Origin of the sequence: Pseudomonas sp. NPDC089547 (genome assembly GCF_050280665.1) — a bacterium.
Lineage (GTDB): Bacteria > Pseudomonadota > Gammaproteobacteria > Pseudomonadales > Pseudomonadaceae > Aquipseudomonas.
This window is the reverse complement of the sequence record NZ_JBNNVS010000008.1, coordinates 1-57,142: the sequence shown is the minus strand read 5'-3', so window position 1 is coordinate 57,142 and position 57,142 is coordinate 1. Positions and strand designations below refer to the sequence as shown.

At 63.0% G+C, this 57,142-nt stretch carries 49 protein-coding genes (1 of these 49 cut by a window edge); 23 read left to right on the top strand and 26 right to left on the bottom strand.

Translation table 11 applies throughout. The annotated features are described in order from the left end of the window. The 6 genes from ACQKPZ_RS07980 to ACQKPZ_RS07955 all read left to right on the top strand — a co-directional run. On the top strand, positions 1-1,193 hold the 3' portion of the coding sequence (locus ACQKPZ_RS07980; protein ID WP_427536738.1) for an ABC transporter ATP-binding protein. It extends 565 nt beyond the left edge of the window; the window shows 1,193 of its 1,758 coding nt (coding positions 566-1,758); its start codon lies off the left edge, out of view; its stop codon occupies positions 1,191-1,193. After that, positions 1,193-2,134 (top strand): ABC transporter permease, encoded by a 942-nt coding sequence (locus tag ACQKPZ_RS07975; RefSeq protein WP_427536913.1) that lies wholly within the window; start codon positions 1,193-1,195, stop codon positions 2,132-2,134. Before ACQKPZ_RS07980 ends, ACQKPZ_RS07975 begins: the two co-directional genes overlap by 1 nt. Next, positions 2,131-3,072, top strand: coding sequence for an iron chelate uptake ABC transporter family permease subunit (locus ACQKPZ_RS07970; protein ID WP_427536736.1), 942 nt, complete (start codon positions 2,131-2,133; stop codon positions 3,070-3,072). Before ACQKPZ_RS07975 ends, ACQKPZ_RS07970 begins: the two co-directional genes overlap by 4 nt. Further along, positions 3,069-3,842, top strand: coding sequence for an ABC transporter ATP-binding protein (locus ACQKPZ_RS07965; protein WP_427536734.1), 774 nt, complete (start codon positions 3,069-3,071; stop codon positions 3,840-3,842). Before ACQKPZ_RS07970 ends, ACQKPZ_RS07965 begins: the two co-directional genes overlap by 4 nt. Further along, positions 3,842-4,831 carry a siderophore ABC transporter substrate-binding protein gene (locus ACQKPZ_RS07960; protein WP_427536732.1) on the top strand — a complete coding sequence of 330 codons (990 nt, stop codon included), beginning with the start codon at positions 3,842-3,844 and terminating at the stop codon, positions 4,829-4,831. The genes ACQKPZ_RS07965 and ACQKPZ_RS07960 overlap by 1 nt, the downstream gene beginning before the upstream one ends. Before the next feature lie 194 nt (positions 4,832-5,025). Continuing rightward, positions 5,026-7,170, top strand: coding sequence for a TonB-dependent receptor (locus tag ACQKPZ_RS07955; protein ID WP_427536911.1), 2,145 nt, complete (start codon positions 5,026-5,028; stop codon positions 7,168-7,170). A gap of 164 nt (positions 7,171-7,334) precedes the next feature. Here the strand turns inward: ACQKPZ_RS07955 and ACQKPZ_RS07950 are convergent, their stop codons facing one another. The 3 genes from ACQKPZ_RS07950 to ACQKPZ_RS07940 all read right to left on the bottom strand — a co-directional run bounded on the left by ACQKPZ_RS07950 (position 7,335) and on the right by ACQKPZ_RS07940 (position 11,284). Then, positions 7,335-8,828, bottom strand: coding sequence for an aldehyde dehydrogenase (locus ACQKPZ_RS07950; protein WP_427536730.1), 1,494 nt, complete (start codon positions 8,826-8,828; stop codon positions 7,335-7,337). Positions 8,829-9,015: 187 nt separating this feature from the next. Beyond that, positions 9,016-10,398 carry an aspartate aminotransferase family protein gene (locus tag ACQKPZ_RS07945; protein WP_427536728.1) on the bottom strand — a complete coding sequence of 461 codons (1,383 nt, stop codon included), beginning with the start codon at positions 10,396-10,398 and terminating at the stop codon, positions 9,016-9,018. Between the two features lie 43 nt (positions 10,399-10,441). Further along, complete coding sequence (locus ACQKPZ_RS07940) at positions 10,442-11,284, bottom strand: helix-turn-helix domain-containing protein (RefSeq protein ID WP_391135762.1); 843 nt, start codon at positions 11,282-11,284, stop codon at positions 10,442-10,444. 294 nt (positions 11,285-11,578) lie between these two features. On the opposite strand from ACQKPZ_RS07940, the gene ACQKPZ_RS07935 reads away from it, so the two are divergent. Next, positions 11,579-12,961 (top strand): APC family permease, encoded by a 1,383-nt coding sequence (locus tag ACQKPZ_RS07935; protein ID WP_427536726.1) that lies wholly within the window; start codon positions 11,579-11,581, stop codon positions 12,959-12,961. Between the two features lie 164 nt (positions 12,962-13,125). Then, positions 13,126-14,499: an 8-oxoguanine deaminase gene (locus ACQKPZ_RS07930; RefSeq protein ID WP_427536723.1), complete on the top strand. Its 1,374-nt coding sequence runs from the start codon at positions 13,126-13,128 to the stop codon at positions 14,497-14,499. A gap of 30 nt (positions 14,500-14,529) precedes the next feature. Here ACQKPZ_RS07930 and ACQKPZ_RS07925 read toward each other — a convergent pair whose 3' ends face one another. Then, positions 14,530-15,261: an SDR family oxidoreductase gene (locus tag ACQKPZ_RS07925; protein WP_427536721.1), complete on the bottom strand. Its 732-nt coding sequence runs from the start codon at positions 15,259-15,261 to the stop codon at positions 14,530-14,532. A 122-nt stretch (positions 15,262-15,383) separates the two neighbouring features. Here ACQKPZ_RS07925 and ACQKPZ_RS07920 point away from each other — a divergent pair, with 122 nt between their 5' ends. Then, positions 15,384-16,151, top strand: coding sequence for a LysR family transcriptional regulator (locus ACQKPZ_RS07920; protein ID WP_427536719.1), 768 nt, complete (start codon positions 15,384-15,386; stop codon positions 16,149-16,151). A gap of 16 nt (positions 16,152-16,167) precedes the next feature. Here the strand turns inward: ACQKPZ_RS07920 and ACQKPZ_RS07915 are convergent, their stop codons facing one another. The 4 genes from ACQKPZ_RS07915 to ACQKPZ_RS07900 form a co-directional block, all read right to left on the bottom strand. Further along, positions 16,168-17,580, bottom strand: coding sequence for an MFS transporter (locus tag ACQKPZ_RS07915; RefSeq protein ID WP_427536717.1), 1,413 nt, complete (start codon positions 17,578-17,580; stop codon positions 16,168-16,170). Between the two features lie 103 nt (positions 17,581-17,683). Further along, positions 17,684-18,175: a GNAT family N-acetyltransferase gene (locus tag ACQKPZ_RS07910; protein ID WP_427536715.1), complete on the bottom strand. Its 492-nt coding sequence runs from the start codon at positions 18,173-18,175 to the stop codon at positions 17,684-17,686. 340 nt (positions 18,176-18,515) lie between these two features. Continuing rightward, the gene (locus ACQKPZ_RS07905; protein ID WP_427536713.1) at positions 18,516-19,751 is read right to left on the bottom strand and encodes an aromatic ring-hydroxylating oxygenase subunit alpha; all 1,236 of its coding nucleotides are present in this window, start codon (positions 19,749-19,751) and stop codon (positions 18,516-18,518) included. A 183-nt stretch (positions 19,752-19,934) separates the two neighbouring features. Beyond that, complete coding sequence (locus ACQKPZ_RS07900) at positions 19,935-20,849, bottom strand: LysR family transcriptional regulator (RefSeq protein ID WP_427536711.1); 915 nt, start codon at positions 20,847-20,849, stop codon at positions 19,935-19,937. Between the two features lie 269 nt (positions 20,850-21,118). Here ACQKPZ_RS07900 and ACQKPZ_RS07895 point away from each other — a divergent pair, with 269 nt between their 5' ends. From ACQKPZ_RS07895 to ACQKPZ_RS07885, 3 genes are all read left to right on the top strand, one after another. Continuing rightward, positions 21,119-22,132: a GlxA family transcriptional regulator gene (locus ACQKPZ_RS07895; protein ID WP_427536709.1), complete on the top strand. Its 1,014-nt coding sequence runs from the start codon at positions 21,119-21,121 to the stop codon at positions 22,130-22,132. A gap of 167 nt (positions 22,133-22,299) precedes the next feature. Then, positions 22,300-23,628, top strand: a complete 1,329-nt coding sequence (locus ACQKPZ_RS07890) for an MFS transporter (RefSeq protein WP_427536707.1) — start codon at positions 22,300-22,302, stop codon at positions 23,626-23,628. Positions 23,629-23,706: 78 nt separating this feature from the next. Then, positions 23,707-24,297 carry a biliverdin-producing heme oxygenase gene (locus ACQKPZ_RS07885; RefSeq protein WP_427536705.1) on the top strand — a complete coding sequence of 197 codons (591 nt, stop codon included), beginning with the start codon at positions 23,707-23,709 and terminating at the stop codon, positions 24,295-24,297. Between the two features lie 10 nt (positions 24,298-24,307). Here the strand turns inward: ACQKPZ_RS07885 and ACQKPZ_RS07880 are convergent, their stop codons facing one another. The 5 genes from ACQKPZ_RS07880 to ACQKPZ_RS07860 all read right to left on the bottom strand — a co-directional run bounded on the left by ACQKPZ_RS07880 (position 24,308) and on the right by ACQKPZ_RS07860 (position 30,516). After that, entirely contained in the window at positions 24,308-25,720 is a 1,413-nt protein-coding gene (locus tag ACQKPZ_RS07880; protein ID WP_427536704.1) for a DOPA decarboxylase, read from the bottom strand. Positions 25,721-25,903: 183 nt separating this feature from the next. Then, on the bottom strand, positions 25,904-26,848 hold the full coding sequence (locus ACQKPZ_RS07875) for a LysR family transcriptional regulator (protein WP_391135724.1): 945 nt from the start codon (positions 26,846-26,848) through the stop codon (positions 25,904-25,906). Positions 26,849-26,986: 138 nt separating this feature from the next. Next, a complete protein-coding gene (locus ACQKPZ_RS07870; RefSeq protein WP_427536702.1) occupies positions 26,987-27,697 on the bottom strand; it encodes a YebC/PmpR family DNA-binding transcriptional regulator in 711 nt (236 codons plus the stop codon). A 97-nt stretch (positions 27,698-27,794) separates the two neighbouring features. Beyond that, the gene (locus ACQKPZ_RS07865; protein WP_427536700.1) at positions 27,795-29,186 is read right to left on the bottom strand and encodes an FAD-dependent oxidoreductase; all 1,392 of its coding nucleotides are present in this window, start codon (positions 29,184-29,186) and stop codon (positions 27,795-27,797) included. A gap of 13 nt (positions 29,187-29,199) precedes the next feature. Next, positions 29,200-30,516 carry an MFS transporter gene (locus ACQKPZ_RS07860; RefSeq protein ID WP_427536698.1) on the bottom strand — a complete coding sequence of 439 codons (1,317 nt, stop codon included), beginning with the start codon at positions 30,514-30,516 and terminating at the stop codon, positions 29,200-29,202. Between the two features lie 243 nt (positions 30,517-30,759). Here ACQKPZ_RS07860 and ACQKPZ_RS07855 point away from each other — a divergent pair, with 243 nt between their 5' ends. Both ACQKPZ_RS07855 and ACQKPZ_RS07850 read left to right on the top strand, forming a co-directional pair. Next, positions 30,760-31,629: a LysR substrate-binding domain-containing protein gene (locus tag ACQKPZ_RS07855; protein WP_403199201.1), complete on the top strand. Its 870-nt coding sequence runs from the start codon at positions 30,760-30,762 to the stop codon at positions 31,627-31,629. A 155-nt stretch (positions 31,630-31,784) separates the two neighbouring features. Continuing rightward, positions 31,785-32,156 carry a DUF2784 domain-containing protein gene (locus tag ACQKPZ_RS07850; RefSeq protein ID WP_391135709.1) on the top strand — a complete coding sequence of 124 codons (372 nt, stop codon included), beginning with the start codon at positions 31,785-31,787 and terminating at the stop codon, positions 32,154-32,156. Here the strand turns inward: ACQKPZ_RS07850 and tam are convergent. From tam to ACQKPZ_RS07830, 4 genes are all read right to left on the bottom strand, one after another. Next, positions 32,146-32,928 carry a trans-aconitate 2-methyltransferase gene (tam, locus tag ACQKPZ_RS07845; protein ID WP_427536696.1) on the bottom strand — a complete coding sequence of 261 codons (783 nt, stop codon included), beginning with the start codon at positions 32,926-32,928 and terminating at the stop codon, positions 32,146-32,148. The genes ACQKPZ_RS07850 and tam overlap by 11 nt on opposite strands. A 194-nt stretch (positions 32,929-33,122) precedes the next feature. Next, entirely contained in the window at positions 33,123-35,543 is a 2,421-nt protein-coding gene (locus tag ACQKPZ_RS07840) for a TonB-dependent siderophore receptor (protein WP_427536694.1), read from the bottom strand. Positions 35,544-35,744: 201 nt separating this feature from the next. After that, complete coding sequence (locus ACQKPZ_RS07835) at positions 35,745-36,587, bottom strand: FecR family protein (protein ID WP_427536692.1); 843 nt, start codon at positions 36,585-36,587, stop codon at positions 35,745-35,747. Next, the gene (locus ACQKPZ_RS07830; protein WP_427536690.1) at positions 36,584-37,120 is read right to left on the bottom strand and encodes an RNA polymerase sigma factor; all 537 of its coding nucleotides are present in this window, start codon (positions 37,118-37,120) and stop codon (positions 36,584-36,586) included. Before ACQKPZ_RS07830 ends, ACQKPZ_RS07835 begins: the two co-directional genes overlap by 4 nt. A gap of 117 nt (positions 37,121-37,237) precedes the next feature. On the opposite strand from ACQKPZ_RS07830, the gene ACQKPZ_RS07825 reads away from it, so the two are divergent. Beyond that, positions 37,238-37,417, top strand: a complete 180-nt coding sequence (locus ACQKPZ_RS07825; protein WP_427536909.1) for a hypothetical protein — start codon at positions 37,238-37,240, stop codon at positions 37,415-37,417. A 3-nt stretch (positions 37,418-37,420) separates the two neighbouring features. Here ACQKPZ_RS07825 and ACQKPZ_RS07820 read toward each other — a convergent pair whose 3' ends face one another. Beyond that, on the bottom strand, positions 37,421-38,833 hold the full coding sequence (locus ACQKPZ_RS07820; protein ID WP_391135694.1) for an amino acid permease: 1,413 nt from the start codon (positions 38,831-38,833) through the stop codon (positions 37,421-37,423). A 325-nt stretch (positions 38,834-39,158) separates the two neighbouring features. On the opposite strand from ACQKPZ_RS07820, the gene ACQKPZ_RS07815 reads away from it, so the two are divergent. Continuing rightward, a complete protein-coding gene (locus ACQKPZ_RS07815) occupies positions 39,159-40,583 on the top strand; it encodes a PLP-dependent aminotransferase family protein (protein ID WP_427536688.1) in 1,425 nt (474 codons plus the stop codon). A 155-nt stretch (positions 40,584-40,738) separates the two neighbouring features. Here ACQKPZ_RS07815 and ACQKPZ_RS07810 read toward each other — a convergent pair whose 3' ends face one another. Further along, a complete protein-coding gene (locus ACQKPZ_RS07810; protein WP_427536686.1) occupies positions 40,739-41,980 on the bottom strand; it encodes a Zn-dependent hydrolase in 1,242 nt (413 codons plus the stop codon). Positions 41,981-42,010: 30 nt separating this feature from the next. Next, a complete protein-coding gene (locus ACQKPZ_RS07805) occupies positions 42,011-43,315 on the bottom strand; it encodes an MFS transporter (protein WP_427536684.1) in 1,305 nt (434 codons plus the stop codon). A 289-nt stretch (positions 43,316-43,604) separates the two neighbouring features. Here ACQKPZ_RS07805 and ACQKPZ_RS07800 point away from each other — a divergent pair, with 289 nt between their 5' ends. Then, entirely contained in the window at positions 43,605-44,513 is a 909-nt protein-coding gene (locus ACQKPZ_RS07800; protein ID WP_427536682.1) for a LysR family transcriptional regulator, read from the top strand. Between the two features lie 128 nt (positions 44,514-44,641). Next, positions 44,642-45,184: a WYL domain-containing protein gene (locus ACQKPZ_RS07795; protein ID WP_427536680.1), complete on the top strand. Its 543-nt coding sequence runs from the start codon at positions 44,642-44,644 to the stop codon at positions 45,182-45,184. Between the two features lie 247 nt (positions 45,185-45,431). On the opposite strand, the gene ACQKPZ_RS07790 is transcribed toward ACQKPZ_RS07795, so the two are convergent. Beyond that, a complete protein-coding gene (locus ACQKPZ_RS07790; protein WP_391135676.1) occupies positions 45,432-46,154 on the bottom strand; it encodes a hypothetical protein in 723 nt (240 codons plus the stop codon). Positions 46,155-46,417: 263 nt separating this feature from the next. Between ACQKPZ_RS07790 and ACQKPZ_RS07785 the strand changes: the two genes are divergently transcribed. Further along, positions 46,418-47,041 (top strand): glutathione S-transferase family protein, encoded by a 624-nt coding sequence (locus ACQKPZ_RS07785; protein ID WP_391135673.1) that lies wholly within the window; start codon positions 46,418-46,420, stop codon positions 47,039-47,041. Between the two features lie 46 nt (positions 47,042-47,087). Here the strand turns inward: ACQKPZ_RS07785 and ACQKPZ_RS07780 are convergent, their stop codons facing one another. Next, positions 47,088-48,263: an MFS transporter gene (locus tag ACQKPZ_RS07780; RefSeq protein WP_391135670.1), complete on the bottom strand. Its 1,176-nt coding sequence runs from the start codon at positions 48,261-48,263 to the stop codon at positions 47,088-47,090. A gap of 94 nt (positions 48,264-48,357) precedes the next feature. On the opposite strand from ACQKPZ_RS07780, the gene ACQKPZ_RS07775 reads away from it, so the two are divergent. Continuing rightward, entirely contained in the window at positions 48,358-49,254 is an 897-nt protein-coding gene (locus ACQKPZ_RS07775; RefSeq protein WP_427536678.1) for a LysR family transcriptional regulator, read from the top strand. A gap of 142 nt (positions 49,255-49,396) precedes the next feature. Beyond that, positions 49,397-50,374 (top strand): D-2-hydroxyacid dehydrogenase family protein, encoded by a 978-nt coding sequence (locus tag ACQKPZ_RS07770; RefSeq protein ID WP_427536676.1) that lies wholly within the window; start codon positions 49,397-49,399, stop codon positions 50,372-50,374. A 30-nt stretch (positions 50,375-50,404) separates the two neighbouring features. On the opposite strand, the gene ACQKPZ_RS07765 is transcribed toward ACQKPZ_RS07770, so the two are convergent. From ACQKPZ_RS07765 to ACQKPZ_RS07755, 3 genes are all read right to left on the bottom strand, one after another. Next, positions 50,405-50,833, bottom strand: coding sequence for a hypothetical protein (locus ACQKPZ_RS07765; RefSeq protein WP_427536907.1), 429 nt, complete (start codon positions 50,831-50,833; stop codon positions 50,405-50,407). Positions 50,834-51,397: 564 nt separating this feature from the next. Continuing rightward, on the bottom strand, positions 51,398-52,852 hold the full coding sequence (locus tag ACQKPZ_RS07760; RefSeq protein ID WP_427536674.1) for a GIY-YIG nuclease family protein: 1,455 nt from the start codon (positions 52,850-52,852) through the stop codon (positions 51,398-51,400). A gap of 234 nt (positions 52,853-53,086) precedes the next feature. Further along, positions 53,087-53,965: a helix-turn-helix transcriptional regulator gene (locus tag ACQKPZ_RS07755; RefSeq protein WP_427536672.1), complete on the bottom strand. Its 879-nt coding sequence runs from the start codon at positions 53,963-53,965 to the stop codon at positions 53,087-53,089. Positions 53,966-54,323: 358 nt separating this feature from the next. Between ACQKPZ_RS07755 and ACQKPZ_RS07750 the strand changes: the two genes are divergently transcribed. Continuing rightward, complete coding sequence (locus ACQKPZ_RS07750; protein WP_403199156.1) at positions 54,324-54,569, top strand: hypothetical protein; 246 nt, start codon at positions 54,324-54,326, stop codon at positions 54,567-54,569. A gap of 59 nt (positions 54,570-54,628) precedes the next feature. Continuing rightward, a complete protein-coding gene (locus tag ACQKPZ_RS07745) occupies positions 54,629-55,567 on the top strand; it encodes a 5'-nucleotidase (RefSeq protein WP_427536671.1) in 939 nt (312 codons plus the stop codon). Positions 55,568-55,645: 78 nt separating this feature from the next. On the opposite strand, the gene ACQKPZ_RS07740 is transcribed toward ACQKPZ_RS07745, so the two are convergent. Next, complete coding sequence (locus tag ACQKPZ_RS07740) at positions 55,646-56,947, bottom strand: ammonium transporter (RefSeq protein ID WP_427536669.1); 1,302 nt, start codon at positions 56,945-56,947, stop codon at positions 55,646-55,648. Between the last annotated feature and the right edge of the window lie 195 nt (positions 56,948-57,142).

The following is a 57,142-nucleotide window of genomic DNA, read 5'->3' as shown; positions in this document are numbered from 1 at the left end:
CCGAAGCCAGCATGCGAATGGTCGAATTTGCCCAGGCGCAGTCCGTGCTGCGCGCCTTCAATGGTGCCGGGGGTGGAAAGCGCTTGCTGGAACAAAGCCTTCAGTGCCAACGCAGCAGCAGCGCGGGCCTGATCGTCCGGGCTTCGTTGTCGGCATTGCTGAACAGCTGGGCCGTGCAGATGACATTCGCCACGCTGCTGGTAGCCGCTGGCCTGTGGTTCGGCAGCCACGCCGGTGCCCAGCCGCAGGACGCTGTGGCGGTGATCTTGGCGTTGGCGCTGGTGTGCCGTTTCATCGACCCGTTGCAGGAGGTCGCCAGCCATGTCGAGATCCTGCGCGGGGCGCATGGCCAGCTCAAGGAGATCGAACGCATCCTGGCAGCCAAGCCATTGCCGGAGCCCGCCGCGGTCCTGCAGCCAGTGGATGGCGCGATCGACCTGCAAGGGGTGAGCCTGCGCTACAGCGCTGAAGGCCCGGACGTCTTGCATGACGTGAGCCTGCATATCCCGGCCGGCAGCATGACTGCGATCATCGGCGCGTCGGGCTCGGGCAAGACATCGCTGCTGCGCCTGATAACGCGGTTCTTCGACACCACCCAAGGCAGCGTGCAGATTGGCGGCGTGGACGTGCGCAACATACCCCGCGCCAGCCTCACCGACACCGTCAGCCAGGTGCTGCAGGATACCTGGCTGTTCCAGGGCAGCATTGCCGACAACATCCGCATCGGCAAACCCGACGCCAGCGACGCCGAGGTGTTGCAGGCGGCGCACATGGCCGGGCTGGCGGGCATCATCGAGCGCCTGCCTGGAGGCCTTGATACGCCCGTAGGTGAAGGGGGTGCACGGTTGTCTGGCGGCGAGCGCCAGCGTGTGACCATTGCCCGCGCATTTATCAGGCAAACGCCCGTGCTGCTGGTAGACGAAGCCACCGCAGCCCTCGATGCCGAGAACCAGGCCCTGATTGCCCAGGCCCTGCACAGCTTGCGTGGGCGCTGCACACTGGTGGTCATCGCACACCAGCTCGGCACCGTCGCCATGGCCGACCATATCGTGGTGCTGGAAGCGGGCCAGGTTGTCGAGCAAGGCTCGCCGGCAGCATTACGCGCCCTTGGCGGCCGCTATGCGCGCTTTCTCGAGCAGCGCCACGCCGCCAGTGGCTGGCGCATCGCTGTACCGCAAGCGAGCCATGAATGATGCGCGTGACCTGGCTGGCATTGTTCCTGCTGTTGTGCGTCGCCTCACTGGCGGTGGGTGCCCGTGAGCTGGCCTGGGCCCAGCTGTTTACCCTGCACGGTGATGCCTGGCTGACGCTGACCGCGAGCCGCCTGCCACGGCTGGCGGCGTTGATGCTGGTGGGTGTGGGCCTGGCGGTGTGCGGGGTGATCCTGCAGCAGATCGTGCGCAACCGTTTCGTCGAGCCGGGCACCACCGGTGGGCTGGACGCCGCACGCCTGGGCATCCTGCTGTCACTGGGCCTGGCGCCAGCAGCCGGGGCGTTGCTGCGCATGCTGTTCGCCTTCGCCGTGTGCTTTGCGGCCAGCCTGTTGTTCGTCGCCATCATCCGCCGCATCCGCGCCCGCAACGCCGTGCTGGTTCCGGTAATCGGCCTGATGTATGGCGGTGTGCTGAGTGCGCTGGCCGAGTTCTACGCCTACCGCTTCAACCTTTTGCAAAGCATGCAGGGCTGGTTGCTGGGTGATTTCTCCAAGGTGGTGCAGGGCCGCTACGAAATCCTCTACCTGATTGTGCCGATCGTGCTGGTCACCTACCTGTATGCACAACGCTTCACCGTGCTGGGGATGGGCGAAGGCATGGCCACCAGCCTCGGCCTGAACTACACCGCCAACATCACCCTGGGCCTGCTGCTGGTGGCGGTGACGGTGTCGGCCAGCGTGATCGCCGTCGGCGCCATCCCCTTCGTCGGCCTGGTGGTGCCCAACCTGGTAGCCATGCGTTTTGGCGACAACCTGCGCCGCACGCTGCCGCTGGTGGCACTGGGCGGCGCTACCTTGCTGCTGGTCTGCGACCTGCTCGGGCGGCTGCTGATCTACCCGTTCGAAGTGCCCATCGGCCTGACGGCGGGCGGCCTGGGTGGGCTGATCTTCCTTGGGCTGATTACCTGGAGGCAGCGATGAGGGGCCGTCACTGCGTGTGGTTGGCAGTGATCGTGCTGGCCCTGGTATTCGTATTCGCCAACGCCGGGCTCGATTTTGCCTACGTCATCCCCAAGCGCCTCGCACGCCTGGCCGCCATGGTCATCGGCGGCGTGTGCGTGGCCTGTTCTGCCATCGCCTTTCAGACCCTTTCCGGCAACCGCATCCTTACCCCGTCGATCATGGGCTACGAGGCGGTGTACCTGCTGCTGCAGGCGTTGCTGGTGCTGGCAATGGGGGGGCAGGGCCTGTTGGTGCTCGGCAGTAGCGGCAACTTCCTGCTCTCGGTGCTGCTGATGCTCGGCTACTCGTGGGCCCTGCACCGCTGGCTGTTTCGCGACAGCAAAAGCAACGTCCATTTCCTGCTGCTGGTCGGGTTGGTGCTGACCATGGTCATGGCCACCTTCACCCAGTTCGTCCAGCTGAAAGTCAGCCCTGGCGAATTCTCGATGCTGCTGGGCTACGCCCAGGCTTCGTTCAACCGGGCACCGCCACAATTGCTGCTGTATTCGGCTGTGCTGGTGGCGGGCTTGTGTCTACTGCTGGCGCGAGCGGTGCCGGTGCTGGATGTGCTGGCGCTAGGGCGCGACCAGGCGATATCCCTGGGCGTGGACTACGGGCGCAAGGTGCGCCTGCTGCTGGCAGTGATCGCGGCGCTGGTGGCTGTGTCGACCAGCCTGCTGGGGCCCACGGCGTTCATGGGCGTATTCGTCGCCAACATCACCTACGCCGTGGCCGGCACCTTCCGCCACCAGGTCACGCTGGCCCTTGGCAGCGCGGTGGCCATTGCCGTGTTCATTGCCGCCCAGCTGCTGGTCGAGCATGTCTTCAACTACAGGACCACCGTCGGCATCCTCGTGAACCTGGTGTGTGGCACCTACTTCCTCGCCCTGATGGTGCGAAACCGGGGAGCCGCATGATAGCTGTCCATGACCTGCACAAACGCTACGGCAGCAAGGCCGTATTGAGCGGAGTGAGCACCCGCTTCCCGCGCCAGCAGCTGACCTCGCTGATCGGCCCCAACGGCGCGGGTAAAACCACCTTGCTGATGATGCTTGCGCGCTTGCTGGAACCGAGCAGCGGCGACATCCAGCTGGACGGCAGAAGCATCAGCAGCATCGCCATCGGCGACTACGCCCGGCGCGTCGCCACCCTGCGCCAGTCGGTCGACTTCAACCTGCGCCTGACCGTCGACGAACTGGTCGCGTTCGGCCGCTTCCCGTACAGCCGCGGCGCACTTACGGGTGAAGACCGCCAGGCCATCGACCAGGCCATCGCCTTTCTGTCCCTTGAGCCACTGCGCAAGGCGTACCTCGATGAGCTCAGCGGCGGCCAACGGCAAATGGCATTCCTGGCCATGACCATTGCCCAGCAGACCGACTACCTGCTGCTCGATGAGCCACTGAACAACCTGGACATGGGCCATGCCGTGCAGATCATGCGCGCCTTGCGCCGCCTGTGTGACGAGTTCGGCCGCACGGTGATCCTGGTGGTGCACGACATCAACTTCGCCGCCGCCTACTCCGACCATATCGTCGCCATGCACAACGGCCGGGTGCATTGCAGCGGCAGCGTCGAGCAGGTGGTGACTGAACAACAGCTGCACGCGCTATACGGGCTGGAGTTCGAAATCACCCACGGCGCGCGCGGCCGCCTGTGCAACTACTTCAACCCACCCGGAGCACAATGATGAACCGCAACTACCCCGCCAGTAGCTGGCCGCTGGCGCTATTGCTTGGCGCCACCCTGGCCCTGCACGGCTGCAACGAACCCACGACGGCCACAACGGCAACCGTGAACGCCAAGCACCAGGGCGACTACCTGCCGGTTACCGTGCAGCACAAGCTGGGTACCACCGTGATCAGCCAGCTGCCACAGCGCACAGTGGCCCTGGACATGAACGAAGTGGACTTCCTCGACCAGCTGGGCGTGGCCGTGGCCGGTATGCCCAAGGACTTCGTGCCGCACTTCCTGGCGCGTTACAAGGACGCCGCGCAAACCGCAGATGTCGGCTCGATCGTGCAGCCGAACCTTGAGCGGGTACACGCTGCCCGGCCCGACCTGATCCTGATCACCTCGCTGCAGGCCAGCCACTATGGCGAACTGAGCGAAATGGCGCCGACCCTGCACTTTGATGTGGATTACCGCGACAGCGAGGCCGGGCATGTCGCTTTAGTCCAACAGCACCTGACCAGCCTTGGCGACATATTCGGCAAGCAGGACCTGGCCCGGCGCAAGGTTGACGAACTGGAAGCCAAGCTGGCCCAGGCGCGCAATGTCATCCGCGACCGCCCGGAACGGGCGCTGGTGGTGCTGCACAACAACGGCGCCTTCAGTGCCTTCGGTGTGCAGTCGCGCTACGGCTTCATCTTCAATGACCTGGGCGTGAAACCGGCCACCACCACGCTGGACACCGGCCTGCATGGCCAGCCGATCTCCAGCGAGTTCATCCAGCAGGCCAACCCCGACATCCTCTACGTGGTGGACCGCACTGCCGTGATGGAGCACCGCCCGCTGATGACCGTAGCCAAACTCGACAACCCGCTGCTACGCCAGACCAACGCCTGGAAGCATGGCCGCGTGGTGTTCGTCGACCCGCAGGCCTGGTACGTCACGGCCGCCAGCCCGACATCACTGGCCCTGATCGCAGATGACGTGATCAGGGGCTATCAGGACTGAGCCATACCTCATGCTGTCGCCTGGCAATGCGATAGCGCGTGATTCTCGTTTGCCTTACGTCTTCGCTTTTTAAAACCAAAAACACAACTGCCATCCACACTTCCTGGAGCCATCGCGTGTCCAATCGCCCCCTGTTTGCTCACCCGTCGCCCGCGCTACAGCGCACCCCTTTGTCCCAAGCAGTCCTCATCGGTATGGCCATTGGCGGCTGTGCGCTAGCGCCCATCACCGCGCGCGCCGAAACACCTGCCATTCACGAGGCGACTGAAGAAAAGCCAGCCGTGTCGGAGTTGCAAGCCACGGTGATCGATGCCCAGGCCAACGCCGCCGACCCTCTGCCCCCGGTGTACGCCGGCGGCCAGGTGGCGACGGGCGGCCGCGTGGGCCTGCTGGGCAACAAGGACTTCATGGAGACCCCGTTCAGCACCATCAGCTACACCGACACCTACATCCAGGACCTGCAAGCCCGCGACATCACTGACGTCATCGCTGCGACAGACCCGTCGGTTTTCAGCAACGGCCTGACCGGCACCTACAGTGAGAACTACTCGATCCGGGGTTTTCAGACCAGCGTCAGCGACATGACCGTCGACGGCCTGTTCGGCATGGCGCCTTTCTACCGTGCCTCGCCCGAAATGTACGAGCGTATCGAAGTACTCAAAGGCCCGTCGGCGCTGCTGAACGGTATGCCACCGGGCGGTTCGGTAGGCGGTATCGTCAACCTCATTCCCAAGCGCGCTGGTGACACTCCACTGACCCGGCTTACCGCCACCTATGCCTCCGACGCCCAGCTTGGCGGCCATATCGATGTAGGCCGGCGCTTCGGCGAGGGCAACCAGTTCGGTGTGCGCTTCAACGGCATGTACCGCGACGGTGATACCGCCATCGACGACCAAAGCCAGCGTAACGTGCTGTCTTCACTGGCCCTGGACTGGCGTGGTGAACGCGCCAGGCTGTCGCTTGACCTGTTCGATACCGATGACCATATCAACGGCCAGAACCGTGGCATGGGCCTGGCCGCTGGCGTGCCGGTCCCCAGGCCGCCCAGCAACGACACGCTGCTCAACCCCGACTGGGCCTATGTGGAAACCAAGGACAAAGGCGTCATCCTGCGTGGCGAATATGAGCTGAACGACCAGCTACTGGCCTATGGTGCGGTCGGTACCAGCAAGACCGACTATCGCTACAGTGGCGCCCTGACCGCCACCGTGAACAACAGCGCCGGCGACTTCACCACGGCGATGGGCCAGTTGCAGATGGAGATCCACAAGACCTCTGCCGAAGTCGGGCTGCGCGGGCATTTCGACACCTTCGGCATCAGCCACCAATGGTCGCTCAACGCTACCCAGTACAGCGATGAACAAAAGGACTTTGGCCGCCGCGCCGCCGGTTCGAACTGGACGACCAACATCTACAACCCGGTCTGGGGCCCGAAAGTGTCAGAGGCCTGGCCACTGATTGCCCACACCGAGAACGACCTGAAAAGCTACGGCATCGCCGACACGTTGTCGGTGCTGGATGACCGCATACAACTCACCCTCGGCGTGCGCCGCCAGGAGGTGGTCACCGACACGTACAACACCAACACCGGCGCACGCAACAAGCCAGGTTATGACACCCACGCCACCACACCCGCCGGGGCGGTCCTGTTCAAGCTGACCGATGAGCTGTCGCTCTACGCCAACTACATCGAAGGCCTGAGCAAAGGCGCTGCCGCACCGATCACTGCTGCCAACTATGGCGACGTGTTCGCGCCGTACAAATCCAAGCAGAAGGAAATCGGCCTGAAGCTCGACCTGGGCACATTCAGCCACACCTTGGCGCTGTACGAAATCAAGCGCCCGGGCAGCTACACCGACCCGGTCACCAACATCTTTTCGTTCGATGGTGAACAGCGTAACCGTGGGGTGGAATGGAGCTTCTTCGGTGCCCCTCTGCCCGACGTGCGCCTGATGGGCGGCGTGGCCTATGTCGACCCCAAGCTGACCAAGACCGAAGGCGGCGCCAACGACGGCAAGACCGCCACTGCTTACCCCAAGCTGCAAGGCAAGCTGGGGATGGAATGGGACATCCCGGGCCTGGACGGGCTGACCCTGACCGGCAACGTGACCTCACAGTCCAAGCAGTACATCAATGCCGACAACAGCCTGTCGATTCCGGGTTACACGATCTTCGACGTTGGCGCCCGCTACGTTACCCAGGTCGCCAGCAAGCCGGTGACCTTGCGCGCGAATATTGCCAACCTGGGGGACAAGGATTACTGGGGTGTGCCGTTGACCCAGACCCTGGGGCTGGGGGCGCCGCGAACCTATCAGTTGTCGGCTAGCGTGGACTTCTAAGGCAATAGCCGCCAGGGCACGGGCCCTGTAGGAGCGGCCTTGTGTCGCGATCGGGCCGCAAAGCGGCCCCAGAAATCTCTGCACCACGGTTGAATCCTGGGGCCGCCTTGCGGCCCGATCGCGACACAAGGCCGCTCCTACACTAGCTCCATTCTGGGCGAGTACTACCCGCGCAGCTGGTACCAAGTGGTCTTGAGCTGCGAATACTTGTCGAACGAGTGCAGCGACAGGTCGCGGCCAAACCCCGACTGCTTGCCCCCACCAAACGGTACCGTCACATCCAGCGCGTCAACCGTATTCACCGACACCGTACCGGCCTTCAATGCCCGCGCCACGCGGTGCACCTGGTTGAAGTCATCGCTCCACACCGAGGCCGCCAGGCCATAGATGCTGTCGTTGGCCAGGCGCACGGCTTGCTCTTCCGTGTCGAAGGCACTGACCGCCAACACCGGCCCGAACACTTCCTCCCGCGCCAGGGTCATGCGGCTATCGACATCGGCAAAAATGGTCGGCTCGATATAGTTGTCCGAACCGTCGATGGTCAGGCGCTGGCCGCCATTCACCAGCCGTGCACCCTCTTGCCCGGCGCGGGCAATGGCGGCCTCGATGCGGCCGGCTTGCTCGGCATCGACAATGGCACCGGCCCGGCTTGCCGGGTCCAGCGGGTTGCCCGGCACCCATTGGCGGGCCTTCGCTTGCAGGCGCTCGACAAATTCGTCATGGATGGAGCGCTGCACATACAACCGCGAGTTGGCCGAACACACCTCGCCCTGGTTGAAGAAAATACCGAATGCGGCCTTTTCCGCTGCCAGGTCCAGGTCCTGGCAGTTCTCGAACACCAGGTTGGGGCTTTTGCCGCCACACTCAAGCCATACCTGCTTGAGGTTGGACTGCGCCGAGTACTGCATGAAGTACTTGCCTACCTGGGTGGAGCCGGTGAACACCAGGCAGTCCACATCCGGGTGCAGGCCCAGCGCCTGCCCGGCTTGCTCGCCCAGGCCCGGCACTACGTTCAGCACGCCTTCCGGCAGGCCGGCCTCCAGCGCCAGCCGGGCCAGGCGCAGGGCCGAGAACGGTGATTGCTCGGCGGGTTTGAGTACCACGCTGTTGCCGGCGGCCAATGCGGGTGCGAGCTTCCAGGCGGCCATGTCGAGCGGGAAGTTCCAGGGCACCACAGCAGCAACCACACCGAGCGCTTCGCGGGTGATGGTGGCGAGTGCGTTGGGCGCAGTGGGCGCCACCTGATCGTAGAGCTTGTCCAGCGCCTCACCGTACCAGGCGAACACATGGGCCGAACCCGGCACATCGATGTTGTAGGCGTCCATGACCGGCTTGCCCATGTTCAGCGAGTCCAGCAGGGCCAGTTCTTCACGATGGGTCATGATCAGTTCGGCGAGGCGCAGCAGCACTTTCTTGCGCTCGCCAGGGGCCATGCGCGCCCAGGGGCCTTGTTCGAAGGCCCGGCGTGCGCTGGCCACCGCAAGGTCAACCTCGGCCTGGCCGCAGGCGGCAACCTGGGCCAGCACGGTGTTGGTGGCGGGGTTGATGGCAGCGAACGTGGCACCGCCCTGTGCGTTGACGGGTTTGCCGTCGATCAGCGCCTGGGACGGGAGGTACAGGTCCGAGGCGCGTTGTTGCCAGAATTCGAGGGTGTACATTTGTACTCCTTATGACTTTGCAGCAGTCTTTTCTGTAGAAAACCACTCGATTCCCTGTGGGAGCGGGCATGCCCGCGAACACCGGCGAAGCCGGTGCCATACACCGTGTTGGATTCTTCGCGGGCACGCCCGCTCCCACAGGGACTCTGCTAAATCAGTAAGTGATGCGCAGTTCTATAAGAGCGGTTTAGAGCTTGCCGACCAGGCGGGCCGTGCGGTCTACGGCAATGCGGGTCTTCTCCACCAACTCATCCAGCTCGCTGTGGTTGGCAATCAGGGCCGGCGCCATGATCATCCGGCCCAGGGTCGAGCGAATGATCACCCCTTCTTCAAAGCCGAAAGTGCGGCACTGCCAGGCCAGGTCGTTCTCGTTGGCATAACGCTTGCGCGTTGGCTTGTGCTCGGCAAACTGCAACGCTGCCACCAGCCCGGCGCCCTGCACCTGGCCGATCAACGGGTGGTCGGCAAACACCTCGCGCAGGATGCACTGCAGGTACGGCCCGGTGTCGTCCTTTACCTGAGCCACGATGCCCTCGTCGCGCAGCGCCTTCAGGTTGGCGATGGCCACCGCCGCCGCCACCGGGTGGCCGGAATAGGTCAGGCCGTGGGCAAATACCCCGCCCCGCTCCACCAAGGCTTCGGCAATGCGCTTGCTCAGCACCAGCCCGCCCATAGGCACGTAGCCGCTGGTCAGGCCCTTGGCGATCGACAGGGTGTCGGGCTCGAAACCAAAGTACTCATGGGCAAACCACTCACCGGTGCGGCCAAAGCCACCAATCACCTCATCAGCGCACAGCAGCACATCGTACTGGCGGCAGATGCGCTGGATTTCCGGCCAGTAGCTTTCCGGTGGGAAGATCATGCCACCGGCGCCCTGGAACGGTTCGGCGATGAAGCCGGCAACGTTCTCGGCACCCAGTTCCAGGATCTTTTCCTCCAGCTGCAAGGCGCAACGGCGGCCGAACTCGGCCGGGGTCAGCTCGCCACCCTCGGCATACCAGTAGGGTTCATCGATGTGCGCGACATCCGGGATCAACCCGCCCATTTCGTGCATGAACTTCATGCCGCCCAGCGCCGTGGCTGCCAAGGTCGAGCCGTGGTAACCGTTCCAGCGACCAATCATCACCTTCTTGTTCGGCTGGCCCATCACCTGCCAGTAGCGGCGCACGGTGCGGATCAGCACTTCGTTGGCCTCAGAGCCGGAGTTGGTGTAGATCGCGTGGCTGTAGTGCCCGGGCAGCAGGCTGAACAGCAGCTCGGACAACTCGATCACCGCCGGGTGGGTGGTGTGGAAGAACATGTTGTAGTAGGCAAGCTGGTCCATCTGCGTGGCAGCGGCAGCAGTCAGGTCGCGGCGCCCGTAGCCAAGCTGGGTGCACCACAGGCCAGACATGCCATCCAGGTAGCGCTTGCCCTCGCTGTCCCACAGGTGCAGGCGCTCACCCCCAACGATCACCCGCGGCCCTTCGGCGTTCAGGGCCTTCTGGTCGAGGAAAGCGTGGATGTGGTGCGCGGCATCGGCTGCCTGGTAGTCACGGGTCTGGCGTTGCGGGGCGAAAGGCGCGTTCATTGTTGGTTTTCCTTTGCGGTGGGGGTTGCAGGGCGGCCGGCGCTCAGCGCAGCTTGCCCATATAGCTTTCCAGCGGGTCCTTGCCCAGCACGCCCTGGGCATTGGCCAGCGCGTCGATGAACAGGGAAAACAGCTCGGACTGGGTGCCAATGTCGAGCTTGGCGTAGACGTTCTTGCGGTGCGACTTGATGGTGTCTTCCGACACCCCCAGGCGTTCGGCCAGGGACTTGGTCGAGTGGCCGCGCAGGATCAACTGGGCGATACGGCATTCACGCTCGGTCAGCAGCGAGCTGCCGAAGTTGTTCAGCGCGGCATGGATACGTTGTTCGAGGACGTTCTCGAAGCGCCCGGTGCGGCTGTCCAGCCCGGCGAAGTGCTTGCTAAGCACTGCCAGTACCCAAGGCGTGATGCGCCCGAACAGCTCGCGGGTTTGCGCATCCAGTTTGTCGGTGAACGCCAGCGACACCGCCAGGCTCTGCCCCGGCGCCACCTGGAGGATGTAGTTGAGTTCATCCTCCAGGTGCGAGTGCCGGTAGAACGACTGGTAGTACTCGCTGACCTCGAAGTGGTCGGGTGCCACTTCGAACAGGCCATAGCACCCGGACTCGACCTGCTCCACACAGGCCCCGTAGAACGGGTCGAGCAGGTAGAAGCCTGACAGGTAGCGGCTGACATTGCCCTCGGGCTGCCAGGGCGCCTTGTCGTCCTGCTCGAACAGCGCACAAGGCATGCCGTCATGCGGGTACAGGTACACCGTGGTCGCCTGGATCGGGCGGATCACGCCAAGTGCGGCAAACAGGTTGGCGGCAAAGCCCGGCCGGCCGATCGCCTCGGTGACCTTGGCCAGGTGCTCGAACCACTGTTCTGAAAGCAATTGATTAGTCACTGTGGGCCTGCCGTTTCAAGTAGTGGCACCGCCGCCTGTGCGGTGCGTGGTTGACCAGATACTCCCATGGCGTTGCCTGCACCGAAATCACCCTTTGGGGTGAGCGGCCAAGGCCCCATTGCGGCAACCCACGGCGGCTCACCCCAAAGGGTGATTCCGGGCACCTACAGGGTGTGGGAGCATCAAACCGCCCCAGCGCTGCGAGCCCTGCGCTCGACCTCCTTGCACACCCACCATCGGTAGCGAGCCTGCTCGCGTACTGCGGTGCCCTGCATCCTTTTCCAGGAGTTAGCAATGCATACAACAACAAGTACAGCCCATAACCCCGCCCTGCATGGCCCCTCGCAACCCGGCCCCGGCACCGGCCGCTTCCGCAAGTCCATGGGGATGACCGCCCTGGTGCTGTTCGGCCTGGCCTACATGGTCCCCCTGGCGGTATTCACCACCTACGGGCTGGTCACCCAGATGACCAAAGGGCACCTGCCCACCGCTTACCTGCTTACCCTCGCCGCCATGCTGCTGACCGCCTACAGCTACGGCCGCATGGTCCAGGCCCACCCTTATTCCGGCTCGGTCTACACCTACACCCGCAAGGCGTTCGGCAGCCACATCGGCTTCATTGCCGGCTGGACGCTACTGCTCGACTACATCTTCCTGCCGCTACTGAGCTACCTGCTGATCGGCATCTACATGTCGGAATACTTCCCGGCCATCCACGCCTGGGTATGGGTGGCGGGCTCCATCGCCCTGGTTACCTTCCTCAACCTGATTGGCATCGAGTCGATCACCCGGGTCAACTGGATCCTGGTTGTGATGCAACTGGTGTTCATCGTGGTGTTTGTTGCCCTGTCCGTTCTCCAGCTCACTGGCCAGGCGGAGCCGGTGTCGCTGCTGTCCCCCTTCCACCACGAGGGCTTCAGCGTGCCGCTGATCATGACCGGTGCGGCCGTGCTGTGCCTGTCGTTCCTGGGTTTTGATGCGGTTTCGACCATGGCCGAAGAAACCAGCAACCCGACCTATCGCATTCCGATGGCGATCCTGGCCGTGTCGCTGATTGGCGGCTTGCTGTTCCTGGTGGTGTCGTATTGCGCGCAGATGGTGTTCCCTGACTGGGGCAGCTTTGCCGACCCGGACTCGGCCTCTGTGGATGTGATGCGCCGGGTAGGCGGCGAGCTGCTGGTGACCGGCTTCACCGCCACCTACGTGGCGGGCTGTTTCGCCTCGGCCATGGTCTCCCAGGCCAGCGTTTCGCGCGTGCTGTTCGCCATGGGCCGTGATGGTGCGCTGCCGCGGGTGTTCGGCCAGCTGGTGACGAAAAAGCGCGTGCCGGCCACAGCCATCCTGCTGGTCAGCCTGCTGTCGCTGATCGCCCTGGTAATCACCCTGGACACCGTCGCCAACATGATCAGCTTTGGCGCCTTGTTCGCCTTCTCGGCGGTGAACCTGGCGGTGGTCAAGCACTACCTGGTCGACCAGAAGCTGAGCGGCGGCCGCAACGTCCTGATGTATGGCGCCATTCCAGGCCTGGGCTTTCTCAGCACGCTGTGGCTGTGGAGCAGCCTGACCAGCCTGTCGTTCACCATCGGCCTGTGCTGGATGGGCATGGGACTGGTGGTGCTGATGGGGCTTACCCGGGCGTTCCGGGTAAAGTTGCCGGAGTTGCAGATGGCTGAGTGACGCACCGCTTGTAAAGCCTGTGCCGGCCTCTTCGCGGGTAAACCCGCTCCCACAGGGCCGGCACAGGCTGACAGAGGCTGTATACAATCCACAAAAACCTTGCTTACAATGCCCTGCGCCTATGACATCGGTAATCGCCGGTGCGTATTGCGCAGGCTTTAGCCATGTCATCTACAAATGCTGCAAAAACGTTACTGGTCAAGAACGCCGCACTGTTGGTCACCATGGACGGCGAGCGCCGCGAGATCAAGAATGGTGGCCTGTTCATCGAAGGCAACCTGATCAAGCAGGTCGGCCCCAGCGATACCCTGCCACAGCATGCCGACGTCATCCTCGACATGGCCGGCAAAGTGGTCATCCCGGGCCTTGTCAACACCCACCACCACATGTACCAGAGCCTCACCCGCGTGGTGCCGGCCGCCCAGGACGGCGAGCTGTTCAACTGGCTGACCAACCTGTACCCGATCTGGGCACGCCTGACCCCCGAGATGATCGCGGTGTCGACCCAGACCGCCATGGCCGAACTGATCCTGTCCGGCTGCACCACCTCCAGCGACCACCTGTACATCTACCCCAACGGCTGCAAGCTCGACGACAGCATCCACGCTGCCGCCGAGATCGGCATGCGCTTCCATGCCGCGCGCGGCAGCATGAGCGTGGGCCAGAGCCAGGGCGGCCTGCCGCCTGATTCGGTGGTGGAAAAGGAGGCTGACATCCTCAAGGAATCCCAGCGCCTGATCGAGGACTACCACGATGCCAGCCACGGCTCGATGCGCCGTATCGTGGTGGCGCCGTGCTCACCGTTTTCGGTCAGCCGTGACCTGATGCGCGAAGCGGCGGTGCTGGCGCGCCAGTACGGGGTGTCGTTGCACACCCACCTGGCCGAGAACGTCAACGACATCGCCTACAGCCGCGAAAAGTTCGGCATGACCCCCGCCGAATACGCCGAAGACCTCGGCTGGGTCGGCCACGATGTGTGGCACGCACATTGTGTGCAGCTGGACCAGCACGGCATCGAGCTGTTCGCCCGTACCGGCACCGGTGTCGCCCACTGCCCGTGTTCGAACATGCGCCTGGCCTCGGGCATCGCCCCGGTGCGCAAGATGCGCGACCACGGTGTGCCCGTGGGCCTGGGGGTCGATGGCTCGGCGTCCAACGATGGCGCCAGCATGATCGGTGAAGTGCGCCAGGCCCTGCTGCTGCAGCGGGTTGGCTTCGGCCCCGACGCGATGACCGCACGCGAAGCACTGGAAATCGCCACCCTGGGCGGCGCCAAGGTGCTAAACCGCAATGACATCGGCGCCCTTGCCCCCGGCATGGTTGCCGACTTCGTCGCCTTCGACCTGGGCCACGTGGCCTATGCCGGCGGCCATCACGACCCGCTGGCGGCACTGGTGTTCTGCACCCCTACCCAAGTGCATACCAGCGTGATCAACGGCCGCGTGGTGGTGAAGGACGGCCAGCTGGCCACCGTCGACCTGCCACGCGTGCTGGAACGCCACAACCAACTGGCGCTTCAGCTAGTCAGCGGCAAATAGACTGCCACTGGGGCCGCTTTGCGGCCCCAGTCACGCCTGCTGGCGGGTAGCACACACCACGATTTCCCGAATGCACACCGATTGCGGCTGGCCATAGGCAAAGGCGATGGTCTCGGCAATGGTCTCGGCCGTGAGTACCCCGCCCATTTCCTGCTTCCAGTCGTTGTAGCCGTCCTTGATGGCGTCATCGGTGGTATGGCTGAGCAGTTCGGTGTCCACCGCGCCCGGCTCGATGGTAATCACCCGTACGTTGCTGGGTGCCAACTCTTCGCGCAGGTTTTCCGACAGGCCAGTGACTGCGAACTTGGTGCCGACGTAGGCGACATGGTTGGGAAAAGCCTTGCGCCCGGCCACGGAGCTGACGTTGATGATGGTGCCTTGCTTGCGCTGGACCATGCCGCTGGCCACCGCATGGATACCGTTGAGCAGCCCGCGTACGTTGACGTCGAGCATGCGGTCCCACTGTTGCGGATCCTGGGTGGTGATGTTGCCCAGCAGCATCACGCCCGCATTGTTGATGATCGCATCTACCGGGCCAAAACGCGCTTCGGCCTCGGCCACGGCGCCCAGCACGGCAGCGCGGTCGGTTACATCGACCGCCAGCGCCAGCGTGTCTGGCAATTGCAGTTGCTGCATCGGCGCCAAACGACGGGACAACAGCAACAGCGCGTGGCCGCGGCTGGACAGCAGTTTGGCGGTGGCCAGGCCAATGCCAGAGCTGGCACCGGTAATGACTACCAAGGGTTTATGAGAGTGGGTCATGGTCACCGTCCTGTTATCCAATTTGCCTATGGGTTAGAAATAGAGCGAGTATAGAAGCCAGAATTTCTTGCGAAAAACGGGAAATTCCTTTCGCAGCCATCAGCATCACTTATGGGTACCCCATGGATTACCGCCAGCTTCGCGCCTTCATCGCCGTGTTCGAAGCGCGCAACATCACCGCCGCCGCACGCTCGATACACCTTAGCCAACCGGCGCTTTCCGGCAGCATCAGGGCGTTGGAACAAACCCTGGGCACCACGCTGTTCGTGCGCCAGACCCGCGGCGTGGAGGTGACCGAGGACGCACGTGCGTTGTACCCCGAAGCACAGCGCATGGTCGCCGATGCCAACCGCTTGCTTGGCCGCTTCAAGGGCGACCGTGAACGCACGCCGTTGCAGATGGGTGTCGAGCAGGATGTGAGTGCGGCAGTGCTGGGCAAGGTGGTGCTGGCCGCGGCGGCCATCCAGCCTGCGGTGCGTCTGCAACTGGTAACCGGTTGCATGGGTGCGGTGCGGCTAGCCAGCGAGGAGTTGCGTTGTGAAGATGAGCTGTTCCTGCCGCTGCACAACGACCGGTTCGTGCTGGCGACTGCGCCGCAGGTAAACACCGAGGCCCAGTGGATCACCTGCCCGGCGCAGCCCAGCCATCAGCGCTTGCAACCTTTCTACAGCGGCACGCTGGTAGCAGAAGCACAGACCTTCGCCCTGGCCCTGGAGCTGGTTGCCGCAGGCCTGGGCGCCGCGATCGTGCCAGAGTCGCTGGCTGCCGAGCACCGTGGCGTGCACATGGAACCCATGCCACAACTGGACCTGCGCCGACGCATCGGCCTGTGCTACTCGGCACAGGCGCTGGCGCTTGATGGCGTGATCCAGCTACGTGATGCGTTGTAGGCGCGCGCCTCTGCCGTCAGGTGCGCAAGACTTGCTCACCGGCGTTGCTCGGCAAACGCATGGCATCCGCCAATGCCACACAGGCAATCAACGCAACGCCAATCAACGCCCAGTGGAAGTCGCTGACTGTCAGTTCGCTTTCAGCACCGCGCACCATCATCGCCACGCGTAGCAACAGCGCCACCACCGCCACCCCCAATGCCATCGCCAACTGGAAGCACATGCTGAACAGCGTCGAAGCCTCGCCCATCTGCGCCTTGGGCACATCAGCGAAGCCGACAGCGTTGTAGGTGGTGAACTGCATCGAACGCGAAAGCCCGCCCACGAACAACACCAACGCCATCCAGTACCACGGCATGCCCTGCTGCAAGCCCAGGCAAGCCAGGATGCAGCCAACGCCAATCAGGCCATTGACCAGCAACACGCGGCGAAAGCCATAGCGCCGCAGCAAGCCGGTGGTGAACGGCTTCATTGCCAGGTTGCCAGCAAAGATCGCCAGTACCAGCAGCCCCGCATCCACTGGCGACAGGCCAAAGCCGATCTGCAGCAGCAACGGGATCAGGAACGGCAAGGCACTGATCGACAAACGAAACAAGGTACCGCCCACGATGCTGACCCTGAACGTAGGGATAGCCAGGGTATCCAGTGGCAACAGCGCGGCAGGATGGCGCTGACAGTGACGCATCGCCAGCCAGGTCAGCAACCCGCCCAGCGACACCAGCGCAAGCCCGGCACCCAGGCTGCCACCGGCCAGCGAACCGAGCATTTCCAGGCCAACCAGCCACGCTGCGCAAGCCGATGCCAGGAACACGAAACCCAGCGTGTCGAAGCGCCGCGTCTCAGCTGAGCGCGCATTGGGAATCAACCACCAGGCCGCCGCAATGGCCAGCAACCCAAGTGGGATGTTCAGGTAGAAAATCCACGGCCACGACCAGTGGGTGACAATCAGGCCACCCAGCGGCGGGCCCAGTACCGGCGCCACCAGGCCGGGCCAGGTGATCACCGCGAGCATTTTCACCAGGTCTTTCTTCTCGGTTGTTCGCAGCACCACCAGCCGGCCCACCGGAACCATCAGGGCACCGCCAATGCCTTGCAGTACCCGGGCGGCAACGAAGGATTCCAGATTCGGCGCCATGCCGCACAGCAACGAAGCGACAGTAAACAGGCCGATGGCCCCGGCAAACACCTGCCGCGGGCCGAAACGGTCGGCCAGCCAGCCGCTCAACGGGATGAACACGGCTACCGCCAGCAAGTAGGCACTGATACCAATGTTCAGGCTTACAGCGTTTTCGCCGAAGTCGCTGGCCATTTGCGGCAGTGCCGTGGCGATGACGGTAGCGTCGAGGTTTTCCATGAAAAAGGTGATGGCGACCAGCAAGGCGATGCAAGTGGCTTGGCGAGAGGTATGGGCGGCTGCCGGGTTGGCCAAGGTTCAGGTCCTTTTGTCGGTAATGAATCAAGATCACTCAGCAGGCCCCTGTGGGAAGTGATCCACGGCCTGTTTGGCCGCTACACCTGAAGCGTAGATGCGGTTACAAAACCATGAGCATCTCATGCCACGCCATGCCGCCGTGGTCCGACGGCGACGGCTTCACATACTGGTACCCCAGCTTCTCGTACAGCGCTACATGCTGGTCCTTGCACATCAGGTGAATGGTCTGCTTGCCCGACGCCTTCATGCGGTTGATGAATTCATCCATCAACAGCTTGGCGTACCCTTTCCCCTGGTGTACCGGGTCTACCACTACCGACATGATCACCACGTTCAAGGCTGCCGGGTCATGGCCGACCAGTTCCTTGAAGTCTTCATCCGACATGACAACTTCGTGGGCGCAGCCGCTGTTGATGAAACCGACAATCTCGCCTGCGCTTTCCAGGATCAGGAAGCCCTGCGGATACTGTGCGATACGGGTGCGGATCTTCTCCAGGGTGGCCGCCTCGTCGCCTTCATAGGCGCCGATTTCAATGGCGTAGCAGCGCTCGGCGTCTGCGGCGGTGGGGGTGCGGAACTGGGGGGTACTCATGGCTGATTCCTTGGTAACGTGAAAGCGCCTGCCATGGTAAATCAGTCCGTGGTTACTGTATTGCCTGTACCGGCCCTTTCGCGGCTAAAGCCGCTCCCACAGGACTGCATAAGCCTGAGCCCTGCGCAATCTCTGTGGGAGCGGGCGCGTCGAGGCGTCGAACCGCCGCGAACACCGGCAAAGCCGGTGCCATCCACCGCGTCGCCTGTTTCGCGGGCATGCCCGCTCCCACAGGGATTGCGCAAGCTTTGAGTTAACGCGGTACCTGTGGGAGCGGCTTTAGCCGCGAACACCGGCAAAGCCGGTGCCATCCGCAGCGATATCCATGTTGCCCAGTGGGTCAAACCACCGATTTCAACAGCACGCGCCCACTCAAGCGCTCCAGCATGGTCGCGCAGTACCAGTCATCGAACTGGCACACGCCGTTTTCAGCATTTTCCGAGAACGGCCCGGGTTCATAGGCCGGCGACGACACACCCGCATGCGTACCTTCCACCAGGCGGCGGTCCTGGTCGTTGGTCGCCAGCCATACCTTGGTCAGCCGATCCAGATCGTAGTCAACCCCTTCCACCGCCGACTCCGGCACCAGCCACTTGGTCGTTACCAGCGTTTCTCCCGGCCCGATCGGCAGCACGCGGAAGCTGAGCGCATGGTCGCCCAGGAAGTGGTTCCAGGTAGACGGATAGTTGAAATACAACAGCGCGCCGATATCTGCCTCGCCACTCTTGTCCAGCCGCCCGTTCACGGCGGGCTTGCCATCCATGGTGTAGCTGACGGCACCCGCGGAAAGCGGAATGCGGGTCATGCGGAAGCGCCCCAGCGGGTCCATGACCAGGCGGCTGGGCATGCCGGCCGCCTCGCAACGGGTCCAGTGGGCAACCAGTTCAGGGTCGTCATCACCGCCCACGCCGGCCACCGACAGGTTCTCGACGAACGAGTTGAGCAGCTCCGGATGGGTACCGTCGCAGTGGTAGCATTCGCGGTTGTTTTCGAACACCAGCTTCCAGTTGCCCTTCTCGATCAGGTTGGACTCGAAGGCGACCTTGCAGTTTTCCAGCCCATGGGGGGCAATGAAGGGGCTTACCGAGGCACGGAAGCTGTTGAAGTCCGGTGCCTGTTGCGCCACACACACGTAGATGTAGCTGTGGACGATTTCCACATGCACCGGCTTGAGGTTGTATTGGGTCTTGTCGAAGTCCGCGCCCATGTTGCCGGCATAGATCAGGTTGCCGTCCAGCTCGAATGTCCACTTGTGGTACGGGCACACCAGCTTGGCCACTTTACCGTTGGCGTGCTCGCACACTTTGGCACCGCGGTGGCGGCAGGCATTGTGGAAGGCGCGCACTTCGCCATCCTTGCCACGCACCACCGCTACCGGGTAGTCGCCAATCTGCAGGGTGAAATACTGGCCTGCCTTGGGGATCTCGAATGTATGGCCGGCAAACACCCAGTCCTTGTGCCAGATCTGTTCAAGGTCGTGGCGATATACGTCAGCGTCCAGATACAGTTCACGGGGCAATACATGGCGCGGCTTGCGTTGATTGATCAGACCGATGACGGTTTCATTGCTATTCATTATTATCCTCCAGCCACTCGCAGTTCATGACAATGGGCGGCAATGACCAAACCCTTGTTGTTTTAACTAAAATCCTGCAACTTCACAGCACACTAAGCCACGCCTGGCGACCACTACAAACGACATTTTCAACGCCAAACCCATTACTCAACGTCATGCATCAGTCTGGCTATTTCAACGTACCTACCGGGCAAACTCTGAAAGTATCCAGTCCCTCACCCGCACGCAGGTGTCGTGATTGTCTTTTTCCCGACAGGCCAGGTAATGCAGGCTGTTGCGCAACGTCATTTGCTCACCCACCGGCCTGATCAGCCGGCCCTGCTCGACCAGGCCGGCTACCAACTGGTTCCAGCCCAGTGCAATGCCCTGGTTGGCCAGTACCATGTTGATGATCAGGCTGTAGTCGTTGGCGTGGAACAGCGGCGGGCTTTCGGCCCCACGCCCATCGATATCCACGTTGTGGAATGCCAGCCATACGCGCCAGTCCACATGCTCGGCCACGCCCGCCCGGCCATAGGGGCTCAACTCCAGCAATGCGCTGTTGCGCAGGCCCTCCAGGGTGTCGATCCCAGGGTGCTGGCGCAGGTATTCAGGCGTGCACACCGGGTAAATCACGTCATGGCACAATGGGTACAGCGTGTAGCCTTCGCCCATATTGGCGAACTTGGAGATGATCACATCCGGCTCAACACCCGGCTCGCGCGTCTGGAAGTTCTGCGTAGTGATCAGGCTAAGTTCGATATCCGGGTTGTCGGCACGAAACGCATTGATGTGCTGCGACAACCAGAAGGCGGAAAACGCCGGGGAGCAACAAATGGTCAGCACCTGTTTTTCCTGGGGGGTACGCCGAATGCGCTCCGCCGCCTGGGCAATGTTCACGAACGACAACTGCGACGCCTCGAAAAACACCGAACCGGCAGGCGTGAGCTCAACCGTACGGCCCACGCGTTCGAACAACCGCGCACTCAGGTAGGTTTCCAGTTCGCGCACCTGGCGGCTGATGGCTGCCTGCGACACGCACAGCGCTTCTGCAGCCCGGGTAAAACTCTGGTACTTGGCAGCGGCAACAAATGCTTTAACAGCACGCAACGAAGGCATGCGAAGTAACACGGTATCGGGGTCAACTTGCCGCTGCGACATCCTGATGTGCGCTCCTCATTCCGCGTACTGGACAATTCAATCGTACACAGCAGCCGAAAAAACACATCCGCACTTAAATTACTTTACGCATTACCTTGGGTTATGCGAAACATCGCCCCCCTGCAATAACATGAGGTTATTGTTCTAACTGTGTAAATGTCGTTGGACTTTATATCCGGCACGCTCTTACATTAGCCCCGACCTGTACGCCAGCGCCTGGGTGACCCATGACAATAACGACAAGAGCATTCAGCCACACATTCAAAGAGCGCAACCTGGGCTTCATGGCACACTCGGTAGCGCGGCCCGCGCCCTCGCGGGTTGGTTTTCTGCTACTGGAAAACTTTTCCCTGCCCAGTTTCACCCAGGCCCTAGATGTGTTGGTTACTGCCAACCTGATCGCCCCCGGCTCGATCCGCGTGCACACCTTCAGCCACAACCACAACGAAGTCATGAGCGACCTGGCCATACCCATACGGCCAGACACGCCGCTGACCGATGTGCGCTTGTGCGACCTCGACATCATGGTGGTCTGCGGCGGCCTGCGTGCCGCCCGTACGGTACCCGGCTGGCTGACCGCGCTACTGAAACGGCTGGCCAGGTTCCCCGTGGTGCTTGGCGGTTTGTGGAACGGCGCCTGGTACCTGGGCAGTGCTGGCCTGCTCGATGGCTACCGCTGCGCGATCCACCCGGAACAGCGGATTGCCCTGGCCGAACGCGTGCCACACGCCATGGTCACCCACGATGCGCTGGTGCTCGACCGCGACCGGCTGACCGCCGCGTCGCCGGCCGGCGCCTTCGAAATGATGCTGCAGTGGCTGAACATCGGTTGCAACCAGGCGCTGGCCGATGCGGTGCTCGACACGCTGGACCATGATCAAAGCAGGTTTCGCAGCATTCAGAAGCCGCTGCAACCGAAGGTCAGCCGGCCCCTGCGCGAAATCATCACGCTGATGGAGGCCAACCTGGAGGAGCCGCTGTCACCCGCGCAACTGTGCCAGGCCGTCGGCCTGTCGGTGCGCCAGGTGCAGCGGCTGTTCAAGGACCAACTGGAGACCACCCCGCAGAAGTACTACTTCCAGCTGCGCATTACCGAAGCGCGGCGCCTGATCCAGAACTCCAACGCATCGATCTTCGATGTGTCCATTGCCTGCGGCTTTGTGTCGTGTACTCATTTCAGCAGGTCCTACAGTGCGTTCTTCGGCCACCCACCTTCCAAAGAAGTGCGTTATGAAATCTGAGAAACAAGGAGCGCAAGCGGAAGGTTGCTGAACACACCGTTACCGGTACCCACAATAAAAACAATCATATAGCCATCGATCACTGAATTTTCGAGATGGCTTCACGGCTCCGCTTTGGCTGCCGCGCTGCCCCCTTCCTACTCGAAAACCCATATCGGGAGACAAGAATGACAAATCCTGCAATTTCAGTTGAAGATGTACCGCTAAACAGGTTTCACAAACTGCTCACCTTGCGCTCTGGCGGCGGCTCGTTCGTCGATGGCTATGTGCTGAGCATCATCGGCGTCGCCCTGGCGCACATCAGCACGGCATTGTCGTTGAACAGTTACTGGGAAGGCCTGATCGCCGCCTCGGCGTTGATCGGCATTTTCTTCGGCGGCTTTCTCGGCGGCTGGCTGACCGACCGGCTTGGACGCAAGCGCCTGTTCTTTGTCGGGCCCACCCTGTTCATCGTTGCATCGCTTGGGCAGTTCTGGGTCGACTCGGCGCTGGCCATCTTCCTGCTGCGGCTGGTGATCGGCATTGCCGTCGGCATCGAGTACCCGGTAGCCACCTCGCTGCTGGTCGAGTTCATGCCCAAGAAGTACCGCGGCCCCCGCCTGGCCATGCTCACCATCCTGTGGTTTGCCGGTGCCGCAACGGCTTACATTGTCGGCGAACTGCTGCTGCGCAGTGGCGCCGAGGACGCCTGGCGCCTGGTACTGGCCAGCTCCGCCAGCATCGGCCTTGCCCTTTTCGTGGTACGTATCGGTACACCCGAATCACCACGCTGGCTGCTCAGCAAAGGCCGCAGTGCAGAGGCGGAGCAGGTGATCAAGGCGGTGTACGGCAACGATTTTTCCCTGCGCAACCTGCCCGAGCAAAGCACCCAGCACAAGGTGAACATCTGGAGCCTGCTGTATGCCGGTTATGGCAAGCGCATGCTGTTTGTCATCGTGTTCTGGACCTGCTGCATCATCCCGCTGTTCTCGGTGTACGCGTTTGCACCCAAGGTGCTGGCGGCGCTGAACGTGAAAGGCGACAGCGCCTCGATCGGCTCGGTACTGATCACGTTGTTCTTCGTGGTCGGTTGCATGCTCGCCACCCGGCTGATCAACGTCATCGGCCGGCGCAACCTGCTGCTCTACAGCTTCCTGGTGTCGGGCGTGGCCTTGTTGTGCCTGGGCGCGCTGCACAGCAGCGCGGGCATCTGGATTCTGCTGTTCTTTGCCTTGTATGCATTGTTCATTGGCGGTGCCCAGGTGCTTACGCTGGTGTACCCGAACGAAATCTTCCCCACCGAGATTCGCGCCTTCGCTGTGGGCATGGGCACCTCCATCTCGCGCATCGGGGCTGCGGTAGGGACTTACCTGGTGCCGATGTCACTGGATGTGCTGGGCATTGCACAGACCATGTACGTGGCGGCTGCCATCACCTTCTTCGGCCTGCTGCTGTCCTGGGCGCTGGCACCGGAAACCCGCTCGCTTAACCTGCAGCAGGCGGCGGCCCTGGGCTAACCTGCAAGTGCGGTGCTTGCCGCCCCCCAGCGATGGCAAGCATCATGCGCTTACTGACCACTTGCCAAGGATACGCCGATGACCGCTGCCCCCGTCACTTTCATGGAGCAAGGCCGCTGCAAACGTTTGAAGGCGGCCAGCAGCCGGGACCATGACAGCGTCGATCAACTGGTGATGGCCGCACGCCCGTTCCAGGACCGTGAGCGTTATGGCCGCTTCCTGCAGGTGCAATACCGGTTTCACGGCAGCCTGTTGGCGTTGTATCAGGACGAACAGCTCAACCGGCGCCTGCCCGGGCTGGTCGAGCTGTCGCGCTTTGCGGCGGTCGAGGCCGATTTGCGAGACTTGGGCCTGCCACTGCCACCGCGCCCTCACCCGGTGTGCGCCAGCCCGACCCAGGCGCTAGGCTGGTTGTATTGCAGTGAAGGGTCGAACCTGGGCGCAGCGTTTCTGTTCAAGCACACCCAGCGCCTGGGGCTGGATGGCGACCTGGGCGCCCGCCACCTGGCGCCGCCACCGAGTGGCCGGGCGCTGCAGTGGCGCGAGTTTGTTGCCACGCTCGATAGCGTGGTGCTGGATGAGCAGGAAGAGGCAGAGGTAGTGGCAGGGGCAATTGCCGCGTTCGACAGCTACAGGGCACACCTGCGGGCAGTGTTTGCAGAAGGCTGACTACCCGCTCTCAGCCTTTGACCACGTCTTGCAGCTTCTCCCAGAGTTTCTCGACATGCTCGCGCTCAGTAGGCAGCGCTCCGATCGAAACCCGCACCATCCACTGCCCATCCAGCGTCGCTGGCGTCACATACGCATCTCCAGACGCATTCAGCCGCTGCGCCCAGGCTTTGGTGTGCGCATCCAGCGCCTCGCCATCCAGCCCCGCCGGCCGATGGCGAATGCACAAGGTCTGCAACTGCACCGGCGCCAACACCTCCCACCCGGCAGCAGCCCCAACCTGCCCCGCCAGCCACTGGGCGTTGGCCAGGTCGCGCCGCAAGCGCTCCTGCAACGCCTCAACGCCCTCGCTGCGCAGCATGAACCACAGCTTCAGCGCACGGAACCGCCGGCCGAGTGGAATACCCCAGTCACGCAGGTTCTTCACCTCACCATCAACTGCCGATTGCAGGTAGCTGGGGTTGGTGCTCATTACCCGGATCAGATGCTGCGGGTCACGTACGTAGTAGATGGAGCAATCGAAGGCTACACCCAGCCACTTGTGCGCGTTGACTACTACCGAGTCGGCCAGCTCGATGCCGTCCCACATCCAGCGGCACTCGGGCAGGATCATCGCGGAACCGGCCATGGCCGAGTCCACATGTAGCCACAGCCCATGAGCCTGGGCGATTTCGCCAATCGGGCGCAGCGGGTCGAGGGCCGTGGTGGTGGTGGTACCCGTGGTGGCAACCACAGCGCAGGGCTGGTTGCCGGCAGCCAGGTCCTGTTCGATCGCCGCCTGCAATGCTTGCGGGCGCAGGCCGTAGTGTTCGTCAGTGGGGATCAGGCGGATGTTGTCGCGACCAAAACCCGCCAGCAACGCCGCCTTGTCCACCGAACTGTGGGCGTGGGCGCTGACATACACGATCAAAGGCTTGGCTTCGGCCTGCAGGCCGCCGCGTACCAATGCGTAGTCAGTGGCGCGTTCACGGGCGCTGATCAGCGCCACCAGGGTGCTGGTCGAAGCGGTGTCCTGGATGACCCCGCTCCATTGACCAGACAGGCCGAGCAACTGACGCAGCCAGTCGAGGGTGGTTTCTTCCAGCTCGCTCAGCGCCGGGCTGGATTGCCACGACAGGCCCAGCACGCCCAGGCCGGTGCTGAGGAAGTCACCGAGTACCGAGGACAGCGTGCCGTTGGAAGGGAAATAGCCGTAGAAGTCCGGGTGCTGCCAATGGGACAGCCCGGGCATGACCAGCTGGTTGACGTCGTCGAGGATGGCTTCGAAGGGTTCGCCTTGCTGGGGCGCCGTTGCGGGTAACGCGGCCTTGAGGTAGCCGGGCTCGACTTGGGCCATGACCGGGCGCTCGCCAACAGTTTGGCGGTAGTCGGCAATCAGGTCGATCAGTTGGTGGCCATACTGGCGGAATTGTTCGGGGGTCACTTGGCGGCTCCTGTGGTTCATTCACTGCCTGCGCCGGCCCTTTCGCGGGTGAACCCGCTCCCACAGGTACTCCACAGTTTGCAGACCCTGTGAGTTACCCGCGAAAGGGCCATTACAGACAACACAATGCCCCCAGTCTAGGCAGCTATGCCAAACCGAATAACCCCGCTTCGCGCATACCTGCTATGGCAAACCCGCATGCCCACCCTGCACGCCGAACTGTGACTGTCGCCAAAGCTCGAACACCCGGTTACGCAACCAGCGGTGCTCGGCAGAAGCCTGCAGGCGCTGGTGCCACACCACCCAGTAGCGCTGGCTGTGGTCGATGAAGGCCAGAGGTCGCCAGGCCAGGTCATGCAGGCGGCACAGTTGCCGGGCGATGTGCTCGGGCACAGTGGCCACGGCCTGGCTGTTGGCAATGACCTTTACGGTGGCGGAAAAAAACGGCACCTCCAGGCTCACACGGCGCTGCAGGCCCTGGGCGCGCAGGTGGCGGTCGATGAAGCTGTCCTTGTCTCCCCCGCCGGATATACGCACATGCTTGTGCGCCAGGTAATCGGCCTGGCTGAGCGCGGCATGGGCTGCAAGCGGGTGGTCGAGGCGCATCAGGCAAACGGCGCGGTCCTCGCCCAGCAGGCGCCCGTGCAGGTTGGGCGGCGACTCGTCGAACAGGGTGGTGGCCAGGTCGATTTCGCCGCTGGCCAGCAAGGCGTACTGGCCGGCCTGCCAGGTACGGTACTCAAGCGATACACCCGGTGCTTCACGTTCCAGTGCAGCCACCAGCAGCGGCAGCATGTGCTCAGCCACATAGTCCGAAGCGGCCAGGCAGAAGCGCCGCTCGCAGCGTGCCGGGTCGAAGACGGCGGGCTGGCGCAAGGCGTGCAGTTCTTCAAGGACCTGGCGCAGCGGTTCGACCAGGGCTTCGGCGTGTTCGCTCAGTACGTAGCCACGGCCCTGGCGCACCAGCAGCGGGTCATCGAAGGCATCGCGCAGGTGGGCCAGCTGACGGCTCAGGGCCGACTGGCTGACGCCCAGGCGCTCGGCGGCGTGGCTGAGGTTTTTCAGCTGGAGCAGGTGGTCGAGGGTGCGCAGGTGGGCGAGGCTGAGGGAGGCGAAGGTGGGGTTCATGCAGGCTCCCCTGAGCTGATGCAAATGGCCAATCGCCGGCAAGCCAGCTCCCACAGGGTTCCCACAGGTCTCAAGACTTGCACTGTACCTGTGGGAGCTGGCTTGCCGGCGAATGGGCCGCAACGCGGCCCCGGCTTTTTAGGCGGTCAGACCAACGTACACGTTCTGCACGTCATCGTTCTCGTCGATCGCTTCGAGGAACGCTTCAACCTCAGCCAGTGCTTCAGCGCTCAGGCTGGCCGCGCTCACCGGGTTTTTCGGGGTGTAGCCGATCTTTGCCGAGGTCACGGTAAAGCCATGGTCCGGCAGGGCCTTCTGCACGGCGTCCAGGTCGGTGGTGTCGGTAATGAACAGGGTCGAACCCTCTTCTTCACCTTCCTCGAAGTCCTGTGCGCCGGCTTCGATAGCCGCCATTTCCGGGTCGGCGTCGCCTTCCGGAGTGGCTTCGATCAGGCCGACATGGTTGAAGTCCCAGGCCACCGAACCGCTCGCACCCAGCTGGCCCTTGCGGAACAGTACGCGGATTTGCGCAACGGTGCGGTTGACGTTGTCGGTCAGGCACTCGACGATCAGCGGTACCTGGTGCGGGGCGAAGCCTTCGTAGCTGACCGCGTGGTACTGCACGGAGTCACCGTCCAGGCCGGCGCCCTTGCGAATCGCCCGTTCCAGCGTCTCGCGGGTCATCGAGGCCTTCTTGGCTTGCACGATGGCCAGGCGCAGACGCGGGTTCATGTCGGGATCGGCGCCCGACTTGGCAGCGATCTGGATTTCCTTGGACAGCTTGCCCATGACCTTGCCTTTGGCATTGGCTGCTGTTTCTCTATGCTTGGCTTTCCACTGTGCGCCCATGTCGACTCTCTTGTTTCAACGGCCGGTTCAGGAAGCGACCGGCCAAAAGTGGGTGCAGTTTATACGCCCTCAGGCACGGGATCGACAAGAAATCTCATCAGCCTTTATCGGCTTTGCCTGCCGCCGCGGCAAACCGCGCCAGGCGCACATCCAGCCGGCGCGGCCGCAAACCGTGGTCCTCGGCGCGCTCCTTGCGGCGGATGGCATTGCGCACCAGCAGCGAACCCAGGTAGCGGATGGGCTCGGGCGGAAACAGCCCCATTGGCCCCTTGACCAACGGTGAGCGGGTCCATGGGTTGTCCAGCCCCAACGCAAGCGACGAAAGAATCTGCCCACCCATGTGGCACGGCCCGACGCCACTGCCGGAGTAGCCAAAGCCGTAAAACACATTGCCCTGCCCGTTCAACCGGCCGAAGAACGGCAAACCGGTGACCGAGCGGTCCGACGGCCCGTTCCAGCTGGCGGCCAGCGGCACATCGGCCAGTGCCGGGAAGAACCCGCCCAGGCTTTCGCGCAGCAGCGGCCGGTAGGGCGACGGCTGGTCGAACACTGGCAGCATGCGCCCACCATAGGCAAAAGTATTGCCACCCTTGCCGAGCATCAGCCGGCCGTCGGAGGTGTTGTGGTAGTAATGCACGAAAATGCGCGAGTCGAGCACGCTGATGCCGCTGTCCAGGCCGATCTCGCGCAGCAGGTCGGGGCACGGCTCGGTAATCACCATGTCGCTGGAAACAATTGCCACGCTGCGCTCGAACTGCGGGAACGCCCGCGCCATCCAGGCATTCAGGCCCAACACCACGCGGTCAGCGCGCACTGTGCCGTGGGCCGTGCGCACCTGCACCGGGGCGCCGTGCTCCAGGCCGGTCATGGCCGTGCCTTCATGGATGCGCACGCCGCGCTGCAACGCCACCCGGCGCAGGCCGCGCACCAGCTTGCCAGGCTGCACCGTGGCCGCGGCGGGCGAGAACCAGCCCTCCAGGTGCCGCGCCGAACCGGCCAGGCGCTGCACTTGCTCCAGCGGCAGGCGGCGGAACGAATTGATACCCTTGTGCTCCAGCGCAGCAATCACCCCGTCGGTTGCGCCAACCTGAGCCGCGTTGGTCGCGGTGTACAGCGTGCCGTCCAGGCGGTAGTCACAGTCGATACCGTTGGCCGCGCAGAATGCACCGATGTCACCAATGCTGCGCTCCGACTCGCGCACCAGGCGTACCGCCTCGGCCACCCCGAACAGCCGCTCGAGGGTGAAGTACTTGGCCGACCAGGACAACGCGCAGCCGCCGTTTCGGCCACTGGCGCCGGCGCCGCAGATATCGGCTTCAATCAGCACCACATCCAGCGCCGGCACTGCTTCCTTGAGCATCAGTGCCGTCCACAGGCCGGTATAGCCGCCGCCGACGATGCACACATCGCAACGGCTATCACCTTGCAGCGGCGGGCACACCGCCTCCTGCGCCGAATCCAGGGCCTGTTGCAGCCAGAAGGGTCTCATTCGCGCTTTCCTTTCAGGTACGCAGTGGCTTGATTGCCATGCTGGTATTCGGTGCAACATCGGCACTTTGCGCGGTGCTGGCCGGGCGGCTGTTCCAGTGCGGCAGCAGTACCAGCGCCGAGAACAGCGCGCAGCCAGCGAACACGATGAACACTGTGACGCCATCGAAGTACCCCGGCAGAAGCCCGCCCAGTACTGCCCCCACCGAGCCGCAGCCATTGACGAAGCCCGCCGCGGTAGCGCCGGCCTTGGCGGTGCCGAAGTCAATGGCCGCAGCGCCGCTGATCATCGAGTCCGGGCCGTACAAGGTCAGGCCCATCACGAACAGCAAGGCCACCACCAGCATCACGTTGCCTGTGTGCATGGCCGCCATGAAGCCCGCCAGGGTCACGGTCAGCAGCACCAGGCTGATGACACACGCCGGCATGCGCCGGGCGCCGAACAGCTTGTCGGAGGCCAGGCCGATGATGATCGGGCCGAGCAGCCCGGCCAGTTCGAAGGCGGTCGGGATAATGGCTGCACCGACCTTGCCCACCTCGGGCATCTGCTCGAAGACGATCACCGGCCCCCACAGCAGGATGGCGTAGCGCGCAGGCTTCAACAGGAAGTACGCCAGGCCCAGGGTCAGCACCGTGCGGTTGCGCAAAATTTCCTTCAGCGGCGCCCACACACTGCACAGGTTGCCGGCCGGGGCCATGCTCTGCGGCTCGGGCTCCACCGCCGGCAGGCCGACGTCTTCAGGCTTGTTGCGTTGCAGCAGGAAGAACAGCACGGCAACCAGCGCCACCACGGCGGCGCTGGAGAAGAATGCCGCATGCCAGCTGCCGACCAGGGTATAGGCCCACCAACCGGCGAACGGCGAAGCCACCAGGCCGCCGAAGGCATAGCAGGAACTCCACAACCCCAATACCCGCCCGCGCTGCGCGGCCGGGAAGAAGCTGCCGATGTTCTTGCACAAGCCGGCCCAGCCGGTGGACTGTGCCAGGCCCTGCACCAGCATGCAGGTAGCAAAGATCGGGAAGGTGGCGTAACTGCCCATCACCACCGCCGCCACTGCGGAAATCAGCAGCCCACCCAGCACCACCACGCGCGGGCCGAAGCGGTCGGCAAGCATGCCCCAGGTGAACTGGCCTACGGCATACGCGGCCAGGTAGATGGCGTCGAGGTTGGCCATGGCGGCCTTGTCGAGCATGAAGCTGGGGTCTTCGGCGATGCCCAGCTTGGCAACCGAGAACGCTTTGCGGGTGAAGTAGAAGGCGGCGTAGGCCAGCCAGGTGATGGCGAAAATCTGGATGCGCCAGCGTTTGAACGCGGCTAGGGATTGATTCATGTAAGTCTGACCTCTTGCTTGAGTGTGCCGGCAGAATGTGAAGAAACGCCTGTCTTGTTCTTGTGTTACGCACAGCGATGACGAGGCTGTCATCGGGTCAGGTGGCACCGTGTGGGCACCATGGCCCTGGCGGCATTCGTGGTGCCAGCGTCGGGCTGACATGCATGGAAACAGTTGCGCTAAGATAAATAAAATCGATTTATCGTATTTCACACATAAGCTCAGCTTTTTACTGAGGTGGTCATGTCGGTTTCCCACGCACAACTGAAGGCCTTCCATGCCGTGGCCGTGCACGGCAGCTTTACCCGCGCGGCGCAAAAGCTGTTTCTTACCCAGCCCGCGGTGTCGGACCAGGTGCGCAAGCTGGAGGAACGCTTCGGCGTATTGCTGTTCCACCGCAACAAGCGTTCAGTGCAGCTCACCGACCTTGGCGAACGCCTGCTGGGTATCAGCCAGCGGCTGTTCGCCTGCGAGGCCGAGGCCCATGACCTGTTGCAGGATTCGCGTGCGCTGCACACCGGCAGCCTGGTGCTGGCGGTGGATGCACCGGTGCACGTGCTGCCGCAGATTGCCCGCTTCTGCCAGCGCTACCCGGGCATCCAGGTAAAGATCGAAACCGGCAACACCGACGAGTCGCTGGCCCGGCTGTTCAGTTACCAGGCTGACCTGGCCCTGCTGGGCCGGGATGTGGACGATGAGCGGTTGCATTGCCTGCCCCTGCGCCGCGACCCGATGGTCGCATTCGTCTCGCATCACCACCCTTGGGCCAGCCGGGGCTCGATAAGCCTTGCCGACCTGGACGACACACCGCTGGTGCTGCGCGAGCCCGGCTCGGTGACGCGCCAGACGCTGGAAGAAGAAATGCAACGGGCCGGGTTGCGGATTCGCCCGGCGATCCAGGTGGAAGGCCGCGAGGCAGCGCGCGAAGCAGTGGTGGTGGGGATTGGCGTGGGGGTGGTGTCGGCAGCGGAGTTTGGCGCCGATGCGCGGGTGTGTGCGTTGCCGATTGTGGATTGCCAGCGGCATTTGACCGAGACGCTGGTGTGCCTGAGCGAGCAGCGCACGCGGCGGGTTGTGGCGACCTTTTTGCAGATGGTCGAGGAAGGTTTGTAAGCCTGTGCCGGCCCCTTCGCGGGCTTGCCCGCTCCCACAGGATCTCCACAGCTTCCAAATGCTGTGCATTACCTGTGGGAGCGGGCAAGCCCGCGAAGAGGCCAGTACAGGCAACCCAACTATGCTAGGACTACCTCCAGCCCGGGCACTCAACCATGTTCTCCCGCCTTGCCGCCGACACCCTGGTCCTGCTGCACCTGGCCTTTATCCTGCTGGTGCTGTTCGGCGGCCTGCTGGTGCTCAAGTGGCGCCCTGCCCTGCTGCTGCACCTGCCGGCCCTGGCCTGGGGCCTGGCGGTGGAGTGCCTGCACCTGGGCTGCCCGCTCACCACCTGGGAAAACCGCATGCGCAGCGCGGCCGGCGACGCAGGCTACCAAGGCGGCTTCGTCGAGCACTACATCTGGCCGCTGATCTACCCCGCCGGCCTGACGCCGCACATCCAGCTGCTGCTGGGCAGTGTTGTGCTGCTGCTCAACCTGGGTATCTACAGCTACGTGGCCTGGCGCTGGCGCCACCCTACCGGGTAGCGATCACGAACAACCGCGGGAACGGCAACAGCACCTTGCCGTCGGTGGCAGGCGGGTAGTCCTGCTGCATGGCTTGCAGGTACATTTGCAGGAAGTCGGCCTGCTCCTGTTCATCAAGCCTGGCCAGATAAGGCCGCAACGCCGAACCCTTGAACCATTCCACCACCGCTTCGGCGCCACCTGGCAAAGGGTGGTGATAGGTGGTGCGCCACACATCCACCCGTGCGCACAGCGGGCTGAGCAGGTCGTAGTAGAACGCCGCGCTGTGCCGTGGTGGCAGGTGGAAGTCGGCGAACTTTGCCGCCCACGGGCCTCGGCTGGCAATCTCGCGCAACTGCCGATGGGCCGGCTCGTCGAGGTTGTCCGGGGTTTGCACGGCCAGGCTGGCACCTTCGCTCAGCTGGCGAACCAGGTGCGGGTACAGCGAGGCGTGGTCGGGTACCCATTGCAGCGAGGCGTTGGCCAGGATCAAGTCCTGTGGCTCCGGGGCGGACCAGCCCGCGATGTCAGCAATGGCCGTGCGAACCCGGGGGATGCACAGCCGTTTGCGCTCGCGGGCCTTGTCGATCATGTCGGGGTCGCTGTCCAGTGCAGTTACCTGGGCGTCGGGGTAGCGTTGCAGTAGCACTTCGGTGGAATTACCAGGGCCGCAGCCCAGGTCGGTGGCGTGGCGCACCGGTCGGGGCGGGGTCGGGATGGCAGCGAGCAGGTCGCGCACAGCGCGGGTGCGTTCATCTTCGAACAGGGAATACTGGGTGGCGGACCAGGCCATGTGCAGCTCCTTTGGGCGGGCGATGTGTCTAGCATATGCCAAGTAGCAGCCTGCGCGGTCGTTGTAGGAGCGGCCTTGTGTCGCGATGGGCTGCGGAGCAGCCCCAGGATCGTCGATGAAGCACAGATTGCCGGGGCCGCTTCGCGACCCATCGCGACACAAGGCCGCTCCTACAAGGGATCGTAGGCGCGGTTTTAGAAATCCCAGCGGGTGGAGACCATGACGTTACGCGGTTCGCCGTAATAACCACTGTAGAACGTGGTATCCAGCGCACTGAGGTACTTCTTGTCGAACAGGTTGTTGACGTTCAGCGTGGTCGAAAGCTGCTCGGTGATCTGGTAGCGGCCCATCAGGTTGAACACCGCGAACTGGCCCTGTCTTGCCTTGACCGTCTTGCCCAGGTCGGTGGGCGCAGCCGTGAAGTGGATACCGCTTTGCCAGTTCATGCCACCGCCCACGGTCAGGCGATCCAGCTCACCCGGTAGACGGTAGGTACTCCATAGCTTGACCATGTTGGCCGGGAACACCGTGTTGATGCGCTCGCCATCGGCGTCCTTGATGATGCTGTGGTTGTAGCTGGCACTGAGGTTCCAGCCCGGCTGCAGCTCACCACTGGCCTCCACTTCGAAGCCACGCGTGGTGGCGCCAGAGATCGCTCGGTAGGCGGAAGTGGTGGTACCGGGCACGAGCTTGCCGGGGTCGACTTCGGCCAGGTTGTCCTGCTTGATTTCGAAGGCAGCGACGCTGGTGTTCAGGCGGCCGCCGAAAAACTCGCTCTTCAGGCCGACTTCATAGTTGTCGCCCTCTCGCGGGTCAAGGGTACTGCCACTGGCATCGCGAACGGTCTGCGGCTTGAAGATGCTGGTGTAGCTGGCATACACCGAGTGAACCTCGTCGAGGTCGTAGACGATACCGGCGTACGGGGTGACCACACCACTGTCGCGGTTGGCGGTGACCTTGTTCAGGGCGGTATTTACCGCGTATTCCAGGTCGTAGCGGTACCGGTAGTTGCTGACCCGGGCGCCCAGAATGACCGACAAGTCGTCGGTGGGCCGCAGGCGCGTGGCCAGGTAGGTACCGCTCTGGTAAATGCTGGTATCGCCGTCGTACAGCTTGCCGTTACCGGTGTTGGGCTTGGTGGTGTAGTTGTCCCAGGTGTAGAAGTTGACCCGGGTGCCCTCGATCGCCGTGCCACGCAACGGGTCGTGGTGGTTCTGGTAGCGGGAGAAGTTGTAGCCCAGCACCAGGTCATGCTCGCGACCGAATGCCTGGAATGGGCCCTTGAGCTGTGCATCCACGCCCACCTGCTTCTGCCAGGTGCTGCCGGCACCGCCGTACAGGCGCACGCCTTCGCCGGTCTGCTTGTCGGGGAAGCCCCAGCTGGCAGTAGCCAGGCTGTAATCGTCGCGGTTGATGTACATCTGGTTCACCGCCAACCGCAGGCTCCAGTCGTTGCCCAGTTTCTGTTCGAGGCTGGCGAAGGTGTTCAGCGCGTCCTGGGGGTTGCTGCTCCAGCGCGCGGCACTGTTGGTGGAGCGGGAAAATTCGGTTTGCTCACCATTGCTGTAGAACAGCGGGAACGCCACCGAAGACGAGCCTTCTGGCCGGTTGCGCTGGTAGTCCGCGCCCACGGTGAGCAACGTGGTGTCGGTAAGGTCGGCCTCAAGGATGCCGTAGAACACCTGCTTTTCCTGGTGGTAATGGTCGACGAAGCTGTCGTTCTGCTGGTAGGCGGCAACCATGCGCCCACGTACATTGCCAGTAGGCGTCAACGGCCCGGACAGGTCGACCTCGGTGCGGTACTTGTTCCACGACCCCAGGCCGGCGCTGACATGCCCCTTGAACGCGGCGGTGGGCCGCTTGCGCACCAGGTTGATGGTGGCAGATGGGTCACCTGCCCCGGTCAGCAGGCCGGTGGCACCACGCAGCACCTCCACATGGTCATAGATGGCCATGTCGGCCAGGCTCTGCGCGGATACCTGGCTGACGATATCGAGAGTGGTGGGGATGCCGTCGAACTGGTAGTTGTCCACCGAGTAGCCGCGCGAGTAGATGTTGAACCGCTCACTGCCCAGGCTCTGGACTGATAGCCCCGGGGTTTGCTGCAGCACTTCGGTAAGGTCGTTCAGGCCCTGGTCGTCCATGCGCTGGCGGGTGACCACACTGATCGACTGCGGTGTTTCGCGCGGCGACAGGTCCAGGCCTGTACCGGCGCGCGTAGTGCCCAGGGTGTAGGCGCCGGTGCCGTCGGTGCTGTTGCCGTAACGCTGGCTGTCGATATTGGTGGCGCCCAGCTCCAGCGCCGAGCCACTGGCTGGCGAGCCAATCAGGTACCCCTCCCCGGCCCGTTGCAACTGCAAGCCCGAGCCGGCCAGCAGCTGTTGCAAGGCTTGGGCAACGCTCATGCGCCCATGCACGGCCGCCGCCTGGCGGCCCTCGGCAGCATCGGTGGAAAACAGGATGCGGGTGCCGGTCTGCTGGGCCAGGGCGTTTAGCGAGCGGTCAAGGCGTTGTGCCGGGATGTCCAGGCTGAAGGTGGCATCCTGCGCCTGGACGCTGGCGCAGGTCAGCAGGCTGGCAGCCAGCAGCGTCAGCGGTGAAAGGTGGTTACCCATGTGTTCCCCATACGATTCAAGTGACTTCATGGGGATGGCGGTTGGGCATGGGCGAATGTTGATGTGTGGATGAAAATAATTATTGGTTGCCTGTACCGGCCCCTTCGCGGGCTTGCCCGCTCCCACAGGTACAGCATCGAATCCGATGCCACGGATACCCTGTGGGAGCGGGCAAGCCCGCGAAGGGGCCGGTACAGGCGATCAATCAGTCTGACCAATGACCAAGCCACCATCAGCAGCGCGTACCACCTTCACTGGCAACACGGCTGACAACTGCTCCAGCAGTGCCCGTACCTGTCGGCTGTCGAATTCACCCGACAAGCGCAAACCACCAGTGCGTTCGTCCGCCAAGCGCAATGGCAACTCGCTGTACCGTTGCAAATCCACAATCGCATCGCGCAAAGGTGTGCCGTCAAAACGCAACACCGAGCTGCGCCAGGCCTCCATCGCTGCCGGCGCCACGGCCTGCACTTCGCCCAACTCGCCAGCAGCCGCAAGCAGTTGCTCCCCGGCCCGCAATGGCTGCACCGCACCGCGCCCCATACCGACCTCCACCGCCCCCTCCAGCACCCCTACCCGAACGCCACGCACATCGCTGCGCACGTCGAACACCGTACCGATATCACGCACACGCACGCCCTGGCTGCGGACAATGAACGGTGCTTCGGCATGCACTACGGTAAAGCGTGCCTGCCCTTCGACCAGCTCCAGCTGCCGGCTGCGCAGGCGATGTTCAATCTGCAGGCGGCTGCCGGAGTCCAGCAGCACCTGGCTGCCGTCCACCAGGACCAGCTCGCGTTGTGCGCCCACTGCCACCCTGACCTGCTCGGTATGCCAGGCAGGGTCCAGCCACCACAGGCTGCCAGCCAGCAGCAACGACAACAGGCTGGCCTTGGCCGCCTTGCCGGCCTTGCGCCTGCGTGCCGTCATGGCTTTACCTTCGGCGAGCAACGCCTCGCGGGACGCCACCCGCTCGCGCAGCGCGTCGCTGAACGCCTCCAGGGGATCGGCCTGGGGCTTGCCTTCAGGTTTGCCCTGGCTCATGCCCATTCCTCGCCATGCAGGCGCCGGGCCGGCTCCCAGCGGCTGGCGATGGTGCGCAGCGCCCGGTTGAAGTGCTGGGTAACCATGTTGACCGAAACCTCCAGCTCGGCGGCGATGTCACGCTGAGCCATGCCATGGATGCGGTGCAGCAGGAACACCTGGCGCTGACGTGCCGGCAGGGCCTCGATGATCGCCAGCAGGGCATGCAGCTGTTGCTCGAAATCCAGCTCGCGAGCACCGTCCCAACTGTCCAGGGCCGGTTCGTCATGGCTGGCGGCGGCCAGGTGAGCCGCACGCAGCGCTTCAGCGCGCACCCGGTCGATGGCCCGGTTGAAGGTGACCTTGCGTAGAAATGCCAGCGGGAGCGAAATGCGCTGGCGGGGTGGTTTGTCGAGAATCTGCAGGTACACGTCGTGAACCAGGTCGCGGGCAAAATGGCGGTCGCGAAAGCGCTGGCGGATGTAGCGGACCAGCTCGTCATAGTGCAACGCCAGCGCGTCAAGCAGTTCCTGGTTGGGCGGAGTGTTGGACATGAAGGGCCGGCGCCAAGTGATAATGCTTCGCATTGTAGAGGGCGGCGCAGGCATTTGTCAGCCATTGGCCGGCAACCCTGCCGGAACTGGCTGGCTATGCTTCAGGTCATCCCTTACATGCGCATGCCATTGAAGACCTACATCGCCCTCGCCATCCTGGCCCTGATTGCCGCCGCCGCGCTGCTCGGCTCGCCGTGGATGAATCAGCGCTTTCACATGCCCGCAGAAAAAGCCCAGGCCCAACAACGCGAAACGGCCGGGTCCCCAAGGGAGCCGGCCGTTTCGAAAAGCGAGTAGCGCTTAGTGCTGCTTGCTGCCAGAGCGGATCTGGTGCACCACACCCATCGCCACCACGACTGCCGCAGCAATACCGGTGGAGATCACCAGGATCTGGTAGTCAGGCATGAAGGCCATGGTGACCAGGGCGGCCACGATGAACGCGATCACCAGGTAGGTCAGCCACGGGAACAGCCACATCTTCAGGCGCACTTCCTTGCCTTCGGCAATCAGCTTGCGGCGCATGCGCAGCTGCGAGAAGGCAATCACCAGGTACACCAGCAGGGCGATCATGCCCGTGGTGTTCATCAGGGTATCCAGCACGTCTTTCGGGCGCAGGGTTTCGCTGAAGTTGATCAGCGCACACACCACGGCCACGGCGCAGGAACCCATGATCGCGTATACCGGTACACCGGTGCCGGCGCGGGTGATCTTGAAGAACGACGGCGCGTCGCCACGCTGGGCCAGGGAGAACAGCATGCGCGAAGCGGTGTAGTGGCCGGAGATCAGGCAGCTGCTTACCGAGGTCAGCACCACGAAGTTCATCAGCAGCTCGGCATACGGCACGCCCAGCAGTTCCAGGGTACGGCGGTAGGCGCCATAGCCGGAAACGCCCAGGTGTGGATCGTTCCACGGTACCAGGCAGACGATCAGGAAGATCGAACCGACATAGAACAGGCACACACGCCACACCACCGAGTTGGTGGCCTTGACGATCTGCGCGGCCGGGTCCTTGGCTTCGGAGGCAGCGATGGTAACGATTTCAGCACCCAGGAAGGCGAACATCACCCCGAGCAAGGCACCAATCACGGTGGTGATGCCATTGGGCATGAAGCCTTCGGCGGTGAGGTGGCTGATGCCGCGTACTTCACCGAACTGCCAGACGTTCATCACGGCAGCGGTACACACGATCAGGAAGCAGACGATCGCGATCACCTTGATCAAGGCGAACCAGAACTCGAACTCACCGTAGTGCTTGACGTTGAAGAAGTTGACGGTAATCAGCAACAGGGTCGTGGCCAGCACGAACACGTTGACGCTTACGTCGGGGAAGAAGCCATGCAGGATCTTGCCCGCCACATAGGCTTCCCAGGCCATGAGGATGACCCAGTACCACCAGTACAGCCAGCCGATGGTGAAACCGGCCCAGCGGCCAATGGCGCGGTCGGCGTAGGTGGAGAACGAGCCGGTGTCTGGCGAGGAGGTCGCCATTTCACCCAGCATGCGCATGATCAGCACCACCAGGATGCCGCCCGCCAGGTAGGCCAGGACAGCGGCTGGGCCGGCGCTGTGGATCACGCTGCCGGAACCGACGAACAAGGCGCCGCCAATAACCCCGGCGATCGACATCATCGTCAGGTGGCGCGACTTCAGCGAGGCACTGAGCTTGCTCTCGTGCCCGCTTTTCGCGGTGGTGGTTGTGGATGTTGCGTCCATCAGTTGTGTACCCCGTGCTTCTTTTTATCCAAGGAAAACCGTGAAACCCCGATGGCTGGCGGTTTCACCTGTACATCAGTGCTAATGCGGGCAGGATGGTGTGAACAAACACACGCAGGCCCTCCATGGCGGCCTGCTGACGCGCCCCAGGGCGACTGCCTGAAGCGAACTGAACATGCTTTATGTGGCGATATCCGACACCTAATGTAAAAATGTCCGACGCAGAGAGCCATGCACAGTGGCATGAATCTCGCACTGCACTGTACAGGTCGCCCATGCAGTACACCCTGCAAACGCCAGGCGATACGCACCCTGAAGGCCCCGAATGTTCGAACTACATCCAGACTCTTCCACCCCGTTGGTCAACCAGATCATCGACGGGCTGCGTGAGTTGATCGACAACCAGACCCTCAAGCCGGGCGCCAAGGTGCCGTCTATCCGCGCCTTTGCCGCGAGCTATTCGGTGAGCACCTTCACCGTGGTCGAGGCATACGACCGTCTGGTAGCCCAGGGGCTGCTGGTCAGCCGTGGCACTGCGGGTTTTTTCGTCAACCGGGCGGCGGGCGAATTGCTGGACCCGCACACAACCGAGGCCGACGCCAGTCGACCAACGTTCAACTCCGAGTGGTACCTGCAACAGATCTTCGAGATCCGCCAGCTACCGTACAAACCCGGGTGCGGCTGGCTGCCCAACGACTGGATGTACGAAGACGGCCTGCGCCGAGGGCTGCGCCAGGTGGCCGGCAGCCCGCTGGAACTGTCGGGCTATGGCGACCCCATGGGCCTGCTGGAGCTGCGTGCATTGACCGCGCAGAACCTGCAGCAAGACCTGTCGATCGTCGCCAACCCGGCGCAGCTGATGCTCACCCACGGCGCCAGCCAGGCCCTGGACCTGGCCGCGCGCACGCTGGTGCGCCCAGGCGACGTGGTGCTGGTCGATGATCCCGGCTACCCCAACCTGATGAGCATTTTGCGTACCCAGGGCGCCACCTTGGTCGGCGTGCCTCGCACGCCGGCCGGCTACGACCTGAACCAACTCGAGCAACTGCTCACCCACCACCGCCCGACGGCGTTCTTCACCCAGCCGCACCTGCACAGCCCAACCTGCTCGCGCACCCCGCTGCCGCAACTGCACCGCTTGCTGCAACTGGCCAGCCAGCACGGCTTCCGCCTGGTGGAAAACAACCTGTACGCCGACATGGTTGCCGAACCGCAGCCCTGCCTGGCCAGCCTCGACCACTTGCAGCAGGTGGTGTACGTCGGCAGCTATTCCAAGAGCATTTCGCCCAACGTGCGGGTGGGCTACATGCTCGCCAACCCCGAGCTGATGCAAAAACTGCTGCACCTGAAGATGCGCTCGGGCCTGACCACCTCGCAGGTGATGGAACGTGTGGTATACGCCGCGATCATCGACGGCCGCTGGCGCAAGCACTTAAAGCGGCTGCGCCAGCGGTTGGCCGAGGCGCACCAGGAAGTTGGCCGGCATTTGCACCGATTGGGCTTTGAACTGTTCACCGAATCGGATGAAGGCATGTACATCTGGACCCGCCACCCGGCGATCCCGGACAGCGCGGCGTTGCTGGATGACGCGCTGGAGAAAGGCATCATGCTCGGGCCTGGGCAGTTGTTCATGGTGGATGCCAAGGCGACCGGGTGGATGCGGTTCAATGTGGCGTTCAGCACCGAGCCGGCTATGTGGGAGTTGCTGGAGAAGGTGCTGGTGAAGCATGTGCGCCGGGGTGGGGTTTAACAGGGTGCATTTCCATGCCTGGTGCGGGAAGTCTGGGTGCCAGCCCCGGCCCTTTCGCGGTAACCCCGCCCCTCCAGCATTACTCAAGATCCAAGGACTTGCGCAATTCCTGTGGGAGCGGGTTCACCCGCGAATAAGCCAGCAGCCACAACCCATCAGGCCCTTGCTTGATCAACACGACCCGCGCGAGCCAGCACAGCGTTCAGCAACACATCAACACCCTGGCAAGCATCGTCGGGCAGCACATCCTCAGCCTCGTTGTGACTCAAGCCGCCAACACAGGGGATGAACACCATGGCAGTCGGGCAGTAACGCGCCAACAGAATGGCATCGTGCCCCGCACCACTGACGATCGATTGCTGCGCATACCCCAGGCCATCCACCGCTTGCTGTACCGCAACCACGCAGTCCGCATCGAACGGTGTAGCGGGGCTGACCCAGTGGCGCTCGATGCGTACCTGCAGGCCGCGCTGGTTGGCGATAGCCTGCAACTTCAGAGTCAAATCACGCTCCATCGCCTCGATGGCTTCATCGCGGTGGTGGCGCAGGTCGACCGTGAATTGCAGCGAGCCGGGAATGGTATTGCGCGAAGACTTGGCGATGGCCAGTTCGCCTACGGTAGTCAGGCCTTCGGGGGCAAAGTCGGCTGCCAGTTGCTCGACCGCCTGGATCATCCGCGCCGCGCCATACAGGGCATCCTTGCGCAGAGGCATCGGCGTGGTGCCGGCGTGCGCCGCCATGCCTTCGACTGTCACGTCCAGCCAGCGGATGGCCTGGCCACCGCTGACCACGCCGATGGCCTTGGCGTTGTCTTCAAGGATCGGGCCTTGCTCGATATGCGCTTCGAAATAGGCATCCACCTTGCCCCCCAACGGGCGCTGGCCGGCATACCCGGTGCGTTGCAGTTCGTCGGCCACACTGATGCCATCGGCATCGCGAATGGCCAGTGCATCGGCCAGTGCGAGGCTGCCGGTGAACACCGCCGAGCCGAACATGGCCGGGGTGAAGCGTGCGCCCTCCTCGTTGGTCCATACCGCGATTTCCAGCGGTTTGCGCGTCTGGATGTTCAGGTCGTTGAGGCGGCGCACCACCTCCAGGCCCGCCAGCACGCCATAGACGCCATCGAACCGCCCCCCTTCAGGCTGGGTGTCGAGGTGGCTGCCCATCATCACCGGGGCAGCCTGGGGGTCGCTGCCGGGGCGCCGGGCGAACAGGTTGCCGATGGCATCCACCGACAGGGTCAGGCCCGCCTCGCGGCACCAGTGGCTGAACAGTTCACGGCCGGCCTTGTCCTCGTCACTGAGGGCCAGGCGGCAACTGCCGCCACGGGCGGTGGCGCCGATTTCGGCCATGGCCATCAGGCTCGCCCACAGGCGTTCGCCATTGCTTTTCAACATGTGCGGGTACTCCAGAATGAAGGGGATCGTTCAGGCCAGTTCCAGGTGCTGGCTACGGGCGTACTGGCGCGCCAGGGCGAGCACGCAGACCAGCGAAATGGTGGCGATCAGGGTGTAGAAAACTGCCATCGGCCACCATTGGCCGCTGAAGGTATGGGCCAGCCAGGTACCTATCAACGGGGTCAGGCCGCCAGCGATGGCACCGCAGATCTGGTAGGCCAGGGAAATAGCGGTGTAGCGCACACGGGTTTCGAACATGCCGCTGACGTAGCCGGCAATCACCGCGTAGAACGAGGCCATGCACGCCGCCGCCAGAGCAATGCCGAGCACAATCAGCGGGCCCTGCCCCGAGCTGACCAGCACGAACATGGGGTAAGGCGAGGCCATGGCCAGCAGCGCCATCAAAGCCAGAAAGCGTGTAGCGCCAATCTTTTCCGACAGCCACGCAGCCAGCGGTTGCACGCAGAACTGGATGATCGCCACGAAGAACAGGCACTCCAGGATAAGCGAACGCTCAAGGTGCAGTTGCTGGGTGGTGTAGCTGATCATGAAGGTATTGGTGAAATAGACCCCGGCAATGCCCAAGGTGTTGGCACCGATGCACAGCAACAATGGGCGCCAGGCGGTACGCAGCACCTCGAAGACCGGCGCTTGCTCCTTGCGTCGGGCCTTTAGCGCCTGCTCGCGGCTGGCGATGAACTCGGGGGACTCGTTGACGCCCAGGCGAATGGCCAGACCGACCAACAGCAGCAGCGCGCTGGCCAGGAACGGTACGCGCCAGCCCCAGCTCATCAGGTCTTCCTCCGGCAAGCGCGTGACAGCACCGAAGGCAAGCAACGACAAGATGAGGCCCGCCGGGCTGCCCAGTTGGGCGAACGATGCGAAGAAGTTGCGCCGGCCTTTGGGCGCATGCTCACCGGCCATCAGCACCGCCCCGCCCCACTCGCCACCCACGGCAATACCCTGGACGATGCGCAGCAGGATCAACAGCACCGGCGCTGTGGCGCCGATCTGTGCGTAGGTCGGCAGCAGGCCGATGCACACGGTGACGATACCCATCATCAGCAGCGTGATGACCAGCGACTTCTTGCGGCCAATCCGGTCGCCCACGTGGCCAAACACGATGCCACCCAATGGCCTGGCGAAGAAGCCGACAGCAAAGGTGCCGAACGCGGCCATGGTGCTGAACAGGCTGTTGTCCGAGGGGAAGAACAATGCGCCGAATACCAGTGCGGCGGCGGTGGCGTAGATGTAGAAGTCGTACCACTCGATCATGGTGCCGATGAACGCGGCGGCGGCAGCACGGCGCGGTTGGGGGGAAGCGGTGGGCTTCATGAAGGCTCCTTTGCTTGTTGTTCTGGCAGGAGTTGCTAGGGCACGGTGGCGCTCTGGTGGCGCTTGACCTGGTGAATGGGTGGTGGCTGCTTCGCGGGTAAACCCGCTCCCACAGTTACTGCACCGGTTGATGACAGGGTGCATTCCTGTGGGAGCGGGTTTACCCGCGAAGCAGCCACCAGCGATCCAGCAGGCCTCAATGGCTGCGATTTTTCGGCTCAGGGCTATGATTAGTCAAATTTCTATTTATTATTCGAACTATTAACCACGCTTATCATCGAGCCCCGCCATGCCCGACCGCCTGCTCAACGACCGCCTCGACTGGAACCTGCTGCGCACCTTCCGCGTCATCGGCCAGGAACTGTCCATCAGCCGCGCCGCCGCCCGCCTGCACCTCACCCAGCCAGCAGTCAGCCAGGCCCTCAAGCGCCTTGAAGAGCAGCTCGGCCGCCAGCTCATCGCCCGCCGTGGGCCGCGCTTCGTGCTGACGGAAATGGGCGAGCAACTGTTCCAGCTGGCCGGCGAGGTATACGGGCAGATGTCGCAAATCGGTGGTTTGCTGGAGCAACCAGCGGACGAGTTGGTCGGCAAGGTGCGCCTGCTGATGATCAGCCGCATCGACAGCGAACGCTTCGATGATTTCCTCGCCCACTTCCACCGCCACCACCCGCGGGTGGAGTTGGAAATAGACGTAATGCGCAGCTCCGACATCGTTGCCGCCCTGCAAGAGAAAACCGCCACGGCAGGCCTTAGCCTCACCCGGCGTGCACAGCCCCGGCTGGAGCAACGGCTGTTCCTGCGCCAGCGCTATGCGTTCTTCTGTGGCAGGCACCACGCACTGTTCGGCCAGGATGAAGGCGATCTGCTACGGGAGAATTTCGTCAGCTTTACCAGCGACCAGATTGGCGGCATGTTGTCGCCGCTGACCATTTTCCGTGACCAGCAAGGGTTTGCCGGGCGGATCGTGGCGTCATCGCCAAGCCTGGAGGAAGTGCGCCGGTTGGTGATTGCCGGTTTTGGCATCGGCTGCCTGCCCGAACACGTGGTAGCGCCAGATGTGCAAGCGGGCTTGCTGTGGAAACTGCCGCCGCAGGAAGGGATTGCCGATGTGGATATTCACTTGCTGTGGAACCGTGAACAACGGTTCAACCGGGCGGAACAGGTGTTTGTCGAGGCGTTGCAGCGCGTCATCACCTGACGCTTTTGCGCCGCGAATACGGTGGTGGCCTGCGAGAACTTGGATCCCATTACAGCACAAGGTATGCTGCGCAATAGCTAAACGCCACTACTCAGGCAGGCTGGTGCCTGCCATCAAGGACGAGCCCTTTGCCCAGCCACCCTACCCGTCATACCATCGCCCGCCAGTGGCAGTTGCTCAAGCTGCTGCCTGGCCGTCACCCGGGCATGAGTTCCACCCAGTTGCAGGCTGCCCTGACAACGGTGGGCCACACCACCAGCAAACGCACCGTCGAGCGCGACCTGGTCGAACTCTCGTCACTGTTCCCCCTGCAGTGCAACAGCAAAGGCATGCCCTACGGTTGGTACTGGCAACCGGGCTTGACCCTGGGCGAAGCGCAACAGCTGCAACCTGACGTGCTCACCCCGCCGGAACACATCGAGCTGCATGCCTGGGTGGATGATGCACTGGCCCGGCGCCTGGAGGCGCTGCCGCTGTCTGCTGACATGCAGCTTACCGCCCTGGCCAACGGCGGCGCCGCGCTGGTGGCCACCGTCGACGACAACCGGGCACTGATGAGCTGGTTGCTTTCGCAGGCCGGCTCGATCCGCGTGCAGGCTCCGCAGGCGTTGCGGCTGGCCATGCTCGAACAGCTGCGCCAGAGCTTGGCGCTGCATGACGGTGGTTGTTGACCGGCGGGTATTGTTGTCCGAGGTGTACCCTGACCCGTGCCAGGAGCAGCACATAATTCATTGATCTAGCAGGGACCCTGTGGGAGCGGGCGTGCCCGCGAAACAGGCAACGCAGTGGATGGCACCGGCTTTGCCGGTGTTCGCGGGCACGCCCGCTCCCACAGGGTAGGCAGCGCGCTTGCCACCAACAGTCCTCTACGCGACAGCACAGCCCACAGGGCTGGGTGATCTCGTGCAGATGAAGCTTTTATCGCGAGTTGCGGCGGGCCAGGCAAATCCAGCTCAAGCCCAGCACGCTGGCCACCAGTAAGCCCAGCAGCACCATCAGCTCGCCACTGTAGCGGGCCACCCAGGCCGGAAAACCAATGACCTCGTGGTACACCTGCACATCGGCCATGCCGTCGGCGTGGCTGATGCTGACCCCGCCCTGGCGGATCTGCGAGTAGTCCGCATCGAAATATACCCACACCTTGCACGCACCACCCGGTTCGACGGCCGGGATGTCCACCTGCGCCGTCGCGGCCTCCAGCAGCGTGTCGTTACCGGCAGCATCGCGCACCTGCACCAAGCCCTTGGCTGGCAGGCGGATCCTGACCTGGCGTACCTGGGCATCACCACTGTTGCGCAGTTCGATAACCAAGCCGGTACGGTGGTCGACCAGCCCGGCCTCGAAGGGCTTGGCGAACAGCTGGGCGTACGGTGCCTGGGCCATCTCGATCAGCCGGTCGACCTGGTCGTGGCTTAGCACACCCTGGCCGATGCTGTTGATGCGCCCCTGCAACTGCTCGTACTTGAGCTGCTCGCTGGCCTTGCTGATGCGCTCGCTGAACTGGCTGGGATAAGTGAGGTAGGCATAGGTCAGCGACGCCTCCAGCCGCGGGTTGCCCCTGAGCAACGCGTAGGCGGCCACAAGCACCATCAGGCCAACAAGCACGGCTACGAGGAGTTTCCCCACCTTGTCCCAGCTCAATGCACACTTCCTTCTGTGGTGATACAGACGATCTAACCGCCCAAGGGTGCCAAGTTCAGGCCCCCCAGGCAAGCCTGACTAGTGTTCGCCCTGGCCTTCCCGCGCCTGGCGCATACCCCTTCACAATGGCCAAGGGGGCGGAAAGGGCCACTTTCGGAAATGGACTACAAGATACCGACAAAGAGCCGCCTGCTACCGATCAGCCCTTGACCAGCACCTGACAGTGGCGGACGATCAACTTCCCCCACACAAGGACGAACACCATGCTACGGGTACTGGGCAGAGCTTCTTCCATCAATGTGCGAAAAGTCCTGTGGGCCTGCGCCGAATTCGAGGTTGCGTTCGAACGCGAAGACTGGGGTGCCGGCTTCAAGGCCACCGATAGCGCCGAGTTCCTTGCGTTGAACCCCAATGCCATGGTCCCGGTGATCCAGGATGGCGACTTCACCTTGTGGGAATCCAACAGCATCATCCGCTACCTGGCCAACCGCTATGGCGCCACCGCCTTCTACCCAGGCGAAGCGCAGGCGCGGGCCAGGATCGACCAGTGGATCGACTGGCAGGCCTCGGACCTGAACCGATCGTGGAGCTATGCGTTCATGTCGCTGGTCAGGCACTCCCCCGCCCACCAGGACCCGCAAGCCCTTGCCGCCGGTTGCGCGGAGTGGTCGCGCTACATGCACATCCTCGACCGCCAGCTGGCCAGTACCGGGGCCTATGTGGCCGGCAGCCAGTTCACCCTGGCCGACATCCCGATCGGCCTGTCGGTCAACCGCTGGTTCGAAACGCCATTCGAACACCCGCACCTGCCGGCGGTGCGCGACTACTATGAGCGCTTGAGCGAGCGCCCGGCCTATCACCTGCATGGCCGTAACGGTACCCCGTAACCTCAACGAAGAGAGGGCGCCAAAGCGCCCCCTCGGTACCAGCCGGTTACACCGCAACCTGACTCCCGGCAGCAACAACCCGCCCACGCCAGGCAAACAGCAGCACCATCAGCAAGCCCACCGCTGCCATTGCTGCCCCGGCCAGGGAGATCGCCGGGTAGCCCAGCCCCGCATTGATCACCGCCCCGCCCAGCGCCGCACCAATTGCATTGCCCAGGTTGAATGCGCCAATGTTCACCGCCGAGGCCAGGTTGGGCGCGTCCTTTGCTGCCTCCATCACGCGCATCTGCAGCGGTGGCACCAGCGCGAAGCTGGCAGCACCCCAGACCAGGATCGCCAGCGCCGTCGGCAGTGGCCAGTCCAGCACCAGCGGGAACACCAGCAGCACGGCAATAAGCACCGTCAAGGACAAGACCAGGGTGCGATCGATCGAGCGGTCCGCTGCCTTGCCGCCCCACACGTTGCCCAAGGTAAGGCCTACTCCGAACAACACCAGCATGGCGGTCACGAAGGTGGTAGACGCCGCCGCCTCGCTCTGCAAGATCGGTGCGATGTAGGTGAACACCGTGAACATGGCGCTGGAGCCCACCACTGTGAGCAGCAATGCTGCCAGCACCGGCCCGCGCGCCAGCACGCGGATTTCGGCCATGGCCCCGTCACCTTTGGGCGCCGGCACATTGGGCAGTGCGTACCAGAGTGTGGTCATCGCCACCAGGCCAAGCCCGGCAATGCCCCAGAACGCTGTGCGCCAGCCCAGCATTTCACCGAACCAGGTGGCCAATGGCACCCCACCGATGGTGGCCAGGGTCAAGCCCATGAACATCGCCGCCACGGCCCCGGCGCGCTTCTCAGGTGGCACGACGCTGGCTGCCACGATCGACCCGATGCCGAAGAACGCACCGTGGTTGAGCGAAGTGACCACACGGGCAACCAACAGGCTGGCGTAGTCGCTGGCCAGCGCCGACATCAGGTTGCCGAGGGTAAAGATGACCATCAGACCGATCAGCAAGTAACGGCGCGGGATCTTCACCGTGGCCAGGGTCATCAGCGGCGCGCCTATCAGCACGCCAATGGCATAGGCACTGACCAGCAGCCCTGCCGCAGGGATGGAAACGCCAAGGTCGGTGGCGATGCTGGGCAACATGCCCATGGGGGCGAACTCGGTGACACCGATGCCGAAGGCACCGATGGCGAGCGCGACCAGAGGTGGATTGATACGCATGGCAAACTCCTTATCTATGCCGCGAATGCTACGATCGCTTTGCAAAGCGCACTAGACTGCATTTTTGAAAACCACCTTTGCTTACGAGGCACAAATGGACTTCAGCGGAAGGTCTGGAGAGATGGAGATTTTTGCCAGGGTGGCGCACGAAGGCAGCCTGTCTGCCGCCGCCCGGGCACTGGGCCTGACACCTTCGGCAGTCAGCCGCATCATTGCCCGCACCGAGCAGCGCCTGGGCACCCGCCTGCTGCTGCGCACCACCCGGGCGATTACCCTCACCCCCGAGGGTGAGGCGTACCTGCGCGGTGCACGGCGTGTACTGGCCGACATGCTTGAAGTGGAAGAAGCCATCACCGACCAGGGCGTGCCGCGTGGGCGCTTGCGGGTCAGCGCAGCGCTGGGGCATGCCCGGTTGACCGTGGTGCCCTTGCTGGCAGCGTTCAGTACGCGCTACCCGCAGGTCCTGGTTGACCTTACCCTCAGTGACGAAGTGGCCGACATCCTCGGCGGCCAGGCCGACGTGGCCCTGCGTTTCGGCCATCTGCCGGACAGCTCGTTGAGCGCCCGCGCCATTGGCGAAACCGGCCAGGTGGTGGTCGCCTCGCCCGAGTACCTGCAACGCTGCGGTACCCCACTTGAACCTGAGGAGCTGGCCCGGCACAACTGCCTGCGTTTCAACTTTCGCCGTGCGGCACCCGACTGGCCATTCCGCCGCAATGGCGAGGTGTTCTCGCTGAAGGTGGCAGGCAATATCGAATGCAGCAGCGGTGAAGCCCTGGCGCAGCTGGCAAGGCTGGGTGCCGGCGTGGCGCGCATCGGCACCTTCACGGTGGCCGATGACCTGGCCAGCGGGCGGCTGGTGCCATTGCTGGAGACCTACAACCCTGACGACCGCGAACCTATCCATGCGGTGTTCGTCGGGGGCCCGGCGATGCCGGCGCGGGTGCGGGTGTTTGTGGACTTTCTGGTGGAACAGCTGTCTGCAGGTTGAGCCCATCGCCGGCAAGCGCGGCTCCCACAGGGATCGCGGCAACTTCAGAAAAATGAGCAAGACAGTTGCTCCCACAAGGGCCGCGAGCAGCACCGGTTGGGTTATCTTTGACGCTTCACTGTACCCACAGGACCAGGCCACCATGCGCATTGTCATTCCCGACGACTACCAGGATGTGATCCGTACGCTCGACTGCTTCGGCAAGCTGAGCGGGCACGCAGTCAGCGTTATTCATGAGCGCCAGCCTGCCACGCTGGAGCAACTGGCAGCCCGCTTTGCCGAAGCCGACGCCCTGGTACTCACCCGCGAACGTACCCGCATTGACGCCGCGCTGCTCGACCGCCTGCCCAACCTCAAGCTGATCAGCCAGACCGGCAAGGTGTCCAGCCACCTGGACCTGGCTGCCTGTACCGAGCGCGGTGTTGCCGTGACCGAGGGGCGCGGCTCACCGGTAGCGCCAGCCGAACTGGCCTGGGCGCTGATCCTCAATGCCCGCCGGCAACTGGTGCCGGCCATCGATGCCTTCCGGCAAGGCCAATGGCAAGTGAACCTGGGGCAGGCACTGGCTGGCCAGGTACTGGGCATCTGGGGCTACGGCAAGATCGGCCGGCGCCTGGCGCGTTATGCGCAGGCGTTCGAAATGCCAGTGCTGGTATGGGGCAGTGACAGCAGCCGCGCCGCAGCCGAGGCCGAAGGCCACCGGGCAGCCGTCTCTCGCGAGGCGTTCTTTGCCGAGTCGGATGTTGTCAGCCTGAACCTGCGCCTGTCGGACCAGACGCGCCACGGGGTGACCTTCGACGACTTGTCCCACATGAAGCGTGACGCATTGCTGGTGAACGTAAGCCGCGCAGAACTGATCGCCCCGGGGGCGTTGTTGCAGGCGCTGGACGCAGGGCGGCCTGGCTACGCAGCCGTGGATGTGTACGAGGAGGAGCCGCTGCTCGACCCGGCCCATCCGCTGCTGCGCCACCCTCGCGTGCTGAGTACACCGCACCTGGGGTATGTGGAGAAGAACGGTTACGAGCTGTACTTCGGCGATGCCTTCGACAATGTGCTGGCATTTTTCGAAGGCGAGCCGAAGAACGTTGCCAACCCTGAGGCGCTGTCACTTCGGCGCTGAGCCCCTTGAGCGTTTGCCCTAAGGTTGCGTTTAACCGAACAGGTTCAACCCCAGGGCAAACACCGCCACGGCCAGTGCCACCAAGGGCACGGCATTGCGCCCCAGATACGCGGCCCAGCCGGCTCCGGACAGCTGCTGCAACTGCAGCTCGCATTCACGCTGACGCTCAGCCAGGCTGGCCAAACGTGCCTCCACGCTATCGACGCGCTGGGACTGGGTACTGGTTGCCAACGCAAGCTTCTTCAACGCCGTGGTCACAGTCGTGGACAGGCTTTCCCGGGCCAGGTTGCTGGTAACCAGGTGCTTGTTCAGTTCCTCTAGCTGCCCCTGCTGGGCAATCAGTTTGTGCTGATGCTGCTCGAGTGTCTTGCGTATCACCCCTTCCTTCTGAACACGGGCCAGGGTGCTGGCCACGAGCTTCTGGTTTTGCGCGTCGATCCCGGCCTGTAATGCGGCCATCTCGGTTTCCTGCTTGCCCTGCACCCAAGCCAGGCGTTCGACCTCTTGCGTGCAGTAGGCGTAGCCATCGGACAGCGCCAGCAACTCGTCAATCTGCTGCTTGAACTCGCACAGCACCATCAGCGCGCCTTCCTGGTTGCCCTCCAGGGTCGAGGCATCTGCCTGCAAGCGTTCGATCTCGCTCACCAGTGCATCATTGAAACCACGCAGCACCTTGTTGTTGGCCGTGTGCAACTGGGTCAACAACTGCACCACGCTCTGGGTGACTTCAAGGCTTTCGCCCACCTGACGGACCATGTCGGCCAGGTCCTTGTCGTTCTTGCCAGTGAAGCCCCCCCAGAACGAATCCCAGGTGCCCTGCTGCTGGAACTCCGCCAACTGATCGCGGGTACCCTTGTTCTTGACGATGGCTTCGTGCAGTTTGCGCAACCCTTGCTCGAAGTCCTTGAGCTGGTTGTTTTCCTCACGCGGTGCTGGCAGTGAGGACGTATCAGGGAGGGCAGGTGTCATCCGGATTTCAGCGAGAGCCTTGCCTGCAAGACCATTTGCAAAGTTGAACACCTGTCACGACTCCTGGGTAATACGGTTCTTGTTCGATTGCAGCAGCGCCGAATAGTCGATCGCCTTCACCGCACGATGTTGTGCCATGCGCTCACGGTGCGCCGTGGCCTCACGGGCCAGGGTATCGACCGATCGGGCATACTCCATCAGCCCTTCAGCCATCAGCCACTCGTTCTCCTGCACCGCGATCAACTGCAATGCAGCCGCACGTTTGGCCTCCAGCGCCTCGTGCCAGCCGGTCTTGAAGTCCACCAGATAAGCAACGATGGGCGGCACCACTTTCTGCAAATGGAAGCTGCACAGGCCAAAGCCGATGGCGGCAATGACGCAGGAGACATACGGCGCTGCGACCCCCACCAAAGGCAGCAGCTGCGCTTCGATGACCGGCTCGATACCATCCCAGAAGATCAGCGTGCCGCTGACCACCACGGTCTCGACGATTTTCTGGATCAGTTCTTCGCGCGGCAGGTTCTGCGCGCCCTTGTACAGCTGCCAGGCACCATGGGCCAGGTCGAACAGGTTGCGGCTGAGGTTGTAGACCTGGCGCACGGCTTTCGACAGGGCATTGACGATGAACTCGACAATGCCGTTCAGGAGTTTGAGCGGGGCGGCGATGATACGCTCCACCACCACCCAGATCTTTTTCAGGAAGCGCTCCACACGCGCCTTCAGGCGTGCGGTACCGCCCATGAACAGGTCGACCAGCTCATCCTTGATGGCAATGATGGCAGCGGCCGTCAGTTGCTCGAACACCTGCCAACCGGAATTTTTCAGTGCCTCCTTGCCGGCGCCAAGGGCGATGTCGCCAGTGCTGCCCATCGCGTCCTTCATTTTTTTTGCTTCGATGTTGCTGCGAATGCCCTGCTCTTCCTTCAGCTCTTCGCGGCTGTTGACCGGCGGTTTTTCATTCTTGATCAGGAACGCTTCCAGCGCGGCAGCGGTTTCTGCCGAGTCCATGACCACGAACTTGATGGTGCAACCGTCCTCCAGCTGGCCGGCCAGCTTGTAGGGCTTGCGGTTCTCGTTCCTGGCCCGGCTGCGGAACTCGTTCATGTGCCCGTCCTGCCAGCGCTGGCGCATGTTGGTGCTGTCACCGATGTAGGCCAGCTTGCCGTCGGCGTCGTACACCACATAAACGCCTGGCTTGTCGGGCAGGTTACCCAGGCTTGAGTCGTCATTGGCGCTGACTGCCAGTTCACCGTCGAACTGAAGAGTAGCCAGCGAACCGATACCTGCTGACAGGCTCTTGAAAAGGATTTCCTTCCAGGCAACCCCGCGGTTGGCCACTTGCATCGCGCTCTGCGCGGAGGTGGCGTTCAAGGTGTCTTTGCCGACCGTAAGCGGGTCGGGCGACTTGGCGTTGGGTTGGGAGTTCTTCTTGTTGCGAAAGCCGGCAACCAGTTTGCGATTGGTGTTCTCGATCGCCCTGTCCACAATCAGGTTAGCGAGCGGAGACAAAGTCCTGTGTTCGTATGGCTGGTTCATCTATCCCTATCCGGATACAGCGGTAAGGGGCGGAAAGCTATCAAAATGACATCAATGGATCCACTCACGCGTTCGGAAAATGAGTGATCGGTCAGGTATCAAGGAGGGCTGGCTTGCAGCCCTCCTGCACGCTAAAGCCTTAATCGGGGGCGCGTGCAAGCTCTTCGAGCATTGCCAGCAGTTCAGCAACATCCACTTCTACATCCTTCAATCGAGGTTCAGCCAAGGCCTCAACTCTGTGCGGTTCGCCAGCACCAGTTGCTGCGCTTCAGGCCGCGGGTCATGCACATTGGCATGCACGCCAAAACGCTTAACCACGTACTTCACCAACGCCTGCGAACTGCCCACCACCAGCTGCCCGCCTGTCATGCCGAAGTCCACCTCGATGATCGCCCGCTGCGCTGGCGTAAGGCGCTCATCCGGCTTGAAGATCACATCGACCGGTGTGTTCCACTCCAGGTCCTGGTCGATACCATTCTCGGTCTGCTCATCACGCAGCTCCGGCACACCGCGAAAACGGCTGAGCACGAAGTCGCGGTACATGCGGTTTTTTTCGCAATAGGCACGCACATGCCAGCGCATGCCGGTGTACACCAGCGTATGCGGGGCGATGGTGCGCCCTTCCAGCTCAGGGCTGTTGAAGGACACGTACTCGATGTCCAGGCGGCGCTTTTCACGGCAGGCCTTGAGCAGCGGCCGCAAGACCTCGGGCTTTACCGAGCGGTCCGGCACCTTCAGCACTTCGGTGTGGGCGTAGGCCAGGGCCAGGCCTTCTATATGCGGGGCGCGTTCGTTGTTCTGGTTGAGCAGGTCGAGGTAGGCACTGGCGCTGTCGTCGATGAACAACGGCCTGAATTGTCGGGTGGGTACATAGCCCTTGATCTGCTTGTCGTAGACCAGGTTTTTGGAGGCGTAGTCGGTGATGTAGGTATTGATGTCCTTTGACGCCTGCTGGCGGCTGATGCCGAAGCTCTGAATCAGGTGGTTGGTAGTGAGCCTGCCTTCCCACCAGACAACCGTTTCGATCAAGCGGTAGCGCAGGGCCAGGTCCCAGCGGGTTTGCTCCATGCGTTGCGTGCGTTTCATGTTCGCTCCTGAAGGGCTGGCTCAAAGTACCGTTACTCACGACGTGTCGTGACATCCTACATATCCATCCAGTTTCAACGCAACCCACCACAATATGTAAAGCAAGCAGGCATATGCTGGCGAAAGCCGCCACGCTTGCCTGGGACGCTTCGATCACAGTCAAGGCCTTGTCCAGCGCGGCACGGAGCACTCCGCGTGATATCAAATAGCCTTCCGCACTCCGGTTACCCGGCCCGACCTACACCGGCCGGGTATGCATCATTGCTTTACCTGTACAAGTCTCCATTATCGACATGTAGCCAAAGTAGACATATCGTTTCGCTTACCGGCCAACTGCCACTACCCAAGGAAGCGTCACATGGAAGCTATCGAAATCTCTCTGCTGGGCATCTGCGGCATCACGCTGTTGCTGGTGTGCCTGCAGCATGCTCGCCAAGGCGAGGTATGGGACCTGCTGCAAGGCGACCGTGAACTGGAGCGCACAGCCCGCATCCACAAGCAGGAAAACCGTGAACTGCTCTCTGCACTGCGCGCCGAGCGCGAGCATGTGAGCCAGTTGCAACGCCAGGTTCAGGTGCTGCTCGGGCTGGTACCGGAGGCCTGAGGGCTTTCGTCACAGCGCTCGCGTACACTTGCCCCCAGCAAAAGCCCAGGAGTTGCCCAATGCCCTACCCCATCGAACAGAAACTGGTCATAGGCGTTGCCTCGAGTGCGCTGTTCGACCTCACCGTCTCGGACGACATCTACCAGACCGAGGGTGTCGACGCGTACCGCCAGCACCAGCAGCAGAACCTGGACGAGCCCTTCCCCAAGGGCGTGGCGTTCCCGTTCATTCGGCGCTTCCTGAGCATCAACAAGGCCTTCCCCGATCAACTGCCGGTAGAAGTGGTGCTGCTCTCGCGCAACTCACCGGAAACCGGCCTGCGGGTTTTCCGTTCAATAAACCACTACCAACTGGACATCACCCGGGCGGCGTTCATGTCGGGGCGCTCGCCCTACGAGTACATTCCGGCGTTCAATGCCTCGCTGTTTCTCAGTGCCAATGAGGAAGACGTACAAAAAGCCATCGATGCCGATTACCCGGCTGGGCGCGTGTTGCCCACGCGCATCTACGACGACGAGATCGACACCGAATTGCGGGTGGCCTTCGACTTCGATGGCGTGATTGCCGACGACGAGGCGGAGAGCGTGTACAAGCGCAACGACAACCTGGACGATTTCCAGGAGCATGAGCGCGTGCACAAAGGCGTTCCGCATTCGCCAGGGCCGCTGGCGGACCTGTACCGCAAGCTTTCGCTGATACGCACGCTGGAAGACCGCAAGCTGGCCGAGGACCCGGCCTACAAGCGGATCTTGCGCATTGCAATTGTCACCGCGCGCAATGCGCCTTCGCATGAACGGGTGGTGACCACGTTGAAGGACTGGGGGGTGTCACCGGACGAGTGCTTTTTCCTCGGCGGGATGGAAAAACCTCGGGTGCTGTCGATTCTGAAGCCGCATGTGTTTTTCGATGACCAGCGCAGCCATTTGCAATCGCCGGCGGGGGATTTGCCGATGGTGCATGTGCCGTTCGGGGTGGCGAACAGTCGCTCCCCCAGATAAACCACGGATCTCAAACCCCGTGGCAGTCCTGTGGGAGCGGGCTTGCCCGCGAAAAGGCCGGCACAGGCAACAAATCAATCAGAGGTTGTACGCCCGCTCATTGTGCTCCGCCAGGTCCAGCCCCTGCTCTTCCTCTTCACGACTGGCCCGCAGCCCCACGGTCAGCTTGATGGCCCCGAGAATCGCCCAGCTCACCACAAAGCAGTACACGAAGGTGAACGCTACCCCCTTCAACTGCACCAGCGCCTGCCCTATGGGCGATACGCCCTCCACATAACCTCCCAACGCCGGCGCAGCAAACACCCCGGTCAGGATCGCCCCGACCATCCCACCTACCCCATGCAGCCCGAACACATCCAGACTGTCGTCATAGCCCAGCGCCTGCTTGAGCCGAGTGACCGCAAAGAAGCAGATCGCCCCCGTGAGCAAGCCGATCACCAAAGCGCCCAGTGGCCCCACGAACGCACAGGCAGGGGTAATGCCTACCAACCCCGCCAATGCCCCCGACGCAGCACCCAGTGCAGTCGGCCGACCATGCATCACCTTCTCGGTCAGCAACCAGCCGACAATCCCGGCACAGGCTGCCACCATGGTCGCCAGCATCACTACCCCTGCCCCTTCGTTGGCCGCCAGCCCAGAGCCCACGTTGAAGCCGAACCAGCCCACCCACAGCAACCCGGCGCCCACCAGGGTAAAGCCCAGGTTGTGCGGTGGCATTGCTACCTGTGGGTAGCCCTTGCGCTTGCCCAGCATCAATGCCGCAGCCAGGGCTGCCACGCCAGAGTTGATATGCACTGCAGTGCCACCAGCAAAATCCAGCACGCCCCAGTTGACCATCAACGCCCCCGGGCCGCCCCACACCATATGCGCGATCGGCGCGTATACCAGCACGAACCAGGCACCCATGAACAGCAACGATGCGCTGAACTTCATGCGCTCGGCAAAACCCCCGGCAATCAGCGCCGGGGTGATGATGGCGAAGGTCAGTTGAAACACGGCGAACACGCCTTCGGGGATGGTGCCGACCAGGCTGTCATGGCCGATGTTCAGCATCAGTGCCTTGTCCAACCCGCCGATGAAGCTGTTGAAGGTCAGCTGGCCCTCGACCATGCCGGTGGTATCGACCACCAGGCTGTAGCCAAACAGCACCCAAAGGATGCCGATCACACCGGCTACGGCGAACAGCTGGGTGAACACCGAAAGGAAGTTCTTCGCCCGTACCATGCCGCCGTAGAACAGTGCCAGGCCGGGTATGCACATCATCAGCACGAACATCGCGGCGCAGATCATCCACGCGGTGTTGCCGGTGTCCAGGGTGGGTTCGGCGGCGTGGGCCAACGGTGTCAGCGCGAACAGCACAACAGCAATGGCAAGCTTCATGGGGTCACTCCTGTGCAAATGGGATGCATCCGGGGGGCTGCTTTGCAGCCCTTTCGCGACACAAGGCCGCTCCTACAGGAGATCGCGGTCCCTTGTAGGAGCGGCCTTGTGTCGCGAAAGGAGGCCAAAGGCCTCCCCAGGGCCCTGTCAGAAGGGCGCATCCCCAAGGATGGTCGCGCGATGCATCACCCGCCG

Excerpts from the sequence above, each read along its gene's own strand:
- ACQKPZ_RS07975 (WP_427536913.1), top strand. The coding sequence starts at position 1,193 with ATGCGCGTGACCTGGCTGGCATTGTTCCTGCTGTTGTGCGTCGCCTCA.
- ACQKPZ_RS07970 (WP_427536736.1), top strand. The coding sequence starts at position 2,131 with ATGAGGGGCCGTCACTGCGTGTGGTTGGCAGTGATCGTGCTGGCCCTG.
- ACQKPZ_RS07965 (WP_427536734.1), top strand. The coding sequence starts at position 3,069 with ATGATAGCTGTCCATGACCTGCACAAACGCTACGGCAGCAAGGCCGTA.
- ACQKPZ_RS07960 (WP_427536732.1), top strand. The coding sequence starts at position 3,842 with ATGAACCGCAACTACCCCGCCAGTAGCTGGCCGCTGGCGCTATTGCTT.
- ACQKPZ_RS07955 (WP_427536911.1), top strand. The coding sequence starts at position 5,026 with ATGGCCATTGGCGGCTGTGCGCTAGCGCCCATCACCGCGCGCGCCGAA.
- ACQKPZ_RS07950 (WP_427536730.1), bottom strand. The coding sequence starts at position 8,828 with ATGTACACCCTCGAATTCTGGCAACAACGCGCCTCGGACCTGTACCTC.
- ACQKPZ_RS07945 (WP_427536728.1), bottom strand. The coding sequence starts at position 10,398 with ATGAACGCGCCTTTCGCCCCGCAACGCCAGACCCGTGACTACCAGGCA.
- ACQKPZ_RS07935 (WP_427536726.1), top strand. The coding sequence starts at position 11,579 with ATGCATACAACAACAAGTACAGCCCATAACCCCGCCCTGCATGGCCCC.
- ACQKPZ_RS07930 (WP_427536723.1), top strand. The coding sequence starts at position 13,126 with ATGTCATCTACAAATGCTGCAAAAACGTTACTGGTCAAGAACGCCGCA.
- ACQKPZ_RS07925 (WP_427536721.1), bottom strand. The coding sequence starts at position 15,261 with ATGACCCACTCTCATAAACCCTTGGTAGTCATTACCGGTGCCAGCTCT.
- ACQKPZ_RS07920 (WP_427536719.1), top strand. The coding sequence starts at position 15,384 with ATGGATTACCGCCAGCTTCGCGCCTTCATCGCCGTGTTCGAAGCGCGC.
- ACQKPZ_RS07910 (WP_427536715.1), bottom strand. The coding sequence starts at position 18,175 with ATGAGTACCCCCCAGTTCCGCACCCCCACCGCCGCAGACGCCGAGCGC.
- ACQKPZ_RS07905 (WP_427536713.1), bottom strand. The coding sequence starts at position 19,751 with ATGAATAGCAATGAAACCGTCATCGGTCTGATCAATCAACGCAAGCCG.
- ACQKPZ_RS07900 (WP_427536711.1), bottom strand. The coding sequence starts at position 20,849 with ATGCCTTCGTTGCGTGCTGTTAAAGCATTTGTTGCCGCTGCCAAGTAC.
- ACQKPZ_RS07895 (WP_427536709.1), top strand. The coding sequence starts at position 21,119 with ATGACAATAACGACAAGAGCATTCAGCCACACATTCAAAGAGCGCAAC.
- ACQKPZ_RS07890 (WP_427536707.1), top strand. The coding sequence starts at position 22,300 with ATGACAAATCCTGCAATTTCAGTTGAAGATGTACCGCTAAACAGGTTT.
- ACQKPZ_RS07885 (WP_427536705.1), top strand. The coding sequence starts at position 23,707 with ATGACCGCTGCCCCCGTCACTTTCATGGAGCAAGGCCGCTGCAAACGT.
- ACQKPZ_RS07875 (WP_391135724.1), bottom strand. The coding sequence starts at position 26,848 with ATGAACCCCACCTTCGCCTCCCTCAGCCTCGCCCACCTGCGCACCCTC.
- ACQKPZ_RS07870 (WP_427536702.1), bottom strand. The coding sequence starts at position 27,697 with ATGGGCGCACAGTGGAAAGCCAAGCATAGAGAAACAGCAGCCAATGCC.
- ACQKPZ_RS07865 (WP_427536700.1), bottom strand. The coding sequence starts at position 29,186 with ATGAGACCCTTCTGGCTGCAACAGGCCCTGGATTCGGCGCAGGAGGCG.
- ACQKPZ_RS07860 (WP_427536698.1), bottom strand. The coding sequence starts at position 30,516 with ATGAATCAATCCCTAGCCGCGTTCAAACGCTGGCGCATCCAGATTTTC.
- ACQKPZ_RS07855 (WP_403199201.1), top strand. The coding sequence starts at position 30,760 with ATGTCGGTTTCCCACGCACAACTGAAGGCCTTCCATGCCGTGGCCGTG.
- ACQKPZ_RS07850 (WP_391135709.1), top strand. The coding sequence starts at position 31,785 with ATGTTCTCCCGCCTTGCCGCCGACACCCTGGTCCTGCTGCACCTGGCC.
- tam (WP_427536696.1), bottom strand. The coding sequence starts at position 32,928 with ATGGCCTGGTCCGCCACCCAGTATTCCCTGTTCGAAGATGAACGCACC.
- ACQKPZ_RS07840 (WP_427536694.1), bottom strand. The coding sequence starts at position 35,543 with ATGGGTAACCACCTTTCACCGCTGACGCTGCTGGCTGCCAGCCTGCTG.
- ACQKPZ_RS07835 (WP_427536692.1), bottom strand. The coding sequence starts at position 36,587 with ATGAGCCAGGGCAAACCTGAAGGCAAGCCCCAGGCCGATCCCCTGGAG.
- ACQKPZ_RS07830 (WP_427536690.1), bottom strand. The coding sequence starts at position 37,120 with ATGTCCAACACTCCGCCCAACCAGGAACTGCTTGACGCGCTGGCGTTG.
- ACQKPZ_RS07825 (WP_427536909.1), top strand. The coding sequence starts at position 37,238 with ATGCGCATGCCATTGAAGACCTACATCGCCCTCGCCATCCTGGCCCTG.
- ACQKPZ_RS07820 (WP_391135694.1), bottom strand. The coding sequence starts at position 38,833 with ATGGACGCAACATCCACAACCACCACCGCGAAAAGCGGGCACGAGAGC.
- ACQKPZ_RS07815 (WP_427536688.1), top strand. The coding sequence starts at position 39,159 with ATGTTCGAACTACATCCAGACTCTTCCACCCCGTTGGTCAACCAGATC.
- ACQKPZ_RS07810 (WP_427536686.1), bottom strand. The coding sequence starts at position 41,980 with ATGTTGAAAAGCAATGGCGAACGCCTGTGGGCGAGCCTGATGGCCATG.
- ACQKPZ_RS07805 (WP_427536684.1), bottom strand. The coding sequence starts at position 43,315 with ATGAAGCCCACCGCTTCCCCCCAACCGCGCCGTGCTGCCGCCGCCGCG.
- ACQKPZ_RS07800 (WP_427536682.1), top strand. The coding sequence starts at position 43,605 with ATGCCCGACCGCCTGCTCAACGACCGCCTCGACTGGAACCTGCTGCGC.
- ACQKPZ_RS07785 (WP_391135673.1), top strand. The coding sequence starts at position 46,418 with ATGCTACGGGTACTGGGCAGAGCTTCTTCCATCAATGTGCGAAAAGTC.
- ACQKPZ_RS07780 (WP_391135670.1), bottom strand. The coding sequence starts at position 48,263 with ATGCGTATCAATCCACCTCTGGTCGCGCTCGCCATCGGTGCCTTCGGC.
- ACQKPZ_RS07775 (WP_427536678.1), top strand. The coding sequence starts at position 48,358 with ATGGACTTCAGCGGAAGGTCTGGAGAGATGGAGATTTTTGCCAGGGTG.
- ACQKPZ_RS07770 (WP_427536676.1), top strand. The coding sequence starts at position 49,397 with ATGCGCATTGTCATTCCCGACGACTACCAGGATGTGATCCGTACGCTC.
- ACQKPZ_RS07765 (WP_427536907.1), bottom strand. The coding sequence starts at position 50,833 with ATGGCCGCATTACAGGCCGGGATCGACGCGCAAAACCAGAAGCTCGTG.
- ACQKPZ_RS07755 (WP_427536672.1), bottom strand. The coding sequence starts at position 53,965 with ATGAAACGCACGCAACGCATGGAGCAAACCCGCTGGGACCTGGCCCTG.
- ACQKPZ_RS07750 (WP_403199156.1), top strand. The coding sequence starts at position 54,324 with ATGGAAGCTATCGAAATCTCTCTGCTGGGCATCTGCGGCATCACGCTG.
- ACQKPZ_RS07745 (WP_427536671.1), top strand. The coding sequence starts at position 54,629 with ATGCCCTACCCCATCGAACAGAAACTGGTCATAGGCGTTGCCTCGAGT.
- ACQKPZ_RS07740 (WP_427536669.1), bottom strand. The coding sequence starts at position 56,947 with ATGAAGCTTGCCATTGCTGTTGTGCTGTTCGCGCTGACACCGTTGGCC.